Below are 57,671 nucleotides of genomic sequence, written 5' to 3'. Positions count from 1 at the left end.
AGTGGCCTTCGGGGGCTGGTCTATAGACCTGCATCCGGCAGACGGCGTGTTCAGCGAAAAGCCTGCATGTAACCAATGGCATAGCAAAGGCATTTACCAGATACCTTACCGCTGCCTGTACAGCCGCAACCTGCGTAACCTTTTCCTGGCGGGCCGCATCATCAGTGTATCGCACGTGGCCTTTGGCTCTTCCAGGGTAATGGCCACCGGGGCTTATGCAGGGCAGGCCGCCGCCATGGCCGCTGTGCTGTGCCTGCGGGAAAAGCTGGAACCCCGCCAATTATTAGAGCCGCCGCATATGCAACACCTGCAAACGGCCCTGTTAAAGATCGGGCAATTTATCCCGGGCCTGGCCCTGCACGATGATAAAGACCTGGTATTACAAGCCACCCTGCAGGCTTCCAGCGAATATGTGCTGCAAGCACTGCCCGCCGATGGCAGTTATATTTCCCTGGCAGATGCTTCCGGCCAAATGCTGCCCCTGCCAGCTGGCCCGGTACCCGGCATCACCGTGTACGCACTGGCCACGGAAGATACCTGGCTGGATGTGGAACTACGTACTACCAGCACCGTTAGCCACCATACCCCAGATGTAACCCTGCAAACCCTGCGCCTGCCCCTGACAAAAGGCGTACAGCCGGTACCGTTAGTCTTTCATACCACCCTGGCCCGGGCAGGATACGTGTTTATTTGTTTCGGGAAAAATAATCTTGTATCGTTACAGACCAGCAGCCTGCGGATGACGGGGGTATTGTCGGTGTTCAATAAAACCAATCCTGCCGTGTCTAACTTTGGCAAGCAGGAACCGCCAGACAACATCGGTATGGACGCCTTTGAATTTTGGTGTCCCGAACGCCGCCCGGGCGGCAAGAACCTGGCCCTGCAACTCAGCCAGGGCATAGCCGCTTTTGGGGTAGAAAATATCCGCAATGGGATAAACCGGCCGGTGCTTCAGCCCAACGCCTGGCTGGCCGATCCCGCAGATCCGGCTCCTTCGCTTACCATCACCTGGGAGCAGCCCCAAGCTATCCGGGAGGTGGCCCTCGCTTTCGACACCGATTGGGACCATCCCATGGAGTCGGTGCTGATGGGGCATCCGGAAAGGACCATGCCCTTCTGTGTAAAAGCTTTTACCCTGCAAGACGAAGCAGGGAATATCCTGTACCAAACAACGGACAACCACCAAACCCTTCGGCACATTACACTGGCCAGCCCGGTCAGTACCCGCCAGCTTACCCTGCGCATCACCCACATGCAGGGGGCGGTGCCGCCCGGCTTGTTTGGGGTGCGCTGTTATGCATAAGCTGCAAAAGCTTAAAAATACTATCCGGCTACCTGCGAACGAACACGCGTGCGCGGGTAGCCGGTTATTCCCCTGGTCGCCCATGCAAAGTCTCATCATCGCCTGGGTTAAAGCGTAGCGGGTAGGATAAATCCCTTGTTAAGCGTACCAATGTTCCTTATTTCCTCAGCCATACCCGGAAGGTAGTACCCTTCCCAACTTCTGAAGAACGGACGCTGATTTTGCCCTGGTGGTAATCTTCGATAATGCGCCGTGCCAGGGACAGGCCCAGGCCCCAGCCCCGTTTCTTGGTGCTGAAGCCGGGTTTAAACACCTTTTCAAAATTGGCCTTGGGAATTCCCTTGCCCGTATCGCTCACGTCGATAATGATGTGGGTGGGGTGGTCTTCTATGCGTACGTAAATGTCGCCCTTGCCGCTTTCCATAGCGTCCAGGGCGTTTTTGAGCAGGTTTTCCAGCACCCAGTCAAATAACGGGGGCGATATCATGGCCATAATTTCCTGGGTGGGCTTTTCTACGCGAAACTGTATCTTTTGCGAAGCCCTTTTGCGGATATAGCCCACCATGTTCTCCACCTGCTGGGTAATTTCCGTTTCCTCCAGGCGGGGTACGCTGCCAATCTTGGAGAAGCGGTCTGCAATCAGTTTCAGGCGATCCAGGTCTTTTCGCAGTTCAGCTACTAATGGGGCGTTTCCGGGTGTTTCCCGGAGTATTTCCAGCCAGGCCTCCATAGACGACAGGGGGGTGCCCAGCTGGTGGGCAGTTTCCTTGGCCCAGCCCACCCATACCTGGTTTTGCGTAGCCCGGTTAGTGCTGGACAGGGCCAGCAGCACCACTCCTATGAATACCGCCACTACGGCCAGTTGTATGTAAGGATAGTAGCGCACCATTTTCAGGATGAGCGAATCGCCATAATAAATGGAGTTGTATAACTTCAGGTTCCGGTCTATGTCCAGCCGGAAGGGGGGATGTTGCTTTTTAAAATCGGCCAGCGATTCCGCCAGGTACTGCGGGTTATGGGCCATCCGGGCAGAATCCAGGTTGCGGCTGTCGATGATATTGCCATCTTGGTCGGTAAGAATAAGGGGAATGGTATTGTTATTTGTTACAATCTCAATCGCCAGGTTTAAATTGGCGTCAGAAGGGGAAGAGGTAAACAACGTTCGGGTGGCAGCCACCCAGGTAGCCACCTTTTTGGTTTCCTCCTGTTCTATCCTGGTACTCAGGTTATTCACGAACCAGATGGTTACCACCACGATGAACACGGCACTTGCATATAAAAAAAGTCTGCCGCCGATGTATTGTTTAAACATAGTAATAATTAAGAAAAGGCCGGACGCCGGGGCAAAAAAGCATTTTGCGTAAAGCTAAATTATCTCCGTCTTTGTTGCATATTTGCAACACAAAAAACATTTGTTCACGCAAAAAACGAGAAAATCCTTGCCGGTATTGCCATCCGTAGCAGTTGTGATCCTGAACTGGAACGGCAGGAGCTTTTTAGAACAGTTCCTGCCTTCCGTGTGCCAATCTACCTACGGCAATTTACAGCTTATCCTGGCGGATAATGCCTCCTCCGACGATAGCGTGGACTATGTGCGGGCGCATTTCCCACAGGTAAGTATTATTCAACATACGACCAACAGTGGTTTTGCGGGCGGATATAACGAGGCCTTGCAGCAGGTGAAGGCGGATATTTACGTACTCTTGAACCAGGACGTGGAAGTAACGCCCGGCTGGATAGAGCCGGTGGTAGCCCAGATGGAGGCTAATAAGGCCATTGGTGCTTGCCAGCCTAAATTGCGGGCCTTTGCCAGCAAAGACTATTTCGAATATGCCGGCGCTGCAGGTGGCTGGATGGATATCTTAGGGTACACCTTCTGCCGGGGCCGTATTTTATATTGTACCGAGCCAGACAAGGGCCAGTACAACGATGCCCAGGAAATTTTCTGGGCATCCGGGGCAGCCCTTTTCATCCGTGCGGAATGTTTTCATGCAGTAGGCGGGTTCGATGCTTATTTCTTTGCCCATATGGAAGAGGTAGACCTGTGCTGGCGGTTGCAAAGGGCGGGCTACCAGGTGGCGTACTGTCCGGCTTCGCTGGTATACCATGTGGGTGGGGGTAGCCTGCCCCAAGGTAATCCGCGTAAGTTATACCTGAATTTCCGCAACAACCTGATGATGCTGCACAAAAACCTGCACCCGGCAGAACGCAATATCATTTTTATGCAGCGCTTTTTCCTCGACATCCTGGCTGCTGTGAAAAGCTTGGTATCCGGCAAGCCCCGGGATACGAAAGCCATTTACCTGGCCTACCGCCATTTCCGGCGCTGGCGCAAAACCTACGATGCCAGCCAAGACACCCTGCCCCGCCTTCGCCTCTACGACCTGAAGGGGGTTTTTCACGGCATCATGATCTGGCGCTACTATTTTTTACAGCGCAAAACCTTTACGGAGCTAACCCGGCAATGAGTCCGGCACATATTTAATCGGAATTTACTTTGATTTTTACACGACATCATGTAAGTTTGCAGAGCGAAAAATATAGATATGGAAAATACCGTAGAGAATAAGAAAGATTTTACACGCAACTGGGTAGCTTCTTCCCGTTTCCTGTTTTACGTAAGCCTTTTCTGCCTGGTTTTCTTTGTGCTGGCGGGCTGCTATAACTTGTACGTACATCACTACCAGGGAAAACCTGCGGTTAACGTTCCGGATAATACCCTGTACGATCCTAAATATAAATAAGCAAGCATTTAGTTAATATATTTTTTAAAGCCACTGTAGCCTTACAGTGGCTTTTTTGTTGCATGCAGGTGAAGCCATCGCACCCACATAAGCCAGTGCGCTATCATCGCTGTATAAATAAATAGTCTACTAGATTTGTAGGATAATTAAACTTGTGTTATATTTGCTTTCACAACATCAACCAAAAAGGGAGCTTTCAACTTCTTTGGAAACTTATTCATATTGATAGATATATTTACCGAGCCACCAACAAAGGGTAAACAACATAAACCATACTAACAACTTTTTTCAACCAACTTAAAATTGTTCGGGGATCGTGTGCCTTGTCTGCACAGTAAAACTGCTCAATCAAATATTAACGTAAAAAAAAAGCGAGAGTGTTCGCGCACTCCCGCATCATGTCAAGACAAACAGATTCTACTCATTTAATCTTAACAAATCAAAGCTATGGAAAAAAGTCCACATGTAAAATGTCGATTTAGTGGCCATTCGGCCCGTCCAGTGACCGTTTTCAAGGGTTATCTGCCTTCACTTTCCTTCCTTTCCGACAGTTGTTGTTGCTGCTGTAGCCACAGGTAATCTATGCCAACGATACCTGTTTTCCAGTCGTTTTTTCCTGCTTCCGGGAAAAGACAGGGCACTTATTGTCTACACTTCTCCTTTTCTTAACTGCATCTGCTCATGACCACTGATAAATTCCTTGCCAGGCCGGCCAGCCTGGTGCTGTATTTCCTTTTATCTATTGCCTCGGCTTCCGCACAGCAGGTGACGCAGGTAAGCGGCACTGTAACCAGCGAAGATGGCGCGCCGCTCGATGGTGTAAGTATTATTTTTTCTGAAAAACACAGTAAAGGCACCATTACCGATAAAGATGGCACCTTCCGCCTGTCTGTACCACCCGGTGGACGTCATATCGAATTTTCCCTGCTCGGTTATGCACCGCAGCAACTACCCATTACCGGTGCCGGACCTTATAACATCCATCTGAAAAAGGGTGGCGAAATAGGGCTGGATGGCGTAGTGGTAGTAGGGTACGCACAGCAAAAGCGTAGCACCACTGCCGGCGTTGTATCTACCATCAATGCCGTGGCGCTGAAAGATATACACGGCGCTGGTTTTAACGAACGCCTGCAAGGCATTACGCCGGGCCTGCAAATTTCTTCCAACTCCGGTGTGGAAGGCGGCAGCGCACTGGTACGCCTGCGCGGCGCTACCTCTATCAATGCCGGCAATGATCCGCTCTACATTATCGATGGCGTAGCCATTTCAAGCACACCCCTGCAAACGCTGGGACAGGGTGGACAAACCACCAACCCCCTGGCCGACATCAATCCTAACGACATACAGGACGTGCAAGTGTTAAAAGACGCCAATGCTACTGCCATGTACGGATCGAGGGCGGCCAATGGGGTGATCATCATTACCACCAAACGGGGTGACCGCAACGGTAAAACAAAGGTAGCCCTGAACACAGAATATGGCTGGGGACATTACCCCAAGCTTTGGAGCCTGGTGACCGGTCCCCAACATGCAGCAATTATCAACCAGGCCTACCTCAACGACGGGGGAGCACCCAGTGGCCTGCCTTTCCCGGTAACAGACACCATCGGTACTTACGACCGCCTGCACCTTATTTTCAGAACGGCAGAACAAACCACAAACAACATTGAAGTTTCCGGCGGTAATGGCAAAACCAAGTTTTACCTGGGCGGCGATTTCACCAACCAGCAGTCTATTTTAAAACTACAGGACTTCCAGCGCATGGGCTTCCGGGTAAACATAGACCACACGCTGAACAAATCATTGACCATTGGGGTTAGTACCAGTTATACCTATACGAAAAGAAGCCTTTCGCCCAATGGTGATACCGGTGGCATTCTCAACACCGGCCTGCACACGCCCACCCTTACGCCCATCTTTAAACCAGATGGTAGTTATAACAACGGCGAGCGTTTCAACAATCCTTATATTTTATTCGCCAATAACAACGACCACGCCTATGGCAAACACCTTATTGCCAATGGGTATGTGAAATGGAGAATACTGCCCAACCTGAGCTTCCGATCTTCCTGGAGCCTGGATAACAACGACTACCACGAGTTTGTATACTACAATGCCAACCTCACCTCCGGTAAGTCTACCAGTGGCCGCGCAATAGATGCCAACACGTCTAACGTAACCTGGATAGGCGAGCAGGTATTTAACTACAACGTGGCTTTCAATAGCAAGCATAACCTGTCTGTATTTGCAGGCAATACCTTGCAGAAAAGCACCTACCAGAGCGCCAGCATTACCGGTACCAACTTTCCGAGCATTTCCTTCTCCGCCATTTCTTCTGCCGCCATCGTAACAGGCAGTACCACCGGCGATATCAATGCAGGACTCATCTCTTATTTTGCAGGGGCCAATTATAGCTATGACGATAAGTACATCTTCGATGCTAACCTGCGTACAGATGCTTCTTCGCGTTTTGGCGCTAACAATCGCTGGGGTAGATTTCCTTCCCTGGGTGCAGCGTGGCGCATAGGAGAAGAAAAATTTATAAAGCAGCACCTGACCTGGGTGGATGAGCTGAAACTCAAGGCCAGCCTGGGCTGGACGGGTAATCAAAACATTGCCAACTTTGCCTCCGAAGGGCTGTGGTCTGGTGGCAACAACTACCAGGACAATCCCGGTATTGCCCCCTCTCAGCTAGCCAATCCCAACCTGAAATGGGAAACCACCCGCCAATGGGATCTGGGGCTGCAAGCCGGCGTGTTAAACAACCGCCTGCGGTTTGAATTTAACTACTACGACAAACAAACTTCCGACCTGCTACTCAGCGTACCCATTCCTGCCAAGACCGGCTTCACCTCCATTTACGATAACGTGGGCGCCGTGAGCAACAAAGGCTTTGAGTTTGAAATAGCTTCTACCAATATTTCTAACAAAAACTTCCAGTGGACCACCACGTTCAACATTGCCCACAACCAGAACCTGGTGACCAAACTGCCCACCGCTTTTACACAATATAACCGCGACTGGGTGAAGTTGCAGCAGGGTTATTCTATGTACTCTTTCTGGTTGTATAAACAACTGTATGTAGATCCCAAAACCGGCAATGCCGTGTACCAGGATGTAGACCACGACGGAAAGATCACCACTGCCGACCGGCAGATTGTAGGCAATGCCTTCCCCAAATTTTTCGGGGGCTTCAGCAATAGCCTGTCGTATAAAAATTTTGATCTCAACTTCTTCCTTTATTTCTCCCAGGGCAACAAGGTGTTTAACATGAACCGCTACTTCCAGGAGCACGCTGGCAACCGGGGTACTTCCTGGTCTATGCAGGCCAGCATGTTGCGTGCCTGGAAGAAGGAAGGCGATGTGACAGACATTCCCCGCCTCACCAACAAGGCCAATCCCGACGGCAGTTTCAATCACAACTTTGAAAGCAGCCGTTTCCTGGAAGACGCTTCCTTTATCCGTCTCAAAAATGTGGCCCTGGGTTATACCTTGCCGGCCCGCATTACCAACCGGGTGGGCATTGAGCGCCTGCGTGCCTATGTAAACGTGACCAATCTGTTCACCATCACCAAATATTCCGGCGCAGATCCGGAAGTGAATGTGGCGCAGGATTATTCTAACCAAACCGTGCAGGGACTGGACTTTTCCATGGCGCCTCATCCGCGCACGATCAACATCGGCTTAAATGTTACTTTTTAAAGCAGGAACAATGAAAACATCAACTATCACCAGGAACTTCATACTGGTAGTTTTAGGAAGCGCGGTAGTCGCGGTGGCTTCCTGCAAAAAAACTTTCCTCGAAGTATCCTCGGCACAAAATATCTCCGACAATGTGGCCATCGTAGACTCGGCCAGTGCGCTAACCGCCACCCTGGGCGTTTACGACGGTTTACAAAATTCGTATTACTATGGTGGTGACGGCCTGGCTGCTGCCACCTTCCTGAGCAGCGGCGATGGCCTTTGGGTAGGTACACTCAATTATTACAACGACTTTACCACCCATGCCTACCGGTCGGACAATACACTGTTATACCGCATCTGGTCGCAGATCTATGTGACCATTAACCGCGCTAATCATGTAATAGCCAAAGTGCCGGCCCTGGATGGCAAGCTGATTTCCGACACTAAGAAAAATCAATATGTTGGTGAGGCGTATGTTATCCGCGCATTGGCCTTCTTTGACCTGGGGCGCACCTGGGGCAATATTCCGCTGGTGCTGAACCCCACCTCCGATCCCAGTGATGTGAAAGGCATTCAGCAAAGCAACCAGCAGCAGGTATATGCACAGGTAGAACAAGACCTCCTGGCCGCAGAGCCCCTGCTGCCGGCTGGTGTGAATCGAAACCGCATTACCCAAAACACGGTGTACGCTTTCCTGGCCCGCCTGTATCTCTACACCAAACAGTACGACCAGGCCGAAACCTATGCTACAAAAATCATTAGCAATTCTAATTATAGTTTGATAGACTGGAACACCTTTATCAACAACAAGGCTACCAACGAATCAATCTTCGAACTGCAATTCACTACCGCCGATCCCAGTTCCCATAACGGTAGCTGGAGTAGTGTGAATTACCGCAACCAGTTTTGCCCGAACAAGGGTTTGTACAACCTGGTACAAGACCCCTCCACGGGTGGCGACCGAAAGGCCCTGATCCGCGATGTTTCCACGCCGGCCATCACCAACTATTTTGTGCAGCAGTTGTACTGGCGTACCAATGGCGATAACCCGACCTACATTTTCCGCCTGGCCGAGCAATACCTGATCCGCGCAGAAGCCCGCCTGAACAAGCCTGCGCCAGATTATACCGGAGCCTTGCAAGACCTTAATGCGGTGCGCCAGCGCGCCCAGGTAACGGCGCTTACCTTTAAAGACAGCCCAACCCTGCAAAGCGATATCCTGGCCGAAAGGAGGGTAGAGTTTGCCCTGGAGCCACAACGCTGGTACGACCTGGTACGCACCAAAACCGCCGCCACGGCGATAAGTCTTACCGACACCACGAAATACATTTTCCCCATACCATATAACGACCTGGCTGCCGATCCCGATCTGCACCAGAACCCAAATTATTAAAAGACAAAACCGCCTTATCATGACGCAGTTTACCGCATCTATTACCCAGGGTGAAAACCGTACCATCACGGAGTTCCAGCTTCATGATGGACTGCGATACCGTTTTGGGTTTCAATTAGGCTTTGTGTGGTTATTATTGCTAACGCTGCCCCTGGATCCTTTTTACTACCGGCAGTTGTTTTCCGTACGCGATAGTGGGCTGCACTTCCAGGACCTGTTCCGGATTACAGACTACACGCCCTTCTGGGGCCAGTATCATGCCTGGGGCCTGGCGGCATTTACGGGCTGGCTATGGGCCTTGCTGGCAGCGCTGCCACTGGCAATAGTGTGGAACCGGCTGGATAAAAAATTTGAAGCACACTATCCCCAATGGCTATACGCCGTACGCGTAATACTTCGCTACCGCCTGGCCACTGCACTGCTGGCCTATGGATTTTTGCTGCTGTTTCCCCTGCAGGTACCCTTTCCCAGCCTGAGCGAACTGCATACCAAATACGGCGACTTTCTGCCCTGGAAAATATACTACCACTCTTTGGGCGTGTCATCAACAGGGTATGAGTGTACATTGGGTTTCATTGAAATCGTATCTGGGCTTTTATTGCTGGGCCGGCGTACGGCGGTAGTGGGTGCGGGCATTGCGGCTGCCACGCTGATCAATGTAGTACTGGCCAACTTTGCCTACGACCTGGGGCAGCACGTACTGAGCGTGTACCTGCTGCTGCTGGCGGCAGTGTTACTGCTGTACGACGTGCCGCGCCTGTACCAGCTATTGGTTAAAGAAACCCGGGCTAGGGCAGACCGGTTTGTGCCGGCATTTACCGACCGTAGCATCATCTGGCGGCGCTGGGCCAAGGTAGCCTTCACCTTGTTCTTCCTCGTATATGCAGTCCTCGCCTATAGCAGTTACCATTCCGACCGCTGGCCCTATCCCGGCAAGCCTGGGCTGGCAAAGGCGGCAGGCTTTTATAACGTGCGCCATTTCGTGATAGACGGGCAGGAGCTGCCCTACTCACTCACCGATACCCTGCGCTGGCAAAACGTAGTGCTGGAGCAGTGGAACACGCTGAGCATTCATGGGGTACAGCGTGTACGACCCAACTTACAAGGACCTGCCATAGACTATCAGCGCGATTATGAAAACCAGGGCAATGGAGGCCGCCGCTTTTATAGCTATACCACCAGCGGAGAAGATATACTACTGGTGAATAAAAACGATCCTGCCGACAGCATCGCTTTCCGGCTGCAACGGCCCAATGAAGCTACCATCCTGCTGGACGCGGCACGCTACCACGGCCATACGCTGCATGTACAGCTAGACCTGCAGGATAAAACGTACCTGCTGCACCTGGGCCGGCGCAAACCGGTGACCGTGTTTTAACCAATTTAAACAACACAACATGACACAGACTATAGACCGTGCATGGACCAAGGGCGAGAAATTCCTGTTCCGGGTAGCCTTCGCTTTCTTTCTCCTGCTCATCTTTCCGCTGGATCTCACCTGGTACGACCGGTTGTTCCATCCCCGGTCGTTCTTCTGGATACTCTCTTCCCTGGCGGGTTACCGGGCCAATTTTATTACCCTCACTTCTGAGAGTGCACGATGGGGCATAGCCGGCTATGCTACTTGGGGCGCGGCCCTGCTGGGCGCACTAATTATAGCTGGCGGATGGACCTTCCTGGTCAGGAAAAATGAACCGGAAAATTATAACCGGCTGTACTACTGGCTGCGCGTAGTAGTGCGCTATCGCATAGCGCTGGGCATCATTGCATTTGGCTTCCTCAAATTTTATCCCATGCAAATGCCGCCCCCTGCTATCTCCAACCTCGAAACAGATCTGGGCGATTACAATACGTATAAATTGTACTGGCAGCAAGTGGGCGTATCCATATGGTATGAAGTCGTGTTGGGCCTCGTGGAAATCGTGGGTGGTATTTTATTGTTTTTCCGTGGCACCACGGCTTTGGGTGCTGTTATCAATATTGGCGTACTGGGTAATATTGCCCATGCCAATTTAGCCTACGATGGCGCTGTGCATGTATACAGCTCTTTTTTTGTACTGCTGTCGCTTTTTATACTGGTGCCTTACGTGGCCCCGTTATGGAAACTGCTGATTAAACAGGAAGACGTTTCGCTACAACTTTACAGGCCGGCCTGGAAGTCACGAGCGCAGCAGATTTGGGCGCACACGGTCAAATATGTAATTGTGTTTTTCTTTACCATCCTGTATGGCATTTTGCGCTACGATGTGCATTTTAAACAGGGCAACCTGAAAGACCCGATCACACCGGGCCTGGCAAAAGCAGCAGGGGTATACAACGTGACTACCTTTAAACTTAATGGCCAGGATCTGCCTTACTCGCCGCTGGATTCTGTGCGCTGGTCGCAGGTGATTTTTGAAAAATGGAGTACACTGGTGTACAAAGTACATAAGCCTTTCGCTATTTCCCTGCCCAATGGCGATCCCCAACCCAAAGATGTAGACCGTAGTTATGAACTGGCCGGCGTGGCCGGCGGCAACCGCTTCCTCTACTACCGCGCCGATACTGCCAATGGCCTGCTATACCTGCAAGACAAGGCGCAGAAAACCGCCTGGGAAGACCGTAACAAACCCACCAAACCTAGTAACAAAACACCTGAAAAAACAAAATCAAAAGAAGAAGACGCTCCGCAACTGGTATGGCATTTTACCCGCCAGGGCAGCGAGCGTATTATCCTCTCCGGGCTGAGCGAACGTAAAGACAGTATCTACGCGGTGCTGGACCGGGTACCAATTGATTATCCACTGCAACTAAAAAGAAGCCAGTTATAAAATGAAAAAATTATGTTCCGCAATCATCGCCCTGCTCCTTACCGTTAGCGTGCAGGCAACACCCACCAAGGTTTTAGTAAGGGTGAAAGCCAAAGATGCAAAGTTTATCGGCACCGGCATAGGTGGCGCGCTGGTGTTGATCAAAGACCACCTTACCGGCGAGCTATTGGCCAAAGGTCTTACCAAGGGCAGCTCCGGCAGCACCGACGTAATCCTGAAAACAGCACTGATCCGGGGTCAAAGTATTGTGGATGCGCAAACCGCCGTTTTCGAAGCCAACATAGACATCCAGGATCCCACACTAATAGACATTAGCGTGGTAGCGCCGGTAAACCGGCTTAATGCGGCGGTAAATGGCAGCACACAACTGTGGCTGCTGCCCGGCAAAAACATTGCCGGCGATGGGGTGATTATAGAATTGTCTGGTTACATCCTCGACATACTGACACCTAATTCCCACCAGCTTATTGCGCTGGATAGCATTAAATCGCATAGCCTGGATATTAAAGTAAGCCTCACCATGCTGTGCGGATGCCCCATCAGCAAAGGCGGCGTGTGGGATGCCGATCACATAGAGATCAAAGCCATCCTGAAAAAAGAAGGCGTTACCACAGGCACCTTCCCGCTGAACAAACTGCCCGGCAATAATCTTTTCAATGGCCAGGTACCCATAGCTGGCAAAGGAAATTATGAAGTGCTGGTGTACGCATACGATGCCGCTACCAACAATACCGGTCTTGATCGCATTAACTTCGTTATTCAATAAGCCATGAAAAAATGGATCACCACGGTTTTGCTGGCCGTTAGCGCCAGCAGCCTTTGGGCGCATACCCTGCCCGAAACAGACAGTATAGTGTACCAGGACAAGGCGGTGCAGGTTACCCAGTTCAACGACGCCGGCCTGGCACATTTTTCTTATGCCATCCTGGCCAATGGGCAGCTTATTATTGTAGATCCCGGTCGCAATCCAGCCATCTACCTGGCTTTTGCCAGGCAAAAGAAAGCACGTATTGCCGGTGTTATAGAAACCCATCCGCATGCAGATTTTGCCAGTTCGCACAATGAACTGCATAAATTTACAGGTGCACGCATTTACACCAGCAGCCTGGTAAAACCTGGCTATACCTACACCCGCTTCGATGAGAACGATCACATTGCCCTGGGCGGAACGGTAGCGTTGCGTGCCATCTTCACGCCCGGGCATGCTCCGGATGCTATAGCTGCGGTGCTGACTGAAAATGACAAAGACATTGCCGTGTTCTCCGGCGATGCCCTGCTCATTGGCGACGTGGGCCGGCCAGACCTGCGTTCCTACAATGGCGACGTGGCAACGCAACGGGAGGTGCTGGCGCATAAAATGTATCATACTGTATGGGAGAAATTTGCGGTGCTGAACGACGATGTGTTGCTGCTGCCCACCCATGGCGCAGGATCGCTTTGTGGTAAGTCTATGCGCAAGGCCAATGTTTCTACCATTGGTTATGAGCGGGCGCATAACTACGCCTTCCAGCTTAAAGACGAAGACGTATTTGTAAAAACACTACTCGCCGACCTGCCGGCCATTCCCGCCTACTTTCCGTACGACGTGGCCCTGAATGTGGCTGGGGTGCCAGATTTCCTGCCTGGTGTGCAAGGTGTACCCCTGCTGCCACCCAATAAAAATCCCGATACCACCGCGCTGATCGTGGATGGCCGGGCCGGGCCATTGTTTAAACAGTCTTACCTGCGCAACGCAATTAATATCCAGGATGGAAGGCGGTTTGAAACCTGGTTGGGTACTGTAGTAGGCCCGGATCAGCGGTTTTATATTACTGCAGAAAACGAGGCCCAGCTCAGAGTACTTATTGAAAAAGCGGCCAAGATAGGGTACGAATCCAAACTGCTGGGAGCCTTCGTGTACAACGATGTGCAGGGCGCTCATTTTCCTGTGTTGGATACTACCCAACGGTTAAACGTGCACGCCTATACGATTATTGACGTACGTACGCCCAAAGAAGCCAAAGACAATCCCCTTTTCCCGGATGCTTTGAACATACCGCTGGACCAGCTAAGCCGCCGGATAGGGGAGATACCTGCCGGTAAGCCTATCCTGGTGCATTGCGAGTCGGGCTACCGCTCTGCTACGGGCAGCAGTATTATTAAAAAATACCTGCCAGCCGCTGAAGTGCTGGACCTGGGTACCGCTGTAAAATCATACGAGGGTAAGCATTAGTTTAGTACTTTACGCGGGAAAAACCAAGGAAAACCATGGCGATGGAATATGATGCAGTAGTAGTTGGATCGGGACCTAACGGGCTGGCAGCTGCGATTGCACTGCAACAGGCAAATTTATCGGTACTGGTTATAGAAGGGCATACAACGCCAGGCGGCGGCCTGCGCACAGCAGAATTGGTAGGCCCGGGTTATTGGTCGGATGTATGTTCGGCCATTCATCCTATGGCCGCCGGTTCTCCCTTTTTGCAAACCCTGCCGCTGCAACAGTTTGGGCTGGAATACATTCACCCGCCGGTGCTGGCCGCCCATCCGCAGGACGATGGCAGCGCAGCCGTTTTGCTGCGCGACCTTGATGCCACGGTAGCGGCACTAGGTGCCGACGGTGCGGCTTACCGCAGCCTCCTGCAGCCTGTGGTGAAGTGCTGGCCAGCCATTGCGCCGGATATATTGGGGCCTTTGCCCTTGCCAAAACATCCGCTGGATATGGCAGCCTTTGGATTTAAAGCCTTACAGTCTGCCACCAGCATTGCCCATCGCTTTAAAACCGAAGCTGCCAAAGGCCTGTGGGCTGGCATGGCAGCACATAGCTTCCTGCCGCTGCAAACGGCCACCACCGCTGCCGTAGGCCTGGTGTTAATGGCCAATGGACACCTGGGTGGATGGCCCCTGGCAAAAGGAGGTTCGCAAGGTATTGCCAAGGCTATGCTGGCCTACTTTCAATCGCTGGGTGGCAAAGTGGAAACAGGCCGCTTTATTCATTCACTGGAAGAACTGCCCAAAGCAAAGGCCGTGTTGTTCGACATTGCTCCCCGGCAATTGCTCGATATGGCAGGTGTATCGCTCCCCGCATTTTATCGCTGGCAGTTAAAAAAATACCGTTATGGGCCGGGTGTGTTTAAGGTAGACTGGGCGCTCGGTGGCCCGGTGCCTTTTACCGCGCAGCAGTGCAAAGCCGCCGGTACTGTACATCTGGGAGGTACACTCGCAGAAATTGCGCGTTCGGAATCGGATGTAAATGCGGGGAAATTAAATGATAACCCCTTCGTGCTGCTGGCACAGCAAAGCCTGTTCGACGCCACCCGCGCACCAGCGGGAAAACAAGTATTGTGGGGCTACTGCCATGTACCCGCTGGCAGCACTGCCGATCGTACGGCCATCATAGAAAAACAGATCGAAAGATATGCGCCTGGATTCCGGGATCTTATTATTGATAAACACACTTATAATACCCAGGAATTAGAGGCTTACAATCCCAACTACATTGGCGGTGATATTAACGGTGGCATACTCGATATCTGGCAACTCTTTACGCGGCCTGCGTTGCGCGCTTCGCCTTATCGTACCGGTGTAAAAGGTTTGTATCTCTGCTCTGCCTCCACACCGCCTGGCGGTGGCGTGCATGGCATGTGTGGTTTTCACGCAGCACGCCGTGCGCTCAAAGATATCTGGCATATTACGCTGCCTGTTCCCCGCAAACAAGGATAACCCGAAAATAAAACGCCCGGCAGGTAAATCCTGGCCGGGCGTTTTACGGGCAATACGTTTATTACAATAAAAAAGGCCAGCACGATTGATGTGCTGGCCTTTTACTGAATGAGCGGAAGACCGGGCTCGAACCGGCCACCCCGACCTTGGCAAGGTCGTGCTCTACCAAATGAGCTACTTCCGCAGGTGTGTATGGGTAGAAAAAGTTGTCAATTTATGCCCCGCTTGCTGGCCCTTTTAGCCTGTAATGCTTTACTGTATTGTGTTTTGGGATTGCAAAGATAGGAAACAGAAATTAATCGCCAAATATTTTTACAGAAATGCTGATTTTTTTGGGCAAGGGGCAGGGCCGGTGGCTGCCAATGCTACCTCCAGTAGGATATGCCTTTTCAAGTGCCTACGTTTATACAAGGGATACATAAATATTGGAGGCCGTTAATAAAAACATACAGGGTCTTATAATTTTTTCTAATTTCATTCTATCAACTGTTGCAGTAATACACGGCTACAGAATAGTTATTCCGTGGAGGGGTGTTTTTAAGCTATAACACTGTAGCCGGCATAGTACGACATACATAATATCAACATTTTTGTACGGAGGAGACGACCAGATCCAATTTATAAGTGGAACCATGTAATACCGGGGGAACCAACCAACAACTTTTCCGATTTATCTATTGTGTTGTCATGCTTTATCCTGTGAAGACCTGGAAACCTTTATGCTAATCATAAAATTCAACTGATGGCTTTGCCGCTGTATATGTAGTTATGCCATGAAGGCCTTGGGGCGAATCATGTTATGCCTAAAAAAATAAAAGGGGGCGTGATATGGAAAAAATGAACATGCCGGCATCTTGTATAAGAAACAAAACAATAAATATCATACACGGCGTATAACCATCACCGTGAGGGAAACTGTTGCTCAAAGATTGTGAATACTGTAAAATGTAGAACAATTAACAACAGATCCCGCTTGTTGAGGCGGGGTCTTTATTTTATGCATGTGTAGGCCGTCATCATGCGCGGTATGGGTGTCGTAGGAAAAAGATCGCAACACGTATTTCGTTATACCCATACTATTTCCCTGAACGCCGGCAGGTAGTTACCCTGAAAGTTGGCCTTTCATCCTAACTCCGAAAAAGCTGCTGGTGTAATGAAATAAAATAAAGGACACAACTATTTAAATTTAAACCGAAAGGCTGCTTGCCACTACGCTGGCAAGGGGCCTTTTGTCATTTACAGGAAGGACGCTGTGATTATAGTTTCGTACGCTTGTCAAGCGGGGTATAATTGCCCCAAAGCCTTCGCCCGCTTTGCGCGGTATCCATAACAGGTTCGCTTACCAACCTGTTTTTACAGGGCGTCGTTTTGTTTTTAAGCCATAATGGGAGGATATTTGCAGCATGCCAATTGTTCGTCATTCCGGCTACCAGCCGCCCCTATTGCTACGCAACCGTCACCTGCTCACCATTTACCCCACTTTGTGCAGGTGGGTAAAACCCGTCGCATATACCCGGGAGCGTATAATCCTTCCTGACAGCGATTTTCTGGACCTGGATTTCAGCAAGGTAAACAGTGACCGCCTGGTGCTGGTGCTGCATGGGTTAGAGGGCGATGCTCAACGCAAATATGTGAAGGGGATGGTATCACTTTTTAACCAGCAGGGATATGACGCGGCGGCGATGAATTTCCGGGGCTGTAGTGGAGAGCCAAATAAAGCCCTGCGCTTTTACCATAGTGGCGACACTGGCGATCTGGATGCGGTGCTGCATCATTTGGAGGCGGTTTATCCTTATAAGGCCATTTACCTGATCGGGTTTTCCCTGGGTGGCAACGTAGTACTCAAATATACGGGTGAAAAAGGAAGGGATATATCTCCCCTGATACGTGCCACCGTGGCCATTTCTGTGCCCGTAGACCTGGCCAATAGCGCGATTGAGCTGGAGAAAAAACAGAACAATATTTACATGCAGCGTTTCATCCGCTCCCTGGGTGAAAAACTGGCCGCCAAGGCAAAATTATTTCCCAACGAAATTAACCTGGACGGATATGCCGCTATCAACACCTTTCGCCAGTTCGACAACCGTTATACTGCGCCCCTGCATGGCTTCCCCAATGCAGCAGTATACTGGGCCAGCAGTAGTGCTATAAGGGTGTTGCACCAGGTGGCTATACCTACGTTACTCATCAATGCCCAGGACGACCCCTTCCTGGGAGCGGGCTGTTATCCCTACGACATTGCAGAAAAAAGCGCCCACTTTTTCCTGGAAACGCCCCGCTATGGAGGGCATGTGGGTTTCGTAAACTTCGGCGTGTCCAGCTACTGGACAGAACGGCGGGCGCTTGATTTTATCCGTACGCATGGCGCATCATGATGCCATGTTGATATTCATTGATAAAAGTGGCAGGCCTACCTTTTTTCCGTAGATCATTTTTCGTGTATCCCTGCCGTGATTACCCCTGCGTAATGTGTAATCCCGCTTCATTATTTATCTAGCAAAAACAGCGGCTATTCGTCCGCTAAAAGTATTGGATATAGGAAAATACACCGGCGTATTTTTTGTTCTACGGTTTTAGTATTAAAAAAAATATAGAAACGAAAGTGTTAGTGGTCTATAATTTCGTAATTTTCGGCCTACTTAACCTACTTTGAACGGTTATTCGTTGCATTTAACCTGTATTGTTTAACATCACAAACGCAGCACGTAAGGTTATATTACCAATTAAAATAACCTGTGCTGTTTAGGAAAAATCATTCATATGAAACTTGTATCTGTAAAAGGGAATTTACTACTTGCCGCTTGTTTGATTACCATGACTGCACATGCCCAGTTAGGAAACTTACTACAAAAGGCCAAAGATAAAGGGACACAGAAAGCTTCGGAAGCTATTGATAAAAAGTTAGACGGGAAAACATCCGGTAACAATACGACCGGATCAGATAGTGAAGAAGCCGCTGCCAATGGAACAACCAATAGCCACAAACGCCTCAGCGTGGAAAGTGTTTTTGACTTTGTACCTGCCGATTCCGTATTATATACCAGCCGCTTCGATATGTTGCCAACAGGCGTATTGCCGGCAGCCTGGAAAACCAATGGCAGCGGGCAGTTAGTGAAGGTGGGAGAATTTCCTGGTAGCTGGTTGCAGGTCCAGGAAAATGCCACTTACAAGCTTAAACAAAATCTTATCCTACCCGAAAATGGTACCATCGAATTTGATATTCTGACCAGTTGCGATAAAGTGAAAGACCTTTCCCCTGTTCAATTTGGCGTTGCCGAAAATAACAGCGTGAGCGATTGGAATGAAGGCGATATTGCCCATGTGGAGCTGATGTACTACAATGACAACGAAGTTTCCTCCTTCGCGCATTTTGGAAATAAATACAACAGTGTCACGTTCGATCTCAATCCGTATGCAAATGCTAAAATGCATGTATCTATCGTATTGAAGGGGCAGCAAATGAAAGTGTACCTCGACAAAACGAAGGTGTTGGATGCTCAAATGTTTAAAGAAAATGCCCGCAAATATTTTTACTTCAGCGCTCCGCTGGAAATGAAAAATGATGCTAAGGTTTTCTTTGGTAATGTGCGTATTGCAGAATAAGCACTCATCTAAAAAATAGTAAAACAATTACATATTATAAAAAGGCCTGAAAGCATTGCTGGCAGGCCTTTTTTGTTGCCCTGTTCCCTGGATGTCGTAGCCGCCGGCTATTTTCGTGACAATGAGATAACAATTTGTGTCAGTTATTTTATCACGCGTTTCAGAATGCGGATTTATATATTCAAATTTGTGAAAACCTTCCGGAGCTTTCGCATGGATACGACCAAATCAAGATCATCCTTTCTCATTTTTATTTTAGGAACACTCACGGCTTTAGGGCCATTTTCTATCGATATGTATCTGCCGGGTTTTCCGGCCATCGCCAAAGACCTGGGCGTGCGCGACACCGAAGTCGGCTTGTCGCTGTCCAGTTACTTCGTGGGCATTGCTGCCGGGCAAATACTGTATGGGCCTTTACTGGACAGGTTTGGGCGCAAACGCCCGCTCTACATTGGCCTGGCCGTGTACATACTGGCGTCCATAGGTTGTATGTTGTCGCATAGCCTGAATAGCCTGGTGATCCTGCGTTTTGTGCAGGCCGTGGGTAGCTGCGCGGCTACTGTGGCGGCGGTGGCCATGGTGCGCGATATTTTTCCGGTGAAAGACAATGCCCGGGTATTTGCCTTACTCATGCTGGTAGTAGGTGCATCGCCTATGCTGGCCCCCACTATCGGTGGGTATGTAAGCGCTGGCATTGGCTGGCATTATATCTTTGCGATCCTTGGCGGGATGGGGATACTCACGCTGATAGCCAGCATTTGGTGGCTACCCTCTAGCTACCGGCCAGATCTTACCCTGTCGCTAAAGCCATTACCCATTTTAAAAAACTTCTGGTTGGTGCTGCGCGAGCCGCAGTTTTTCACCTATGCCTTTACCGGCGCTATAGCTTTTGCAGGCCTGTTTGTATACGTTTCCGGCTCTTCCCATGTGCTGATGCAGGTATATCACCTTACGGACAAGCAGTTTGGTTGGATATTCGCCTTTTTATCTGTAGGACTCATCGGGGCTAACCAGCTCAATAATGTAGCCTTGCGGTTTTATACCAGCCAGCAGGTAGTGCCTATGGCGCTGCTGGTGCAGTCGTTGTCGGGCCTGGCGTTGCTGGTGCTGGCGCTGAATGGGTGGCTGTCGCTACCGGTGCTCATCGTACTCTTATTTATATACCTCAGTGGCATAGGTTTTACCAATCCCAACGCAGCCGCCTTATCGCTGGCCCCTTTTGAAAGAAACGCGGGCAGTGCATCTGCCATGATGGGTGCCCTGCAAATGGGTTGTGGAGCATTGGCTTCCCTGGTGGTAAGCCTGTTTCACAGCACCAGCGCAGTGCCTATGACTGCCACCATGTGTGCATCCGGCATACTGGCCCTGGTCATTTTGCTCATAGGACGCCGCCAGATAGCCGGCCCGGTGCTGGCTGGCCAGGCCAGCGGCGTGCTGCACTAGGGTATGGTCCGGGAATATCCCTCTTTTCCTTTGCATTTTAACCTGCCTGGTGAAGAATAAGCTATTAGCGTATATGCGAAAGCGTTATATTTTTCTTCCTAAAGGCGCTTTGAATCAGCATCAACCGCATGAGCCTGCACCTGCATTTTTCCAGCGATGAGCGATGTGGCAGGCGGATGCTGTGTTACAGTATGTGGGTGTCTTTTGTTTTGTAGCGATGCAGTATGCGCACCACCGGGACTGATTGTATCCTTACCCGATCTCGAAATTAAAATCTTTTGTCATTACTATCCTGCCTTCTGTTTCGGCCCCGTGGCCCGGCACTTGCAGTCCTTTGATCTTGGCTGTTTTACTTTTAGTGAGAAGGTCTGTCACCTGTTTTTCGCTGAGCTTTTTGCCCATCATTTCAAAAGGCAGTTTAAAACCGCATACCTGAAAGTTAGCGCAGCCATAGGCGGCATGGCCTTTTTTGAGCAAGTGTACTTTGCATTTGGGACAATAAAGAGCGTCTATGGAAATGGCCGGTTTAGGTTCTTTTTTGGGTTTGGGTTCCTTCTCCACTTCCGGCGGAGTTTCAGGTGTGAGCGTGATCACCTTGTAGGCATTGTTCTTTACCTCTCTGGTCAGCTCCATCACCATGGCGATCAGTTCCTGTTTAAATGTTTCCATGGCGTACTCGCCTTTCTCAATAAGGCGTAGTTTACGTTCCCAGTTGCCCGTTAGTTCGGCGCTTTTCAGCAATTCGTTCTGGATAGTATCGATCAGTTCTATGCCGGTTTGGGTGGCATAAATATTCTTCTTTCTTTTTTCAATGTATTTGCGGCGGAACAATGTTTCGATGATATTAGCGCGGGTAGATGGGCGGCCAATGCCGTTGTCTTTCAGTAGCTCCCGCATTTCCTCGTCTTCCACCTGCTTGCCTGCCGTTTCCATAGCCCTCAGCAAAGTGGCTTCTGTAAAGGGTTTGGGTGGGGTCGTTTTGCCTTGGTGTACTTTGGGTATATGAGGTCCGCTTTCACCCACCACGAAAATGGGGAGGGTCTTTTCTTCTTCCTCGCCTTCTTTTTTGTCCGGCACATCGTTGGCATAAACTTCCCGCCAGCCGGGTGTTATAATTTGCTTGCCCGTGGCCTTAAATGGCACCTGGCCTACCTTACCCAGCACCGTGGTGTTAGACACTTTACACTCCGGGTAAAATGCGGCGATGAAGCGGCGGGCCACCAGGTCGTACACGCGTTTCTCTTCCAGCGGCAAACCCTGTGGATACATGCCGGTGGGTATAATGGCGTGGTGGTCGGTTACTTTTTTGTCGTCGAATACCGACTTTAATTTGGGAATAGGATGGGCCAGGAGGGGGGCAGTGAGTGCGCTGTAGGGCGTGAGATCCTGCAAAATGCCCGCAATTTTTGGATGCAGGTCTTCGGAGAGGTAAGTGGTATCTACCCGGGGATAAGTAACCAGTTTTTTCTCATACAGGTTTTGGATCAATTTCAATGTATCGTCTGCGGAGTAGCCGAATTTTTTATTGGCTTCCACTTGCAGGGCTGTCAGGTCAAACAAGCGGGGATTGCCTTCCCTGCCTTCCTTCCTTTCAAAAGAAGTGATCTCGAAAGGATGTTCTTTCAGGTAGGCCAGGCCTTTATTGGCCTTGTCGGCGCTCTTAAGCCGGTCTATGGCGGCGGTAAATTCTGTTTCGCGGTAAATGGTTTTCAGCTCCCAATACTCTTCCTGCACAAACGCGTTGATCTCCTTTTGGCGGGCCACTATCATGGCCAGGGTGGGGGTTTGCACACGGCCAATGGAGAGTATGATCTTGCCGGTACCAAATTTTTTGGTGAACAAGCGGGTGGCATTCATGCCCAGCAGCCAGTCGCCAATGGCGCGGGCGCTGCCGGCGGCATATAAATTATTATAGAGCGCCCCATCTTTCAACGCGTTGAAACCCTCTTTAATGGCCTGTTCCGTGAGGGAGGATATCCACAATCTTTTTACGGGTTTGGTGTTCTGAGCTTTGAGCAGTACCCACCGTTGTATTAATTCCCCTTCCTGCCCGGCATCACCGCAGTTTATCACCTCATCGCATTGCTCCACCAGTTGGGCAATCACCTTAAATTGTTTTTGTACGCCGGGATTGTCTATCAATTTTATGCCGAAGCTGGCGGGTATCATGGGCAGGTCTTCCAGCCGCCAGTACTTCCACTGGTCGTAATAATCATGGGGTTCCTTGAGTGTGCAGAAGTGTCCGAACGTCCAGGTTACCTGATAGTCGTTGCCTTCGTAATAGCCTTCCTTCCGTTGCTTCGCACCGAGTATTTCAGCAATATCCCTGGCCACACTTGGTTTTTCTGCAATGCAAAGTTTCATGATATTAAAATAAAGGGAACGAAGATCGGATTTTTAAATATAAAACGGGCTAAACCCGCCCTGCTGTTAATTTATAAACGAATGCGCAGAAACTTCCGTGGTGCACCGTAATTATTTAAGGGAACTTTGAAAGGTAGCAATACTGTACAATGCGCTACTATAACAAGCATGAATTTTCCAATAAAATTATACGGCCATGATGGTCAAAATGGTTAGCGGTCAACGCCAGTAAAAAGTTAAAGGATTAAATGGGGTACAAAAAAATAAGGCTTCGATTTCTATCGAAGCCTTTGCTGTGGGAACTTGCTACCTGTAGCCTGCACCCTACCGCGCAATATGAATACCATCACTCACTGGCTTCCTCGCCTTTTTCGCCTAGTTTAACAATGTCGCCGGGCTGAAACAGGATGGCCTGCAGGGTTTCTTTCCATTTGGGTTTCTGGCGCAGCAAAAATTCTAGGTCCATACCAAAATGTTTAAATTCTTCATGTTGCGCATTCTGCATGATAGCTTTGGCATCCTTGTCTTTTTCCAGGGCAATGCGTTGTTCATACCAACTGATGGCTTCACCTTCTTCAATCAGGGAGGTGATCATACGGGCAAAAGTGCGTACTTTTTCCGGCAGTTCCTGCGCGGGTTCATGGTATTGTTCTGTAGCCATATGGGGTGGTTAAGGTGAAAGAAAAAGGGTACATTCTTTTTACCCTAAAAATCATTCCATGTCTATAATGCCGGGACTGCTGGAGTTTTAAATAGTGCCTGTGGGGATTAAAGAAACAACTATTCAGCGCCCGGTTTTGCTGGAAAAATGGCTTGTTATATGCATGGGATTGATTATTTTGTTACATGCCTCTGTCCTTGCGCAAATTTATTCAACGATTGTTCCGGGCCCCTATGATACGCCTGGCGGACAAGCTTTCTTCGCGGCCCGATAAAGCCGCGGTATTTAAAGCCCTTTCCACGCTGTATGATGATATAGAAAATGGAAAAACTACCCGTGGCCGCATACAGCCTTTTGATCCGGACAAGGCCCGTTACATCATCTTTTCCGACGAACACAAAGGCGGCAAAGATGAAGCCGACGATTTCATGCCGGCAGAAAGTAATTACATCGCCGCCCTGCAACACTACTATGCGGAAGGATTTACCTTTATCAACCTGGGCGACTGCGAGGAATTATGGGAAAACAAACCCGCCGTAACCCTTGATAAAAACAAGGCCTCCCTGGATGAAGAAGTAAAGTTTTTGCAAGCTGGCCGTTACCACCGCATGTTTGGCAACCACGACCTGGAATGGGGTTATGCAGTGCCGGAAAATCTTTACCTGAAACCGGTCTTTGGTCCTTCGCTGGAAGTAAAAGAAGGCCTCATCCTGCGCGCTACCATGCAGCAGCAAACGGCGTCTATTTTCCTCACCCATGGTCACCAGGGCGACCAGCGCAGTGATGGCAACGCCTTCAGTAAATGGGTAGTGGCGGCCATCTGGACACCCATACAGCGCTACCTGGAAATTAGCCTGAACACTCCTTCCGATTCTTTTGAACTGGCCGATGCTCATAACATCATTATGTATGAATGGAGTGCTACCCGCCGTAACAGGGTGCTCATCTCCGGGCATACACATAAGCCGGTATTTGCTTCGCTGGATCATATTGACCGGCTGAACAAACAACTCCAAAAAGCACAGGCCGAAAACAATACCACGTTGATGGCCGAACTTCAAATAGCCCTGGACACCCGGCGCAAAGAATATGCTGGCAAGCAGCAAGTAAAAACCATGGCGCATCCCAGTTATTTTAACACCGGCTGCTGCTGTTTTAGTGACGGCGATTGTACCGGCATAGAGATCGCCGATGGATTTATCCGCCTGGTAAAGTGGAAAGACAATGGCCATGGTACGGAACGCATGGTGCTGGAAGAATCGCCGCTGTTTTACCTCTTCGATCAATTGTAAGTGAGCGGGAATCTTTAATTTCGCGGGCAATGAAGGAGGAGATCAAAGTAAGTGTTATCATTGCCACCTGGAATGCTGCCCACCTGCTGCCGGCCTGCCTGGACAGTATTGCAGCGGTGCAGGTGCCAGGCCTGGAAATAGTGATTGCAGACGGCGGTAGCAAAGACAATACGGTGGCGCTCCTGGAAGCGTTTAAGAAGGTGCCCCTGCATTATATTAGCGAGCCGGATAAAGGCATTTACGATGCGCTGAACAAGGGCGTATCACAGGCCCACGGCAAGTGGTTGTACTTCATGGGGGCGGATGACCGGCTGCTGCCCGGCTTCGCCAACCTTTGCCAAAAATTGCAGGATGAACATACTGTTTATTACGGCAACACCGTTCCCGTTTACGGTCCCGAAAAACCTGCTTATACCTTACTGGTAGGCGAGTTTACCCCCTGGCGGCTGGCACAATACTGCATGAATCACCAGCAGATAATATACCCGGCCAGTGTGTTTGCCAAATATCAATATCCCCTGAAATATAAAGTGTTTGGCGATTATGCACTGAACCTGCAGGTGTGGGGGGATCCGCATTTTCCGAAAGTATTTTACCCGATCAATATTGCCGGCTATTACATGGGCGGACTTTCTTCTTTTCATAACGATACGGTTTTTAAAAAAGACAAGGCCCGTATTATTTTGCATAGCATGGGTTGGTGGACTTACCTTCGCTTTTTGATCAAACGTTTTAAGCGCAGGCATTTACAGGGCCATCCCGTTTTTTTTTAATGATATGAAGACCAGCATTGATATTGTGATTCCATCTTTCCGCCTGGAAGAAAAATACATTTTACCTATTCTGCAATTGCAGCCGCCTGCGGACGCCGATGTGAAATTTTACCTCGTGGTAGACAATCCTGCGGTACATCCTTCGCCCGCCATCCGGGCATTGGTGGATAATGTACGTGTATTCCTCCACATCAACCAACGCAACCAGGGCGCCGCCATTACCCGCAATGCCGGACTGGAAGCGGGTGCTGGCCAGTGGGTGCTTTTCCTGGACGATGATATACTGGTGCCTGCCAATCTATTGCAAACCTATGCCACCGCTGCTATTACACAACCGGAAGAAATTGGTTTCATTGGCCTTATCACTTTTCCTCCGGCGCAATCCACCTTTACCCAAGCCATTGACGCAAGTGGTTCTATGGACATTTTTCGTATATCGCTAGACCGGGAAGCTTTTGCCTGGGGCGCTACGGCCAATATTATGGTAAAGCGCAGCGCGATGGGGCCGGTGCGTTTCTCTACTGCCTATCCTAAATCTGGTGGAGGAGAAGACGTAGACTTTTTTATCAATGTGCGCCAACGCAATGACTATAAAGATTTTCGAAGCCTGCCCCTGGCCGCCGTAGAACATCCCTGGTGGAATAACAACCGGGTAAATTATCAACGCCCTTACCGGTATGGCATAGGCAATAGCTGGTTGCCTAAGCTAAATCCGCGTTATGCTTACCACGATATGCTGGATACGCCGGAAACATTGCTGGTGGCGGCCTTGGTCACGGTGGTGGTGTCCATTGTACATCCGTCGGCGCTGGGTGTTATGCTGGTAGCAATGGCCGGCATTATCGTAATAGAGTTTATCGCTACCAGTGTGCAGGTGTGGAAGCGCAAGGGGAGGGTAAATGTACAGACCTTGTATTACGTGATGATGCTCCGGCTAGCGCACGATGGAGGTATGCTGGCGGGTAAATTAAAACGAGGGGAGTGGTGGCGCATAGGACAGCGCTTTCATTACGATGGTGTGATCAACAAATTATATTTTTACCGGTCTAACACCTATCGTACCATCAAATGGATACTGTATCCATTGCTGGCGTGGATGGTCTGGCGGCATTTTTAAATTTGTGCCAGGCCGTTGGCAGACATTCTTCTTTTACTCAGCAAGGTTTCGTGGTAAATACGTTCATTGCTGTCTGTAAAATGTTTGGAATTAATATTATGGTTCAGGTGATAGCACACCGCCGCCAGTTTAAGTCTTTCTTTTTTCACCCCCGAATTAATGAGGCGGGCGGCAAATTCATGGTCTTCATAACCCCAGCCCGTAAAAAGATTATCATATCCATTTACCGCGATGTAATCATTTTTCCAGAACGCCAGGTTGCAGGCTTTAATGTTGTGCGAGCTTTCCGGGTCTGCCTTAATAAGTGCAGACAAGAAAGGAATGCGCAGGGCATTGAGACGGTTGTTGATGCCCTTGCCAAAGAAGTGAAATTTGCAGCGTTTTTGTCCCAGTGCCTCGCGGGTGCGGGCGTCATCCAGTAGTACGCGGCTACCTTGTACAAAACGTGCTGCACGCGCATTCTTCACGTGGTCTTCTACAAACCTGCGGTGCAGGATAATATCGCCATCTATCTGAATGATGTAATCAGAAGCTGCCTGTTGCATGGCTTTGTTGAGGATGGTGCTTTTGCGGAAGCCTTTATCCTCATGCCATACATGCTTTACCGGGATATTAAAGACGCCCTGGTATTTCCGGATCACTGCTTCCGTTTCTTTTCCGGAACCATCATCTGCAATAAGGATCTCATCCGCCTGGCGGGTTTGTTGCTGTAAGCTAAATAATACGCAGTCCAGCGCTTTGGGCCAATTGTAGGTTGAAATCAAAATACCAACGCTGATATTTATGTTTTTCATGCTTTTTCACTTTAAACGATATGTAAAATTTATGGGCCATGCATGCCTTTTCCACCGGTTTAATTGGGCGAAAAAGTTTGCATTTCAATGAGTTTACGGTAAAGACCAGGACGTTCTACTAATTCCTGGTGGGTGCCTTGTTCCACCACCTGTCCTTGTTCCAGCACGATGATGAGATCGGCGTTTTGAATGGTACTGAGGCGGTGGGCAATGATGAGGGAAGTTCGGTTTTTCATCAGGTTGTTCAGTGCCTCCTGTACCAGCTTTTCCGATTCCGTATCTAGTGCGGAGGTAGCTTCATCCAGCAACATAATGGGTGGATTGCGCAGTACTGCCCGGGCTATGCAGATGCGTTGCCGCTGTCCACCGGAAAGTTTAGTCCCCTTATCGCCAATGTTGGTTTGGTAACCTTGTTCAGTAGCGATAATAAAATTATGGGCGTTGGCTACCCGGGCGGCTGCTTCTACCTCGGCTATGGTGGCGTCTGGATTAGCAAAGGCGATGTTGTTAAAAATGGTATCGTTAAACAAAATAGATTCCTGGTTTACGACGCCCATGAGATTGCGCAGTTGGTGGGTTTGCAAAGTTTCCAGGTCTTGCCCGTCTAGGAGGATACGGCCCGACTTCGGTACGGTAAAACGGGGGATCAGGTCCATCAAAGTAGACTTGCCCCCACCGGAAGGGCCTACCAGCGCCACCGATTTGCCTTTGGGAATGGTGAGGGTAATGCCGTGCAATACTTCTTTCTCGCCATAAGCAAAAGCCACGTTTTCGAAATGGATGTTATCGTTAAAACTGGAAATGGGTTTGGCATTGGGGGCATCCACGATTTGCGGCTTTTCATCGATCAGGGCCAGTACGCGTTCGCCAGCGGCAATGCCGGAATGAATATTACTAAACGAGGTAGATAAAGCCTTGGCTGGCCGCATGATCTGGGAGTACAGCGCGATGTAGGCCACGAAACTGGCCGCTGTCATAGTGCTGGTGCCGGATAATACCTGGTAGCCACCGTACAGCACAATAATGGCCACCATTATAACGCCCATAGTTTCAGATACCGGCGATGCCAGCTGCTGCCGGCGGGCCATGGAACGTATAATGTTGGAATAACGGATGTTCTCGTCATTGAAACGTTGGGTAGTATAGTTGGTAGCATTAAACGCTTTCACAATGCGCATACCGTTCAGCGCTTCATCCAGGTAGCTGATCATGTTGCCATAAGCTTGATGCGATGCGGAGGCCTGCTTTTTCAGGTTTTTTACAATGCGGGCAATGATCAGGCCCGCCACCGGCACCACCAGCATGGAAAAAAGGGTGAGCTTGTAAGAAATCATCAGCAACATCACCAGGTAGGCAATGATCGTGACGGGTTCTTTGAAGATCACTTGCAGGGTACCGGTTACGGAAAACTGCACCACCTGCACGTCGGATGCTATTTTGGAAATGATATCCCCCTTCCGTTCATTGCTAAAATAGCCCAGGTGCAGATCCATTACGTTATTGAAAACAGACCGGCGCAGGTTTAGCAAGGTATTGATACGGAGGTTCTCCATCGTTCGTTCTGATAAATAGCGGAACACATTTCCCAGCACCACAGAAAGAATGATCACACCGCACACATACTGCAGGGTCACGAATGTATTGCCACGGGCATTGATAACGCTGATATAATAATTAAATGTTTTAAATACGTCCATGAAGTGTGCCGGTTTGGGTAGTATGGCATGTGTACCCGGATTAAACAACACGGTGAGCAAAGGCGCCAGTAAGGCCAGGTTTAAGGTGCTGAACAATACGGATAATGCGGTAAAAATGATATATGGTATTGCGTATTTTCCAATTGGTCGGGCAAATGATAGTAGCCGGAAATATGTCTTCATGTTTAATTCAATAGTCCAAAAAACCAAAGGTAGGCTTATCCTCCTGCTCGTAATCATGCCGCTCCCTCGGTTGCCCGTAAGTTTCCTTACATTAATACTAGCAAGCGCCGGTTTTGATTACGTACAATGCTGAAAGTAAGCCAGCGCCTGCCCTGTAATAGCCGGGTCTGGAAGTATACCTGCATCCTGCTGCCTTAGCGTGCCATTGAAACGACCCTAAGCGGCAGAATGTTACAAGTAGCAGCCTACAATTTTGAGTTATGAAAAAGTTTGTGTTAAAAAATATACCATCTGCGTGTTTCAGGTGTTATGTTTTTTTCAATATTTCAAATTAAAAGCAAATGGTAAATGATGGGTGAACATGTACCTATACGATTAACATTAATCATGAAATAATAAGAATGATACGCTATTTAAATAAGGTTCAAAATTTGCGCCATGTTTGCCCGTTGGTTATTATGCCGGGCTTAAGCCGGGTTGCTTCCCCTCGATGCAATATGTATATAATTTTTTATAATATGAAATTTAATTGTTTTCTAATTTTGCCATAATTAAATGCGTTAAAATCGGATTAAAGCCAGCGCTTTCCTTACTTTACTTTTATAAATATTTCATCAATGCAAATCAAGGCCATCATTACGGGCGCTACCGGCATGGTAGGCGAGGGCGTGTTGCACGCATGCCTGCAAGACCCCCAGGTAGTGTCGGTGCTGGTGCTAAACCGTAAGCCATTGGGCCTTTCCCATCCCAAGCTTCGCGAAGTACTGCACAGCGACTTCTTCGACCTTTCTGCCGTGGAGGGTCAATTGGCGGGTTATAATGCCTGTTTTTTTTGCCTGGGCGTAACAGCTGTGGGAATGAAGGAGCCAGATTATTTCCGGCTTACCTACACACTTACCCTGCATGTGGCTGAAACCCTGGTGCGGGTAAATCCGGGGATGACCTTCTGTTATGTGTCTGGCGGGGGAACGGATACCTCGGAGCGTGGCCGAATAATGTGGGCCAGGGTAAAGGGTAAAACAGAAAACGATTTAGGCAAGTTGCCCTTTAAAGCCGAATATAATTTTCGTCCCGGCTTTTTGAAACCAGATCCGGGTGCGAAATATGTGCATTCTTTTTATAAATATATTAATTGGATGTATCCTCTTGGCAGGGCACTTTATCCCAAAGGATTTTGTAGCCTGCGTGAGCTGGGGCTAGCCATGCTGCAAGTGGTGGAACAGGGTGCTGGCAAAAAAGCATTAAACGGGAAAGACATCATTGCACTGGCGGCTGCACGGTAGGGAGGCAAGCAACCGGAAAACGGTAAAAGAAAAAGCAGGGCGAAAACGCCCCGCCTGACATTCTAATTTGTACTATTTGCTGCCAAATGAAATGTTATTCAACAAATCATTCTTACCCAAACAACAATTAACGTTGGCTTTTGTTGAGCTGCTGACCAAAAATATTTTTTTTACATGGGTGGTTGTGCAGCAGGTCATTAGCTTATGGCCATTTGACAGTCGCGGCGTTATTGGGGGTATAAAGCTCCGTTGCCAGGATCCTGTTTAACGATTACGCCCGGTAGCATCATAGTTACCGGGCGTAATAATTTATAAACAAGCCATGCGTGTTATTATTTAATTTCGAAAACATAGGTGCCTGCCGGCTTGCGGAAGTTAGCGCCCATTGCTTTTCCCTGTTCGTACACCTGCTGTCCCGGAGCTGGCTCCAGGCTAATGGTAGCGGAGCTGCTGGCGGGGATGGTAATGGTATAGGACACGCCGCTGCCCACGCGTTTCCAGGAAGAGGTAATGGTGCCATAAGGGCCTTCGTGGCTGGCTTCGAAGTGATCCAGCCCATTTACGAAATGAGGGCGCAGCAATATGTTTTTAAAACCGGGGGCCTTTTCATCAGGGAAAATGCCGGCCACGCCTTTATACAACCAGGCGCCAATTTCGCCAAACATGATATGGTTGCGCGAAATATCGGAAGCTGCATCCAGGGGCCAGTTTTCCTGGAGGGTAGTAGCGCCGTTCTGTATCCACCATCCCCAGGAAGGGAAATCGCGCTGGGCGGCTATTTTGTAAGCATCTAGCGCGTAGCCGTTTTCACTAAGCGCGTTCAATATGCTTTTGGTGCCGAGCAGCCCTACATCCAGGTGGAAGTTGTCGCTGACCACCCGTTGGTGTAGATTGGCAGCCACTTTGGCTTTCAGAGAGTCTGGCGTAAGCCCCCAATAGAGGGCTGCACTGAGTTCTGTTTGAAAGCCATCGGCATACATACCTGTGGCAGGGTTCAGGTATTTAGTGTTGAATGCGTTTTTGATGTAGGCGGCCAGTGCGGTGTAATGCGCATAGTCCTCGTTTTTACCCAACAGTTTCGCAGTTTTGGCCAGGATCGTTACGTCGGCGAAGTAGTAGCAGGAAGAGGTAAATGTTACCGGCGATTTGGATTTTACCGGCACCCAATCGCCCAAACCCCAGGTGGTAAGGCCACTGGGGCTAATCTCCGTGATATGGTCTACGTACCGTTTTATATTGTCATAACAATCGGACAGTAATTTGTGATCGCCATAAAACAGGTAGATGTTCCAGGGTATAATGGCAATGGTGCTGGTCCAGTCGGGGCCATTGCCCCACTCGTAGCCCCAGCCGTTGGTAGGAACGATGGAGGGTAGTACGCCGTTGGGCTGTTGTTCATCCCGGTGGTCTGCCATCCATTTTTCGTACACCGTAATGCCATCGAAATTATAAAGTCCTGTTTCGGAGGCAATGTGGGCATCGCCGGTCCAGCCGTTTTTTTCCCGCTGCGGGCAGTCGGTAGGGTAGCCGAACAGGTTAGAGAGGTAAGAGTTGTTAGTGGCCCACCAGAGTTTGTTGATCATCGTATCTGAAGTATTGATATGCCCCGTTACCGGCACATTACTGTGCATGAAATAAGCGGTGAGGTCTTCTTTTTTCAGTTGCAACGGGTGATCAGCGGTTATCTCTACGTATTGAAATCCTTTGTAGTTAAAGCGGGGCATAAAAGTTTCCGGTCCTTTGCCGCTCAGGGTATAGATGTCTGTCTGGAATGGATCGGTATTGTCTGTAGGCCGGTAGTGTACATCAATATTAGACAGGTCTACATGGCCATTGGCATACAACCGTTCACCGTGTTTCAGGCGCACCACCGTACCGGCAGGGCCGTCTACAGTAAGTTGGCTTACGCCGGCAATGTTGCGGCCCAGGTCAAACACATAATCGGTATCGTTAAAAGTATGCAGTGTTTGGGTAGGGATGGTTTCTACCTGCTCCACGGGCGGCAGGGCCTGGGCTACGATATGGTTAGAGGGGGCCGTGCGGTAGTACACGTTTTTCCAGGCGCTGTCGTTAAACTGGGTGGTGTTCCAGCCGGGTTGCTCATTGCGGGCATCGTAATGCTCGGCCGTATAAATGCTGTTGAACACCACGGGGCTTAGAGAAGTCTTCCAGCTTTCATCGCTGGTAATGGTGGCGGTGCTGCCATCGGTATAAGTTATGCGCAGGTCCAGGCAAAAGGCAGGACGGTTGCGCCAGGGCGCTTTGTGGAAGTCCCATACGGCGGTACTTTGCAGGTTATACCAGCCATTGCCCAGCAGTACGCCAATAGCGTTCTTGCCGGCTTGAAGCTGCGGGGTTACGTCGTAGGTTACATACAACGTGCGACGGTCAAAACGGGTATACATAGGATCCAGGCGGTGGTTGCCAATGCGCTGCCCATTGATGTACAACTCGTACAGGCCGGCCACGGCCAGGTAGGCGCGGGCAGAAGCTATGGGCTTGCTGGCGTTGAACACCTTCCGGAAACTGCCAGCAGGCTTCAGGTTAATGTTGGGATGATCGCTGATCCAAGACCCTTTCCAGTGTTGCTGGTCCATCATACCGGTTTCGAATGAGGAAACGACGGTGCGGGTTGGTTGTCCATGCTGGTCCCACAGTGTTACGCTCCAGTAATATTTGGTAAAGGGTTGCAGCGGCTGCCCGTTATAGCTGCTTTGAATGGCGCTGCCCACTACCCGTCCGGTATTCCAGACATCTTTTTTGCCCAGCATAAGGGAGTCGGTGGCTACATGTAGTTGGTAGGCGGTTTGCAGCGCGCCGTTACGGGCGTCGTCCAGTTTCCAGGACAGGCGGGGATGGGCGGCGTCTATGCCCAGGGGGCGTACCAGGTATTCGCAGGTAAGGGCTGCCGGTTGGCCGGGTGAGGCAGCGGGTGAAGGGAGTGGTGTGGCGCTGGCGGTAGGCGCATAAATAAGGCTGGCAATAAGCAGTGCAGCCAGGTAGTGAAAGCGTTGGTTCATGAAAAGCAGTTTTTTACGCAAGTGGCGTGATGGTTTCGTGGCGGTAAATTTACAGCTTTGATCTGGTGGATTTGCAGGAAAACAATATCTGACTTCCCCACAGGAAAAGTGTCCTGTACTGGCAGGATGGTGAGGGGCAGCCTTTTCGGCAGGAAGGGTACTGGCAGGGGAGTAAGATAAAAAAAGGAGGCTGTCTCATAAATGAATGAAACAGCCTCCCCGTTATGATGCATGGGCCATTAGCCCTTCATGATACTTAGGTGGTTTATGTAGGCAAGTATCCCTGTAAGTAGGTTAAAAATCGATGGAGTAATTAACAGAAACGGTGCGGCCCCGGCCCTGATAATAAAACATTTCCGGAAGTTTATAGCCTGCATACAATACTGTGGACCGCTGGCTCCAGATAGTCTGGTATTTTGTGTTAATCAGGTTTTGCACCCCAACATTTATTTTGCCCACAGGTAACTTATAACCTACAAAAAGATCACTCAGGTTAAATGCTTTCAGCTCGTTGCCGTCCTCATCTCCTAAATTGAAACTATTGGTGTTCTGGTACCGGAAATTCCACTTCCCAATACCATAACTGATATAGGACACCAATTTAGAAGGACTAGCATAAGCTATATTCTGCTTGGCCCAATGCGTAGAATCTGTTTTCGTTTTGGTGATGATCCATTGCCCGCTAACGCCAATTTCAACGTGTTTAATCGTGTAAGATACCGCGCCTTCCAGGCCCATTGTTCTTACCTTATTGTCATAGATCAGCACCTGATAAGTGGTGCCATCTGTTCTGCGGTCTTTGTTAGACTGGCTTAGGTAAACAGAAGCCTGTCCATTAAAGCCACCATGATGCGAGCGGTAGCCAACTTCATAGAGATTGGTTTTTATACCTTGCAGCGCCGCGTTATCAATGCTGAAGTATTTAGATAAGTCCCAGTTTTCTGTAGTGGTGTTATATTTATAGGTTCCTGTACCAAAATATTTGGCAGGGTCTGCCAGCGAAACTCCCTGGGAAAATGAGAACCATGCCTGGTCATTTACCGATGGTTTGTACAGCAGCTTGGCATTGGCAATTGCCATGTCGTAGGATTTAGACCCACCAGGTATGGCGCTGGCCGTTTTGCCCCTGCCATAGGCAATGTAAGCAGCTTGCTTGTAGGCTATGAAATTATCCAAATGGATATCTGAATTTTGGTAACGTATTCCTGCATCCAATTGTAATACGGGAAGAATTTTAAAGGAGCCTTGCAGATAACCGCTTAAGGTGGTGGTTTTAACATGCGGGTAACGAGGCACCGTGGCGAATTGTTTATTCACCAGGCCACCGGAAGTTAATGACTCCGAAATATCAAACAGCCCCTGGTTGCCAGTAAAAGATTCGAAATCGGCATCCACGCCATATATCAGGCCAAACCGGTTCCAGTCTTTTGAAAGCACCACTTTAGCACCTCCATAATTTGTGTTTTGACGGGAGGCCGACATAAACAAAGAGGAAGCGCCAGACGATAGGATGGTAGTGCTAGGAAAGGCGTAAAAATCCAGTCTTTCCGTTCTGTAAGCTCCTTGAATATACAGCCTTTGGCCACCTAATATATTATTCCCGGTATAAGCCAGATTAGCCATATATCGTTCTGTTTTTGGAACGATGTCTGAGTGGAATCCATCTTTCATAGCAAGTAAAGATCCATTGCCGGTAGCATAGGCTTTCAGGCTGTCGCCCAGGTACAAACTACGGTCGCCATTTGTTTTTGAATCGTAATATTGTACTGTTGCCGTCAACGAATGCTGATCATTAAATTTATAACTTCCGGATCCCATTACATTGATCGTCCTGTTATATTGCAGGTCGGTTTGGGTAATGTCTGTAAAGATCTGTTCATTATTGCCTCCATAAGAAGCGCCGTTTTGCTGGTAGCTGATGGCAGCCCTGCCGCTCCATTTACGGCCCATGCCCTGTATAGCTTGTGCAATGCGCCAATCATGATCGTCCGAATGTCTTAAGCCAGCACGGGCGCCCACTTCTGTGGAGCCACCAAATCCCATATGGGAGGCTTTCTTGGTAATGATATTGATAATACCACCGGTAGCATCGCCTCCGTAAATGGAACTGGCACCAGACAAAACTTCTATGCGGGCAATGTTAAACGGGTCAATGGCATCCAACTGGCGGCTTATGGTTCTTAAACTATTAATGGATACACCATCGATCATTATCAGTACGGAACGGCCCCGAAGATTTTGCCCATAGTTGGAACGTCCCTGTGCACCTATGTCCAAACCAGGAACGAGTATACCAAGCATTTCTTTCAAGGGAACGCCATTTTTGGCCTGTTCCTGTATCCTGCTTTCACCCAGAACCCATACGGTTCCTGCTATATCAGCAATCCTGCTTACTTTACGGGATGCCACCGCCACTTCAGCCAGATTAGTGATACTATCGCTTTGGGTGGCTGTTTGTGCCCACCCGGTTATTCCTGAAATAATGAAGGCTGAGAAAAGGGATAATTTTTTGTAAATGCTACTCATTTTTTTATTTGGTTTCAATTTTCTCAAAAGTAGTATTTGGAAAGCCGGCTCATTTTCGAGATCAGGAAAAATTGTATAGTACTTATGGTGGACTGTTAACACACTTTACTCACCTTGAAAAAAAGTTTTTGGCTTATAGATGAAGGGCAACCGGCTAAAGGAATGTGTAATTAACAAGGGTATGGTAAGAGCGTTACTTAGCTGGGGGGCTTGTGTAACAGTGGGTTAATACAGGTAATATTAAAACTTTCTGAAGGCGGGATCAATTCCTGAAAAGTAACCTACTGATCCTATATTCACTTTCCTAATCGGGAAAAAATTTATGAAACGTATTATTGAAAAAACGATTGCTTCGATAAAAAAATATCGCTACTATAACAAAAGGCTGCCTCCTTATGAAGAAGACAGCCTCTTTGATTAATGAATGGGTTTTAAGGGAAATTATATTTCGCCCTTCTTTAACTGTCCCACGGCGTAATCTACGGCCCTTGCTGTGAGTGCCATATAAGTGAGGGAAGGATTTTGAGTGGAGGTAGAGGTCATGCAGGAGCCATCGGTTACGAACACATTTTCGCAGGCGTGCATTTGGTTCCATTTGTTTAGTATGGAAGTCTTAGGATCCAGGCCCATGCGCGCGCCGCCCATTTCGTGGATATCCAGCCCAGGTGCCTGTTTGGAGTCATCTACACGGATGTTGGTGAAGCCTGCTTTGGTGTACATTTCGGTCATTTGTTCCTGGAAGTCTTTCACCATTTTTTCATCATTGTCGTCGTAGCTGATATTGATATCCAGCAGGGGCATGCCCCATTCATCTTTTTTATTCGGGTCCAGCGATAAGGTGTTGGTTACTTTAGGGATGGTTTCCCCCATCATGTGAGAGCCTACGTACCAGGGGCCCAGTTCTTTAGACGCCAGTTGGTCCTTCAGTTCTTGGCCAAAACCATCTGTACTGTATTGGAGGTCGCGACCTGCGCCAAAGCCTGCTGCATACCCGCGCAGGAAGTCGGTTTCCTGTTTGTGTACGTTGCGGAAACGTGGTATGTAACCGCTGGTGGGCCTGCGGCCTACATCGTTAAGGTGCTTAAATCTTTCGTCTTCACAGATGGCGTTAATGTGGGCGCGGTAGTTGTGAAAGGCCACATACTTACCCAGCACACCGCTGTCATTGCCCAGTCCTTGAGGAAAGCGGCGGGAGGTAGAATTTAAGAGTAGCAGGTTCGTATTGAACGCGGCGGCATTTACAAAAATGATCTTAGCGTAATATTCGGTCACGGACTTGGTATGCGCATCTATCACCCGTACGCCGGTGGCTTTGTTCTTAGTATCGTCGTAAATAATTTCCTGTACCACACTATCGGGGCGCAGGGTCATATTGCCTGTTTTTAATGCCCAGGGAATGGTGGAAGAATTGCTGCTAAAATAACCGCCAAAGGGGCATCCTCGTTGGCACAAGGTACGGTTCTGGCACTGCACGCGGCCTTGCTGGGTGTGGATTTCCTGCGGGTCGGTGAGGTGGGCGCAACGGCCATAGATCACGTGGCGGCCATCATAATTTTTGGCTACCACGCCTTTAAAATATTTTTCTACATCGTTAAGTCCTTCGGCGGGTAAAAATTCGCCGTCGGGTAGTACATCGATGCCGTCTTTATCACCGCTGATGCCGGCAAATTTCTCTACGTAACTATACCATGGCGCCAGGTCTTTATAGCGGATGGGCCAGTCTACCGCAAAACCATCGCGGGCCGGGCCTTCAAAATCAAAATCGCTCCAGCGTTGGGTTTGCCTGGCCCACAGCAGGCTTTTGCCGCCTACCTGGTATCCTCTTATCCAATCGAAAGGTTTGGTTTGAATGTAGGGATGTTCGGTATCTTTTACGAAGAAGTGCATAGCGTCTTCGCGGAAAGCGTAGCAGCGGCTCACCACGGGATTTTTGTCTACGATGTCTTGCGGTACCTGGCCATGGTGGGTAAATTCCCAGGGCATCATGTTGGTGGTGGGATAATCTTTATTGTGAACCACATTGCGGCCACGTTCCAGCACCAGGGTTTTTAATCCTTTGTCGCAAAGTTCCTTGGCGGCCCATCCGCCGCTGATGCCAGAGCCAATCACGATGGCGTCGAAGGTCCGGTTTTGTATAGAGTCGTTGGTATTACCCATGATTTGTAATTGCATTTAAAAAAAGAAAAAAATCACACTGCCTGGCTGGGAATGTATTTGCCGGGAATCTGCTGGTACACCTGTACTTTGGTGAGGAAGTATTGCGATCCGGTGTAAGCTTGCAGGGTCAGGTATTTCATCGTATGATAAAAATATGCAGCATCATTGGTGGCCGCATCCTTAGTATTGTTGGCGGCGGTAATGATGGCGGTTTGTTCCTGCGGTGTGCAGGCGGTAAATGATTTTTTGTACTGTGCCTGTACCTGGTCGGTAAATTGTTGCATGCCTTTCAGAAAGCGTTCGCGGTCTTCCTGTTTATAGCAATCATTGAGCATGGTCAGTGCATACTTGTCGGCCTGCACTGCTTTGGCGCCAGGGGTGGCATTATCGGGTACGATCACCTGGGCAATGCCGCTCATCAGGGCCAGTTGGTCCTCGTCGATGGGTACTTTTTCGTACCCGGCAATTTTTTTCTTGCTGTGTGACAAACAGGAGGGAAGCAGGGCTGCACCGGCAGCGATGATCACAAATTGTTTGAGGGCAGCACGTCTGGAAACATTCATAACATACATTTAGTAAACGTCGCGGGTTGGCTGCGCATGGTAGCTTTCCTTGATAGATACTTCCTTTCGGAACAGCGGATAAGGTAATAAAAAAACGAATAAAGCAGGAGGAAATTGTGACGAAGGGCAGGAAGATAGGGGGCTGGGTACGCCCGGCCATGCTGCCAGTGCTGTTTTTGCCCTAAGCTTGCTATAAAAATTGTGTCGCCTGTATGTAATTTGCACGCAATAATGTAGTCTGGGAAGTAAAAAACGTAATGGGATCATGGTGGATTTGCGCCGGGGGCAATGCAAGGGCGTAGGCCACTGATTAATGGAGGTACAGGCCTGAGTTGTTACAACACGAGTTGCTGGTGCAGGCGTAACAAGGTATTGGCCGGGTCTATGCTAAAGCCGGGATGTACCTTAGATGTTTGTACAATGGTGCTGCGGGTGGCGGTAAGCCAGCGAAAACGCGCAGCTATGTCTAACCGGCCAATGGGGCCGCCGGCGGCCGTTCCCTGGCAGATCTGCTCAAATGCGCACAGCACGGCGCGTAGCTCCCCGATGTCGGGGGCGTCGGTAAATACTTGCAGACGTCGCTCGTCGATGGTAAACAGGATTTGTAAAAATTTCTTTTGCCGGCAATAGAGGATTACACCAACATTGAGAAACTCTTCGCGCTCTACGCGGGGTACCACGCGGATGACGGCGTACTCAAATAAGTGTTTGTCTGGCATGTGCAGCGGCGTTTACAAAAATTTCGGAATGGGCAATACGTTGGGTGATAAACTGGAAGTATACCTCCCGGAGTACTTCCGGCGGTTCGGTTTGTGGGCCACCGGTAAGCCATTCGTCGGGAATGGTATTTACGATGGTACGCACCCTTGCCGGGGTAAGGATAGCTTTATACTGGGCGTCTACGGCGGCCAGGTCTGCTGCTTGTGGCAGCAATACATGATCTTTCACCTGTGCAAAGGGGCGAATGGCCTGTTCGGCCCAGTTGTCCCAGGAATGATGAAAATATAATGCGGCGCCATGATCTATCAGCCATAGTTCCTGGTGCCACAGCAGCATATTGGTATTGCGCGCGGTGCGATCTACATTGGTTAGCAGGCAATCCAGCCACACGATTTTAGATGCCAGCAGGGATTCTATCACCGTTACTGTAGGATCGTAGGTAATGGAGCCGGAAAGGTAGTGCAGGCCCAGGTTTAGTCCTTCGCTGGCCCGCAGCAGGTCCTGTATTTCCTCATCGCCTTCCGTGCGGCCAAAGGCCTCGTCCAGTTGGGCAAATACGATCTCGGGTATCTTCAGGCCCACGGCCCTGGCCATTTCCCCGCCCAATAATTCCGCAATCAGGGCCTTCAGGCCCTGGCCGGCACCCCGGAATTTAAGTACGTATAAAAACCCATCGTCTGCTTCAGCGATGGCCGGCAGCGATCCGCCTTCCCGCAGGGGCGTCACGTAGCGGATCACATTCACCTTTCTGAGTTGTAAAGCATTGTCCTGCATGAGCGCAAAGGTAAATGAACAAACAGCCTTCTCCAAGGCGGATATGGGGTAAACGCGCAACCTAACAATAAACCGTTCTGGTGGCAACAATGTGGGTAACCGTTTGCCCGGCAACCAGCCTGCTAATGCCGGCCATCAGCCCGGTCTGGAGACCGCGTAAGCTTTATCAGCCCGATAGCCCATCCACCCTTACCAGTGCCAGCCAGTTTAACACAAGGCCTGGCGACCCGGGTGCGGCACCCAGCCACCCGCCCAGTTTTGATGCACACCCGCCATATGACGTGGGTAGGCAAGTTATCGGGAGTATGGGATGGGTTATTACCGCTCCACATATGCCTTTGTTTTCACCACTGGTAGCTATTTCCCCAAACCTCTGAAGAGTTTGTAGGAAGCTATATTTCACCACTAAACTTCAGCTCCCCTGCTCTAAAAAATACCATGCTCCTGTAAGATACTCCTGCTTACCATTCTTTTTGCTGATAATCCTGAAAATTCACAGCTGAAATATACCATGCGTATGCTCAACAGTGCCGCCGAGGCATTGAATTTGCTTTTCTACAAATAGTTGCAACCCGACCTAATCTTTCCAGATTTGCATCTCCCTGTGGTAAACGGTGAGTGGTTGCTGGCAGCGATGAGGTAGTAGGGATAATTGAAAAGATAAACCGGTGGTTTTCCTGATTAGCAGCTGCTATCATCCCATTTTTCAATATATACGGAAGCCAGGCACCACAGATGGCTATATCAAAACGGAAATTAGGAAGCGCTGTTTGTACTGTTGCATACTATACCGGCCATTCACCAGGTCCGGACTTCATTTAAACAAGTTTGTCTGATGCTGTTGCCTGAAAATAAATCCAACAACACATTTTGTTTCACAGAGGGAGGCGGTGAAATGGGTGCCCTCACCCGGGCCTATAACTGGGACGCCAGTACGTTGGGTACACCGGACCAGTGGCCACAATCACTGCGCACCACTTTGAGCATTGTGCTGCATGCGGCCTCACCTATGTTTCTGTGCTGGGGCGATGAGCTGATCTGTTTTTATAATGATGCCTTCCGGCCCAGCCTTGGTGCGCAAGGTATACATCCTGCAGTGGGTAAATGCGGGGAAGACTTGTGGCTGGACAAGTGGCAACAGGTTTACCCATTGTTATTACAGGTGATGCAAACGGGTGAACCTGTTTGGTGGGAAGATCAGCTCGTGCCTTATCCCCGCAATGGGAAAATTGAAGACCGTTACTGGACTTTCAGTTATGGCCCTGCTTATGGCGACAATGGCTGCATTCATGGTGTGTTGATAATTGGCACAGAAACAACTGTCAAAGTGCAGGTAGTCAATAAACTATCTGCCGCTACAGAACAAGTGGTGGAAGAGCGTACCCGCGTGCTAACGGAGGTAAACAGCAGCCTGGAACGCTCTAACGCGGCGCTGGCACAGTTTGCCTACATCGCCTCCCACGACTTGCAGGAGCCGGCGCGGAAGATGAGCAACTTTGCACAGTTGCTGGAACGCCACCTCGGTCAGCACCTGGACGATCATAGCGCTGGTTATATATCCCGCATTAAACGCTCTGCTTCGCGCATGCTGGCGCTGATCAAAGAATTGCTGACGTATGCTGCACTGGCTGATGAGCAGCCTGGTTTTGCCCGGGTAAGTTTGCAACAGGTGATGGAAGGCGTGTGCGCGGATTTTGATTTACTCATTGAACAAAAAAATGCCCAGGTGCAAGTGCAGGCCTTGCCGGAGATAGAAGCCGTTGCATTGCAGATGACCCAACTCTTCGGTAACCTGTTATCTAATGCCTTAAAATATACCCGCCCTGCGGTGCAGCCGGTGATCAGCATCACGGCAGTAGAAACAGATGGCCGGGTCTGGTTTCCGGAAGCTGCTGCCGGCACCTGTTATTATCGTGTAGAGGTAAAAGACAATGGCATTGGGTTTAGCCAGGAACACGCTGCCCGGATTTTTGAAATTTTTCAGCGCCTGCATGGCAAGGCCGATTTTGAGGGTACAGGCATTGGGTTAGCTATTTGCCAGAAAATAGTGTTGAACCATCACGGAGTTATTTTTGCGCAGTCGGAAGAGGGGGTGGGCAGCCGTTTTGTGCTGGTATTGCCGGCCGTGCAGCCACCCCGTTAAAAAGGCGAAAAGGTCGCATCCTGGAACGCTGTTCACAAAGAAAATCCAAATGCATATCATCCGTGGCATTTGCTAGACTACCAAAATACTAGCAATTTGGGCCGGCACCACATACCTCTACTTAACTATCCTCTACCGCAAAAACGGGCCGCCACTTATGCAGCGGCATCCATCCTGTTTTATTATCATCAACTATCGTGATCGTTCATCCCTGATTTTCTTTCAGCAGGTATTCACAATATAAATAATACTGAAAACAGGTACTATCACTCCGATAATTGATGCGCTGGTTACCGGTTGCTATGCATAAATTTAAATTTTAATTGTAATCAATTTTAACGGAAGTATCTATTACCTTTTTACGCACTGCAGGCCTCGTGGCGATCCGGGATCAAGCGCTTTTGCTGGCATACAGCAGGCATAAAGGCACCTGGTACCTGCCCGGGGGTGAGGTGTATGCAGGAGAAACCACCACGGAGGCACTGGTGCGCGAAATCCGGGAAGAGTTGAATGTGGAGCTAAACCTGGCCCGTTTGAAGCTGTATGACCGCATCAAGGAGAGGCCGGCGGGGCGTGGATAGACCAGGATTGTTTCATGTACCACCTGGAGGAAGATATTATTCCTGGCCATGAAATTGAAGAAGTTGCTTATTTTAGCCCTGACATATACCTGCAAGAACCCCACCAGGTAGCAGGTGTTATACACGTTTTTGAAAAGCTGGCCCGCGATAGCATTGTGAGGCCGGTATAACGGATACCATCAATTTAATGAAGTATGAAAAAAAACTTTAAGCTCATCATCGCCACCATGGCAGCATTTGGGCCACTGATGACGCAAGCACAGCAAAATGCAAAACCGGAAGACACGGAGTTATGGACACCCGTGCCTGCCAAAGTAACTCCCGCCAAAGTTAACACAGAAGGAGCACCCTCAGATGCCATCGTACTGTTTGATGGCAAAGACCTGGACCAGTGGGTATCTGCGGCAGACCGGGAAAAACCAGCAGACTGGTTCGTGAAAAAAGGCATACTTACAGTAAACAAGAGCGGTTTGGGCAACATTGAAACCAAAAAGTCCTTTAAAAATTACCAATTGCACATTGAATGGCGTGTTCCCGCAGACATTTCCGGCGAAGGCCAGGCAAGGGGCAACAGCGGCGTTTTCCTGGCTTCTTTGGGCAAGGGTGATGCTGGTTACGAACTGCAAGTGCTCGATAACTATGAAAACAAGACTTATGTAAATGGGATGGCAGGCAGCATTTACAAGCAATTTGCACCGCTGGTAAATCCTTCCCTGAAAGCCGGCGAATGGCAGTCGTATGACGTGATCTGGACGGCCCCTGTATTTAACGAAGATGGATCGGTAAGATCTCCGGCGCGTGTTACCGTATCATTTAACGGTGTATTGGTACAGAACAATACCGAGCTGCTTGGTCCCACGCAGTATATTGGCAAACCTTCTTACTCCGTTAAACACGATGCTGTTCCAATCAAATTGCAGGCACATGGCGACAAGAGCTTGCCGATCAGCTTCCGCAATATATGGGTGCGGGAATTGTAGGATATGAACATTATAAAATAATAAAGCACCTTTAAAAGTGCCGAATTTCAATTGAAATAAATAGCCCCGGTTACGGAAGTGGCCGGGGATTTTTTATGAATAGGTGCCGCTATCATTTCCTGTCAGCCCCGCGGAAACTTCCAATTTTGCAATTCAATCTGTAGGGTGTGTTATGCCCTTTTTTTAGGTATATAAATAGCGGTCACTTGTCAGGGTAAAAAAAATTAATAATTTTAAAAACTAACCCTATATTTGCCTGATAGAACAGAATAGAACAAACCAATAAGTTCCACTACCGCGTTTGAAAATCAACAAGTTAGTTGTATGTATAGCAACTTTTCCAGAACGGTTATGTATGCAGCCAATGCCCATCTTTAGTTGTAATGGGTAGCCGTATCTATGCACGTTATACCTACCAAAAGCCACCTTTATAAACCACTTTATGCTACACGTTATGCATGCAAAAATTGCTTCCAAAATGCTATGGCTGCTCCTGTCGATCGGCGTAATACTACTCGCTGGCGCACCACTTTTCGCCCAGGACGGCGGTAAGATTGCTGGCGTTGTGACGGATATCCAGGGCGAGCCGCTTCCCGGCGTTTCTGTGAAACTATCCGGCACACAAACCGGTGCCATTACCGATGCGAAGGGCACCTTTTCCATTAACACCAGCAATAAAAACGGTACGCTGGAATTCAGCTTCGTAGGATATGAGCCGCAGTTGCTTCCTATTTCCGGACAGACTATGCTCCAGGTGAAGATGAAACAGGCTACCGCTACCGTTGATGAAGTGGTAGTGGTAGGCGCGCTGGTAAAAAAGACGGACCTCACCGGGGCGGTAGTGAATGTAGATTCAAAGGCCCTGCTGCAACGTCCTGCTACCAATGTGTTGCAAGGCTTACAGGGAAATGCAGCCGGTGTTTTTATCAGCAACGGTACCCGCCCCAGTGACGATGCCTCCATCAAGATCAGGGGTACCAATACCATTAATGCCGGTTCTTCCCCCATATTTGTGGTGGATGGCGTGGTGATGGAAAACAACCAGGGCGGTTTTAGTGCCGTGAATGTAAATGATGTGGCCTCTGTGCAGGTACTCAAAGATGCCTCAGCTACCGCTTTGTATGGTTCCCGGGGGGCCAATGGAGTAGTGGTGATCACTACCAAGAAAGGCCAGCGGAGGGGAGGAGACGGGCTGATTACCTACGATACCTGGGTAGGCTTTTCCAACTTCACCCAAATGCCGAAGACACTCAATGCGCAACAACTCTTTGCCCTGCGCACCGACGCTTACGCCAACGGCTATATGAAAGATAACCCTACGGCCAACCGGCAGGATTATATATACAATACATTGTTGAAAAGCAATATTGCCTTCTCTAACCAGGAATTTGATACCTACAATAAAAAACAAAGTTACAACTGGCTGGACCAGGTAACCCGTACCGGCTTTCAGCAAAACCACGCACTTAGTTTTTCCGGCGGGTCAGACCGGGGCGTATTTTACCTGAGTTTTGGATATGCCGGCAATAAAGGTGTTGTGGATGAAACCAAACAGGATAAATACACCGGTCGTTTTAACGCAGACTACAATGTGAAAAAATGGCTAAAAGTTGGTACCAACACGGGTTTTACCCGCACCAACGATAATATGCCTTCCGACGATGTGTATGGTAAGGCACTGAATGGCAACCCGCTGCTCGATTATCATCCTTACGAAGACCCGGCAACCCGGTATACAACCGATTACCTGACTACCTACTACCGCGCGCATGGGGAACAGAATAATAATGACTTTAACCCCTTTAACTCGCTGGAAATAGACCGTAACCGTACCCGCAACCGTATTACGTCTTCCAACTATCTGAACATTAATCCCATCAAAGGCCTGGATATCCGTTCCACCTATTCGCTGGATTACGGGGCGCAGGACTGGTTCGAATTTACCCCGCACAGCATACAGGAAGCCATCCGCAACTACAATGGCGATGCGCGCGCCAAACACGAACGCTGGAGCGATACCTACTGGCAGTGGGACAATACCATTACTTACAACACTACCTTTGCTACCGATCATAAATTCACCGCTTTGGTGGGTACCAGTTCCAGCAAACGCAGTTCCAATTATACCTTGGCGCAAGGCGACCGTTTTGCCAGCGACGACCTTTCCTACCACGACCTGGGCGGTGCGGCCGCCGTGGAGAAATCGGTGCTGGGTTCTGATTTTTATGAATATTCTCTGCTCTCTTTTTTGGGCCGGGTGAATTACAGCTATAAAGATAAATACCTACTGACCGCCACCGCGCGGTACGATGGTTCTTCCCGTTTTGCAGCCGGCCACCGTTGGGGCCTGTTCCCTTCCATATCTGCTGCATGGAATGTTACGCAGGAAGATTTCATGAAAAACTCCTCCATCTTTAGCCTCCTGAAACTGCGGGTGGGATATGGCGTGGTAGGTAACCAGGATATCAATAACTACGCGTATCAAACGCTGTATGGTTCTAAGGTAGACAATGGCAATGCGCTGATTGTGAATGATGGCCGCCGGGGCAATCCGGACATCACCTGGGAAAAACAAAAACAAAGCAACCTGGGCCTGGATATGGGCTTCTTTAAATCGCGCCTGACCGTTACTGCGGACGCATTTTATATAAACAACGACAACCTCTTGCTAGACCGCTCCCTGGCCACCACCACAGGTTATACCCAAGAATGGCAGAACATTGGCCGGGTAAACAATAAAGGCATGGAGTTTTCTGTGAATGGCCAGATCATCGAAAAGAAAAATTTTAACTGGTCCGTATCCGCCAACATATCCTTTGATAAAAACACGGTGAAACAGCTCTATGGCGATGCCACAGAAATATATAACATCAGTGGCAACGCCATACAGCGCGAAGGCAATATCTTCCTGGGCAAATCGTTGCACACGATTTATACCTTACGCTCCGGCGGCATTGCACAGGAAAGCAACCGTGCACAGTGGGAGCATCTGAACTACAATGGCAAAACCGTTGCTTTGGGCGATCTTTTTGCACAAGACCTCTCCGGCCCCAATGGTAAACCCGATGGCATTGTAAACCAGTACGACCTGTCGGTAGTAGCGAAAGAAGATCCTAAATTTTATGGCGGCTTCTCCACTACCCTGAATTATAAGGCATTTGGCCTGAATGCAGTATTTACCTATTCTTCCGGCGCCAAAAAGATCAGCAGCTATTATGAAGGCCTGATCAACAGCACGGGCGAAAGCATGGCTTCCGCCGATCTATTGAACCGCTGGACGCCCGAACATACCAATACCAATATCCCCCGGGTGATTGCCAATACCAGCTATAACCGCTATAATCCTTCCGACATGGATTACTCCATCCAGAACGCTTCTTTCCTGCGCCTGTCTGCACTAACGCTGTCGTATAACCTGCCTGAGAAATTACTCACGGCCTGGCACCTGAACAACCTGCGGCTGTATGCTACCGGCTCTAACCTGTTTTGCCTTACGCACTACAAAGGGTTGGATCCTGAAACCGGCGACTATGGCTATCCGCCGATCAAGATGTTTGTGTTTGGATTGAATATTGGTTTTTAATGCTAAAAGCAAAAAAAATATGAAACGTACTATAAAATGGGCCCTCATAGCAGGATTAATCATGGTGGTTTCGTCTTGCAAAAAATTCCTGGACGAACAAAGCATAACTAAACTGGACGAGAATAAAGTATATGCTGACCTGGACCTGGTAGAAACCAGCCTGAAAGGGATTTATGCCAACTGGAAAGCAGTGCGCACAGATGAACAGGGTACTATCATGATGATGGGTACCGACGAAATACAGCAAGGTGCTTACCAGATGAAAAGCGATGCGCAGAAGGGAGGCCTGGATCGTTACGATGCCAACCTGAATTCTACCCTTACTTACAACGCCAACCAATGGAATATCCGCTGGCCGCTGGTAAATGAAGCTGCAAAGATTATCCGTGGATTGGGCAAGGATTCCCTGACCGCTGGCACTAAGGAAGCCTCTTTATATGGGGAAGCCTGCTTTGTGCGCGGTTTCGTAGACTTTGAACTGGCTATGTACTGGGGGGAAATTCCCATTCGTGACCTGGATCGAGAAGCTGAACTGGGCGACCGCCGCCAGCCGCTCAACGATGTTTGGAAGTTTATCTTGGACGACCTTACCAAAGCGGCCACCTATTGCCCAACCACCAATGATCCCGGACGCGCCACGCTGGGCGCGGCATGGGCTATGCTGGGCAAGGCATATATGGCAGCACCCGTATCCACCGGCCTGCGCGATTTTACAAAAGCCAGCCAGTGCTTCGAAAAAATGATGAGCAATTATTCGCTGGTACCCTACAAAGACCTGTGGGATTATAGTAAGGCCAACTCGGCAGAGGCTATCCTGGAATTCCAGTTTGGCCCTGTATCGCCCAACAATAATAAGATCCAGTTCCAGATTGGTTCCCGCGCGGTGCAATCTTTCTTTGGTGATGGCTGCTATTATTCTGGTTACGATAAGATTGTACCTACCGTACATGCTTATGAAACCGTGGCCAATGGTGGTGTATGGGAAGATGGCGATCTGCGGAAAGATGAAAGCATCCGTTACGACTTTACGTATTATGGCGTAACACCTACCTTGCAAAACCTTACCTGGGAAGATTTGGGCAATGATTACGATGAGCTAATGCCCCACATAAAAAAATACGAAGACTTCCGCACAGACAGTCACAGCGACGAGAAGATCAATAATATGTGGAACTCTGGTAAGAACATTCCCATATTGCGCCTGGGTGATATTAAACTCTGTTACGCAGAATGCCTCAACGAAATAGGCAAAACCCCGGATGCCGTTAACGTAGTAAACGAAGTAAGAACCCGTGCCTGGGGTGGTGTACTGCCAGAAGATAAAAAATGGAAAACCATGTCGCAGGATGCTTTCCGGACCAATATCATGGAAGAACGTATCCGCGAACTATTTGCAGAAGACTGGCGGCGCATAGATCTCATCCGCACCGGCAAGTTTGTAGAGCTGGTGAAGGCCCGCAACAAATGGACTAAACAATCCGGTACCATCCAGGATTATAACACCATATTCCCCATACCCGATACAGAAATGAAACTGAATAGCGATATTGGACCAGAAGACCAGAACCCTGGTTACAACTAAGCGATAAACGGAAACTTAAACCGCAGTACCCGGTCATCTTTACACCATGATGGGGACTGCTTTTGCGCGATAAGTTATGAAGCACTTTTTGAAATCAATCCTACAGTTGACCAGCGCAGTAGCCCTGCTGTTAGGGGCGCAGGCGGCCAAGGCTGCCGCCCCTGGCCCGTGGAAAATTAGCTATGACAAAGCCAGTAAGTCGGTACAGATTACCCGGGCTGCCGGCAGTGTACATATTCAATTATATGCTACTTACAAATGGGATGGCCGACTGGTTACCACCCGCGAATATGCGGGCAGCACACTGTTGCAAAAGCCGGTACGGGATGCTTTTGGCAAAGGCACCCTGGTGCAGGTAATTTTCCGCGACGATCAGCTGCCCACGTTGGTACAATCGTTTTACCAGTATGCCGGCAAAGATTATGTACTCACCGATTTCACCCTGGAAAGCAAATCCGGCACCATTGCCTCCAATTACATGGCACCCGTAAATATGGTAGACATGACGCAATCGCTGGGCACTGGCTACCTGCGCGCTTTATTCGTACCATTTGATAACGATAAATGGGTACGCTTTCAATCGCACCCGCTGGACTTCAACAGCCTGACCAGTTATGAAACAACGGCGGTGTTTAATACCACCACCCGCAAAGGACTGGTAGTAGGCGCAGTAGATCATGACTTTTGGAAATCGGCCGTGGTGATGCATAAAACGGAAAACGATCCTACCTACGCACTAACCTGCTATGGCGGCGCAGCAGATTCCACCACCCGCGACCTGTTGCCGCATGGTGCCAGGGAAGGACATATCATCCAATCACCAAAAGTAATGATCGGCGTATTCAACGACTGGCGTACCGGCATGGAAACATTCGGGGCTGCCAATGCCGTCCTTACACCCAGGAAAGCCTGGTCCAAAGCCATGCCCATGGGCTGGAACAGTTGGGGTGTGCTACAGTTTAAAATTAATTACCAAAAAGCACTGGAAGTATCCGATTTCTTTAAAACATACCTGCAACCCCAGCACTTTGCCAATGCAGACAATGAAGTGGTAATAGGCCTGGACTCCGGCTGGGATAGCTTCACGGAGGAACAACTCAAATCATTTGTGGGCCATTGTAAGGCCAACGGACAGATGGCGGGCATTTACTGGACGCCCTTTGCAGACTGGGGTAAAAACCCGGAAGGTACCATCAAAGAAGCACCTGCCTATAAATTCAAAGATGTATATTTATACGCCCATGGCCAGCCGCAGGATCTGGATGGGGCATATGCCATAGATCCTACGCATCCTGCCATTGCTGCGCGCATGAAGGCCGTATCGGCCTTGTTTCACCGCTGCGGGTTCCAATACGTAAAAGTAGACTTCATGGCCCACGGCGCTATGGGTGCCGATAAATGGTATAACCCTACCGTGAAAAGCGGTATACAGGCCTACAACTACGGCATGCAGTTGTTGGATCAATACTTTGGCGATATGTACATCAACCTTTCCATTGCACCCATTTTCCCAGCCCAATATGCACAATCGCGCCGCATTGCCTGCGATGCCTGGAACAAGATGAAGGATACTGAATATACCTTGAACGCCGTTTCTTATGGTTGGTGGATCAACCAGCTATACCGCTATAACGATGCCGACCACGTGGTGCTGCAAAAGGCCACGGAGGGCGAAAATCGCGCCAGGGTTACTTCCGCAGTGATCACCGGGTTATTTATTTCCGGAGACGATTTTAGCAAAGAGGGGAGTGAAGAAGGGAAAGAAAAGGCCAAGCAGTTTTTAACCAATGAAGCCGTGAATGCCCTGGCCCAGGGTCATAGCTTCCGCCCCGTGGAAGGCAATGGGGAGCGCTCTGAAGAGCAGTTTACCCTGAGCGATGGTCATGGCAATACCTACTATGCCATTTTCAATTATTCCGAAAATGCGCGTACCTTAAAAATTCCGCTCGAAAGATTGGGATTAGACCCTTCCAAACCTTACCAGGTAAGGGATTTATGGTCCAAGACCGGTATCGATGCTGCCGCAACGCTTACTGTTCCGGCAAAAGACGTGCGTTTGTTGAAAATAAATGCGCAGTAAAAGATCATCCATCTGGTGATTACAGGCCCAAACATTCATAAAATTTTAATCATGAGGAAAAAGGTATTTTCCATATTGCTGCTGTTTATCATTGTAACCTCTGTAAAAGTAAAATCGCAAACCATTCGTATATCCACCAGCGAAACGGACCTGGTATTGCAAACCGCTGCCAACGGACGCCTCTATCAGTTGTACCTGGGTCCCCGGCTGGCAGATCAATCGGAATATGGCAAACTATCCGCCACCTTAAGATCCAAATCAGATGGGCAGGCCTGGGAGGCTTATCCCGTGTCTGGTACAGAAACTTTTTTTGAACCAGCCTTTGCCATCCAGCACAACGATGGCAATATGACCACCGTGCTGAAATACGTTTCCCATACGGTAAAACAAATAGACGACAACGTTACCGAAACGGTGATCCTGTTGAAAGATGAGGTATACCCGGTGCAGGTAAAATTGTTTTATACCACCTTCGCTAAAGAAAATATCATTAAAGCCTGGACGGAGATCAGCCACGACGAAAGAAAGCCGGTGACCATTAGCCGTTACGCCTCGTCTATGTTATACCTGAACGGGCCACAATACTTCCTCACTACCTTCAGCGGCGACTGGGCCCGGGAAGTAAACATGAGTACCGCCCCGCTGAATTTCGGAAAGAAGATCATCGACTCCAAACTGGGCACCCGGGCAGATCTGCACGTGTCACCCTTCTTCACCGTGGGCATGGGCGATACGCCGCAGGAAAACGAAGGACAGGTGCTAATGGGTACCCTGGCCTGGACGGGCAATTTCCGTTTCACGTTTGAAGTAGATAATGAAAATCACCTGCGCGTAATTTCCGGTATCAATCCTTATGCATCGGATTACAAGCTCGATGCGGGAAAGGTATTTACCACGCCGGCTTTTATATTCACCCTGAGCGACCAGGGCACTGGCAAAGGCAGCCGCAACCTGCAACGCTGGGCGCGCAATTACCAGTTGAAAGACGGTACCAAAGACCGCTTAACCCTGCTCAATAACTGGGAAACGACCGGCTTTGATTTTGATGAGCCAAAACTAGATTCTCTCATGGTGGAAGCCAAGTATCTGGGTGTAGATATGTTCCTGCTGGATGATGGATGGTTTGGTAACAAATACCCCCGCCACAGCGATACACAGGGCCTGGGCGACTGGGAGGTTACCAAAAGCAAACTGCCCAACGGGGTGCCTGCTATGGTAAAAGCGGCAAAAAATGCCGGGGTTAAATTCGGTATCTGGATAGAACCGGAAATGGTGAGCGAAAAAAGTGAACTATTTGAAAAACATCCCGGGTGGGTGATCATGCAGCCCAACCGCGAGCGCTATTATTACCGTAACCAACTGGTGCTGGACCTGAGCAACCCTGCCGTACAGGATCATGTGTTTAATGTGGTAGATAAACTGATGACTGAAAATCCGGATCTGGCCTACCTGAAATGGGATTGCAACAGCCCGGTGACCAACATTTATTCCCCTTATCTCAAAGACCGGCAGAATAATTTATATATAGATTATGTAAGGGGTTTGTACAAAGTGCTGGACCGCATTAAAGCCAAATACCCTGGCCTGCCCATGATGTTATGTTCAGGTGGCGGTGGTCGTACCGATTATGGAGGGCTTCAATATTTTACAGAATTCTGGTGCAGCGACAATACCGATCCGGTAGAACGTTTGTTTATCCAATGGGGATATTCCCAGTTTTTCCCATCAAAAGCCATGGTAGCCCACGTAACTAGCTGGAACAGCCAGGCCAGCATTAAATTCCGTACCGATGTAGCCATGATGTGTAAGCTTGGTTTCGACATCAACGTAAAAGAATTAAGACCCGAAGAACAGGCATTTTGTAAATCGGCCGTAGCTACCTATAATCGCGTTAAAAATATTAACTTCGAAGGCAACCAGTACCGGCTTGTTTCACCTTATGAAAGTAACCATACTGCTGTAATGTATGTGAATGAGGCGCAGCAACAGGCTTTATTATACACGTATGATATTTATCCGCGTTATGCAGAAAACCTGCTGCCGGTTAAATTAAAGGGCCTGCATCCAGCCAGGCATTACCGTGTAAAAGAAATTAACCTTATGCCTGGCACCACGTCTACCATCGCCTGCAATGATAAAGTATATTCAGGCGACTTCCTGATGAAAATAGGGTTGGATGTGTTTACTGCAGGTAAGCTCAATAGCCGCATACTGGAACTGGTAGCAGTGGATTAACGGAAGCGCAGGGGCATGGAAGTAAATAAAAACCCAATGAAAACGATATTTGAAAAGATACAGGAGCTGGATGATCTGCCTTCCTATTCCAAACACGAGCGGTTTGTAGAAGGCATCATCAATGCGATTGATGAACGGATTGTTGGCATTGGTGATGCATTGCCTTCTGTGAACGCCATGATCTCCGGGCTGGGATATGCCAGGGAAACCGTCATCAAAGGATACCGGGAGCTGCAAAGCCGCGGCCTCATTGAATCCAAAAACCGGCTGGGCTATTTCGTATCGGACGATAACACCCAGCAATCCCTGAAAGTGGCCTTGCTGATGTATACGATCGATACTTTCCAGGAACAGTTTTACCGCAGCTTCCGAAACGAACTGGGGGTGAATGTACACCTGGATGTATTCTTTCATCATGGCAACATCGAAGTATTTGAAACCATGCTGTCGCTGGTGAAAGGCCGGTACGGCATGTACGTGATCTCACCCGTACACCATCCCCGCACCAAAGCGTTGCTCAGTACTATTCCCCGGAATAAACTGGTGATGTTTGACCGCTTTGAACCGCTGGATGGCGACTTCAATTATGTGGTGCAGGAATTTGAGCGTTCCTCCTTTGCCATCTTTGAACAACTGGCAGACGTTATTAAGCGCTACAAACGGATGGTGTTTTTCCATAACCCCGATTCCCTGTTTCCGCCGGAAATTGTGCGCTCCTTCCAAAAATTTACCCGCAAACATCATATCAATGGGCAAGTACTCCGGGAGTATATTCCAGGATCGGTGGAGAAAGGGGTGGTGTATTACGTAAATGAAAATGCGGAGCTGTGGAATTTATTAAAGGATTGTAATATTAAAAAACTGCAACCAGGAAAGGATATTGGTATTCTTTCGCACAATGATGAACCGGTAAAAGAGATTGTGGGCAACGGCATTACTACTTACTCCGCCAGTTTCACCGAGATGGGAAAACTGGCGGCACAGGCAGTGCTGAACCGGGAACCCATTCACGAGGTGATTCCTACAGCACTTATAAGACGAAACTCGCTTTGAAATTATGAATGCAGCGTCTGTGCTCAGCTTTATCCTGTTTACGGTGACGGTGGCTATTATCTCGTGGTATAAAACCAGGAAGGAAAACCTGCAAACCTCCACAGGCCTTTTCTTTGCCAACCGCAACCTGGGTTTCCTGGTAGTGGGCGGCGCCCTGTTCTTTACCAACATCAGCGCGGTACAATTTATTGGGGAGAATGAACTGGTGTACACCAATAATATGAGTGTAATGGCCTGGGGGCTGTCGTCGGTGTTTGCCATGCTGCTGGTGTCGGAATTTATTATGCCGGTATACCTGCGCAGCGGCATTTCCACCACGCCCGATTTCCTGGAAGAAAGATACGATGCCGGCACCAAGCGCTTTGTTTCTATAATTTTCCTGGTGAGTTATATCGTGAACATGCTGCCCTCTGTGCTGTATAGCGGGGCCATTGCGTTCAACGGGTTGTTTCATGTATCTGAAACATTTCATATCGGTTACTGGCAAACCATTTGGTTGCTGGTGTGGCTTATTGGCTTCATTGGCTGTTTGTATACCGTATTGGGCGGCCTAAAAGCCGTGGCCATCTCCGATACGGTATTGGGCGTGGCTATGTTTGCCGGCGGCATGGTACTGCCTTATCTGGGTTTAAAATACCTGGGGCATGGCAGTGTGGCCCATGGATTTAATACCCTGCTCACCAGCCATAACACCCACCTGAACGCCATTGGCGGCCCTCATGATGCGGTGCCGTTTGCCACTATCTTCACGGGCATGCTGCTGGTAAACCTGTATTACTGGGGTACCGAACAATACATTGTACAGCAGGCCCTGGCTTCCAGAAACCTTGCGGAGAGCCAGAAAGGTATTGCCGTGGCTTCGTTGGGAAAAATTATTTCCCCCCTCTTGCTGAATATTCCGGGCCTTATCGCCGTGCAGCTTTATACCCACCTGCACAATACGGCGGAGGTGTTCCCACAGTTCGTAAGCGATGTATGCCCGCCGGTACTCACGGGTTACATGGCCGCCATTACCTTCGGCGCCGCCCTCACCACTTTCAATGCAGGGTTAAACAGCACCAGCACCCTTTTTGTACTTAATTTATACAAACCCCTGAAAGCCTGGCAACAAAAGCCGGTCACCGAGCGGCAGTTGGTAAATGCCGGCAAGCGTTTTGAATTACTGGTGTGTTTTTTGGCCATGATCATTGCCCCCTTCATTGCTTTTGCGAAGCAGGGATTATATACTTACCTGCAAATGGTAAGCGGTTTTTTTAGTGTGCCGATATTCACCATCCTGGTGGTAGGCCTGGTGCATAAAAGGGTGCCGGCCATTGCCGCCAAAATAGGCCTTACTTTTTTTATCCTGACGTATGCAGCTTCGCAATTATTCATCGACACGGGGCTGCATTTCCTGCATGTGCTGGCCATATTGTTTGTACTGACGGTGTTGCTAATGCTGGCCATTGGCGCATGGCGCCCCATGCCAGTACCTTTTGTGCAGCAGTGGAATAACGTGGTAGACCTGCAACCCTGGAAGTACCGGCATTTGTATGCAGTGCTGCTGATTATCGCCATGATAGGGGTGTTTGTACTGTTTTCGCCATGGGGGCTGGCGAGGTAATAGCTCTCATTTTGCCCGGCCTCACTTTAAACTTGACTATTCTAAAAATGCGTGGGAAGCAGAATCTTTAAGCCAGATTTTGGAGATTTTCCAGTTTTTTAAAGACGGTAAAACGTTAAAGGAAATATTTATAAGCATACTATACAGATTGAAAGAATAATTGAAACGTTATTGTGCTCATAAATTCGTAGAGAAGTATTACCAATGAATGCTGGTGGGCTACAGCCATGGCTACGACCGGCTGAACCGCCTGCGCAACAATAGAATTTTATATGAAGCAAATAGTCGATCAAATAAATGAAAGAATTAGACAATTGGAATTTGCAGACGCATATATTTATTCTTTTTGCAAAAATGTATTGTCGATTGCAGTTAGTCAAGATTTTTTTTATTATCATAACTTTTTGATAAAATTTACGAACGTATTCGCAATGGATTGTAAGTTTTCCTGGAGCGTTGATGCAAGTATAAATAGGGAAATGATTGAGTTGATCGAAGGGGCTGATGCGGATATTATAAATCTTAAATATCATGTCGAAATAGGCAACTATATTTTCCGGATTACAACGGAAGACTTGGATCAATTTTATATTGCTGCAGAAGAGATTGAACTGGTTGATGTGGTTGTGAAATACTACGAATAATCATTGAAATAATATCCATCAGATCAGGAAGGTGAAAGGCTTTGCTGAAATTTTAATTTACGATAATTGGACCATTACCGGTATTGATCAAAGGGAATAAAGCAACCAAATTAGATTCACGACATGGATAAAAGGATATATTTTTAGGACAATATTATAATTTGATAAATCTGATACAATGAATATTTCAAGCAGCAGGAATATGGCCAGCAGCTAAAAAAGCTGCTATCGATGGAATGTCCGCCAACGATATCTTATTGCACGAAATTAGATACAATTCTTCCACTGGAAGTGCAATAATAATTCAACATCATTGAAAATGAAACAAAAAGACATATTAAAAGCAATTCGTTTGGTAATTGATAACGAGTTAGAGAAATTGGGGTTTGTATTTAAAAGTAAAATGGGGGGTTATGTTAAATTTCATGCTGAAAGCCAATTGTATTTCGAGATTTCTTTCCTTTTTTTAGATACTGCTGATTATGATACTGTATTGACCCCCTAAATGGCTGGACTAAATTATTAAATCAATTTAGTCACTTAAATTTAGGGTACTATGGCAAAACAACGCAGAAGCTTTTCAG

General features: G+C 48.9%; 40 protein-coding genes and 1 tRNA gene (1 of these 41 running past the window's edge). 29 read left to right on the top strand and 12 right to left on the bottom strand.

Annotated features, from left to right (window positions below):
* Nucleotides 1–1,303, top strand: the 3' portion of a protein-coding gene (locus tag GA0116948_RS08905; RefSeq protein ID WP_240619188.1) for an FAD-dependent oxidoreductase. It extends 980 nt beyond the left edge of the window; 1,303 of the gene's 2,283 nt are visible here — the last part of the coding sequence; its start codon lies beyond the left edge, outside the window; the stop codon is at nucleotides 1,301–1,303.
* 157 nt (nucleotides 1,304–1,460) lie between these two features.
* Here GA0116948_RS08905 and GA0116948_RS08900 read toward each other — a convergent pair whose 3' ends face one another.
* Nucleotides 1,461–2,615 (bottom strand): sensor histidine kinase, encoded by a 1,155-nt coding sequence (locus GA0116948_RS08900; protein WP_089711249.1) that lies wholly within the window; start codon nucleotides 2,613–2,615, stop codon nucleotides 1,461–1,463.
* 100 nt (nucleotides 2,616–2,715) lie between these two features.
* Here GA0116948_RS08900 and GA0116948_RS08895 point away from each other — a divergent pair, with 100 nt between their 5' ends.
* The 9 genes from GA0116948_RS08895 to GA0116948_RS08855 all read left to right on the top strand — a co-directional run bounded on the left by GA0116948_RS08895 (nucleotide 2,716) and on the right by GA0116948_RS08855 (nucleotide 15,633).
* On the top strand, nucleotides 2,716–3,771 hold the full coding sequence (locus GA0116948_RS08895) for a glycosyltransferase family 2 protein (RefSeq protein WP_240619187.1): 1,056 nt from the start codon (nucleotides 2,716–2,718) through the stop codon (nucleotides 3,769–3,771).
* Nucleotides 3,772–3,849: 78 nt separating this feature from the next.
* Nucleotides 3,850–4,047, top strand: a complete 198-nt coding sequence (locus tag GA0116948_RS08890; protein WP_089711247.1) for a hypothetical protein — start codon at nucleotides 3,850–3,852, stop codon at nucleotides 4,045–4,047.
* 681 nt (nucleotides 4,048–4,728) lie between these two features.
* Nucleotides 4,729–7,749 carry a SusC/RagA family TonB-linked outer membrane protein gene (locus tag GA0116948_RS08885; protein WP_089711244.1) on the top strand — a complete coding sequence of 1,007 codons (3,021 nt, stop codon included), beginning with the start codon at nucleotides 4,729–4,731 and terminating at the stop codon, nucleotides 7,747–7,749.
* Between the two features lie 10 nt (nucleotides 7,750–7,759).
* A complete protein-coding gene (locus GA0116948_RS08880) occupies nucleotides 7,760–9,124 on the top strand; it encodes a RagB/SusD family nutrient uptake outer membrane protein (protein WP_089711242.1) in 1,365 nt (454 codons plus the stop codon).
* 19 nt (nucleotides 9,125–9,143) lie between these two features.
* On the top strand, nucleotides 9,144–10,502 hold the full coding sequence (locus GA0116948_RS08875; RefSeq protein WP_089711240.1) for a hypothetical protein: 1,359 nt from the start codon (nucleotides 9,144–9,146) through the stop codon (nucleotides 10,500–10,502).
* Between the two features lie 19 nt (nucleotides 10,503–10,521).
* Complete coding sequence (locus tag GA0116948_RS08870) at nucleotides 10,522–11,934, top strand: hypothetical protein (RefSeq protein WP_089711237.1); 1,413 nt, start codon at nucleotides 10,522–10,524, stop codon at nucleotides 11,932–11,934.
* A 1-nt stretch (nucleotide 11,935) separates the two neighbouring features.
* Nucleotides 11,936–12,700, top strand: a complete 765-nt coding sequence (locus tag GA0116948_RS08865) for a hypothetical protein (RefSeq protein WP_089711235.1) — start codon at nucleotides 11,936–11,938, stop codon at nucleotides 12,698–12,700.
* Nucleotides 12,701–12,703: 3 nt separating this feature from the next.
* Nucleotides 12,704–14,146: an MBL fold metallo-hydrolase gene (locus tag GA0116948_RS08860; protein WP_205686102.1), complete on the top strand. Its 1,443-nt coding sequence runs from the start codon at nucleotides 12,704–12,706 to the stop codon at nucleotides 14,144–14,146.
* Nucleotides 14,147–14,181: 35 nt separating this feature from the next.
* Nucleotides 14,182–15,633: a phytoene desaturase family protein gene (locus GA0116948_RS08855; protein WP_089711233.1), complete on the top strand. Its 1,452-nt coding sequence runs from the start codon at nucleotides 14,182–14,184 to the stop codon at nucleotides 15,631–15,633.
* Nucleotides 15,634–15,744: 111 nt separating this feature from the next.
* Here GA0116948_RS08855 and GA0116948_RS08850 read toward each other — a convergent pair.
* A tRNA-Gly gene (locus GA0116948_RS08850) sits at nucleotides 15,745–15,817 on the bottom strand.
* Nucleotides 15,818–17,036: 1,219 nt separating this feature from the next.
* Here GA0116948_RS08850 and GA0116948_RS08840 point away from each other — a divergent pair.
* The 3 genes from GA0116948_RS08840 to GA0116948_RS08830 all read left to right on the top strand — a co-directional run bounded on the left by GA0116948_RS08840 (nucleotide 17,037) and on the right by GA0116948_RS08830 (nucleotide 20,679).
* On the top strand, nucleotides 17,037–18,008 hold the full coding sequence (locus GA0116948_RS08840) for a YheT family hydrolase (protein ID WP_089711230.1): 972 nt from the start codon (nucleotides 17,037–17,039) through the stop codon (nucleotides 18,006–18,008).
* Between the two features lie 385 nt (nucleotides 18,009–18,393).
* The gene (locus GA0116948_RS08835; RefSeq protein ID WP_123891757.1) at nucleotides 18,394–19,236 is read left to right on the top strand and encodes a hypothetical protein; all 843 of its coding nucleotides are present in this window, start codon (nucleotides 18,394–18,396) and stop codon (nucleotides 19,234–19,236) included.
* Between the two features lie 213 nt (nucleotides 19,237–19,449).
* On the top strand, nucleotides 19,450–20,679 hold the full coding sequence (locus GA0116948_RS08830) for a multidrug effflux MFS transporter (RefSeq protein ID WP_089711731.1): 1,230 nt from the start codon (nucleotides 19,450–19,452) through the stop codon (nucleotides 20,677–20,679).
* A gap of 252 nt (nucleotides 20,680–20,931) precedes the next feature.
* On the opposite strand, the gene GA0116948_RS08825 is transcribed toward GA0116948_RS08830, so the two are convergent.
* Both GA0116948_RS08825 and GA0116948_RS08820 read right to left on the bottom strand, forming a co-directional pair.
* A complete protein-coding gene (locus GA0116948_RS08825; protein ID WP_089711227.1) occupies nucleotides 20,932–23,043 on the bottom strand; it encodes a type IA DNA topoisomerase in 2,112 nt (703 codons plus the stop codon).
* Between the two features lie 346 nt (nucleotides 23,044–23,389).
* A complete protein-coding gene (locus tag GA0116948_RS08820; RefSeq protein ID WP_089711225.1) occupies nucleotides 23,390–23,704 on the bottom strand; it encodes a ferritin family protein in 315 nt (104 codons plus the stop codon).
* 185 nt (nucleotides 23,705–23,889) lie between these two features.
* Between GA0116948_RS08820 and GA0116948_RS08815 the strand changes: the two genes are divergently transcribed.
* The 3 genes from GA0116948_RS08815 to GA0116948_RS08805 are packed head-to-tail and all read left to right on the top strand — an operon-like array spanning nucleotide 23,890 to nucleotide 26,886.
* A complete protein-coding gene (locus tag GA0116948_RS08815; RefSeq protein ID WP_249260567.1) occupies nucleotides 23,890–24,996 on the top strand; it encodes a metallophosphoesterase in 1,107 nt (368 codons plus the stop codon).
* A 29-nt stretch (nucleotides 24,997–25,025) separates the two neighbouring features.
* A complete protein-coding gene (locus GA0116948_RS08810; RefSeq protein WP_089711223.1) occupies nucleotides 25,026–25,769 on the top strand; it encodes a glycosyltransferase in 744 nt (247 codons plus the stop codon).
* A 4-nt stretch (nucleotides 25,770–25,773) separates the two neighbouring features.
* Complete coding sequence (locus GA0116948_RS08805) at nucleotides 25,774–26,886, top strand: glycosyltransferase family 2 protein (RefSeq protein ID WP_089711221.1); 1,113 nt, start codon at nucleotides 25,774–25,776, stop codon at nucleotides 26,884–26,886.
* Here GA0116948_RS08805 and GA0116948_RS08800 read toward each other — a convergent pair.
* Both GA0116948_RS08800 and GA0116948_RS08795 read right to left on the bottom strand, forming a co-directional pair.
* A complete protein-coding gene (locus tag GA0116948_RS08800; RefSeq protein WP_089711219.1) occupies nucleotides 26,883–27,680 on the bottom strand; it encodes a glycosyltransferase family 2 protein in 798 nt (265 codons plus the stop codon). The two genes, GA0116948_RS08805 and GA0116948_RS08800, sit on opposite strands and share 4 nt — an antisense overlap.
* Nucleotides 27,681–27,739: 59 nt before the next feature.
* The gene (locus tag GA0116948_RS08795) at nucleotides 27,740–29,560 is read right to left on the bottom strand and encodes an ABC transporter ATP-binding protein (protein WP_089711217.1); all 1,821 of its coding nucleotides are present in this window, start codon (nucleotides 29,558–29,560) and stop codon (nucleotides 27,740–27,742) included.
* Nucleotides 29,561–30,177: 617 nt separating this feature from the next.
* On the opposite strand from GA0116948_RS08795, the gene GA0116948_RS08790 reads away from it, so the two are divergent.
* Nucleotides 30,178–30,843, top strand: coding sequence for an NAD-dependent epimerase/dehydratase family protein (locus GA0116948_RS08790; RefSeq protein WP_089711215.1), 666 nt, complete (start codon nucleotides 30,178–30,180; stop codon nucleotides 30,841–30,843).
* Between the two features lie 332 nt (nucleotides 30,844–31,175).
* On the opposite strand, the gene GA0116948_RS08785 is transcribed toward GA0116948_RS08790, so the two are convergent.
* From GA0116948_RS08785 to GA0116948_RS08760, 6 genes are all read right to left on the bottom strand, one after another.
* Nucleotides 31,176–33,863, bottom strand: coding sequence for an alpha-L-rhamnosidase (locus GA0116948_RS08785; protein WP_089711728.1), 2,688 nt, complete (start codon nucleotides 33,861–33,863; stop codon nucleotides 31,176–31,178).
* 294 nt (nucleotides 33,864–34,157) lie between these two features.
* Nucleotides 34,158–36,389 (bottom strand): TonB-dependent receptor, encoded by a 2,232-nt coding sequence (locus GA0116948_RS08780; RefSeq protein WP_205686101.1) that lies wholly within the window; start codon nucleotides 36,387–36,389, stop codon nucleotides 34,158–34,160.
* Between the two features lie 441 nt (nucleotides 36,390–36,830).
* Nucleotides 36,831–38,546, bottom strand: coding sequence for a GMC oxidoreductase (locus GA0116948_RS08775; protein WP_089711724.1), 1,716 nt, complete (start codon nucleotides 38,544–38,546; stop codon nucleotides 36,831–36,833).
* Between the two features lie 32 nt (nucleotides 38,547–38,578).
* Nucleotides 38,579–39,109 carry a gluconate 2-dehydrogenase subunit 3 family protein gene (locus GA0116948_RS08770; RefSeq protein WP_165798415.1) on the bottom strand — a complete coding sequence of 177 codons (531 nt, stop codon included), beginning with the start codon at nucleotides 39,107–39,109 and terminating at the stop codon, nucleotides 38,579–38,581.
* A 335-nt stretch (nucleotides 39,110–39,444) separates the two neighbouring features.
* Nucleotides 39,445–39,828: a DUF3037 domain-containing protein gene (locus GA0116948_RS08765; protein ID WP_089711211.1), complete on the bottom strand. Its 384-nt coding sequence runs from the start codon at nucleotides 39,826–39,828 to the stop codon at nucleotides 39,445–39,447.
* The gene (locus GA0116948_RS08760) at nucleotides 39,806–40,603 is read right to left on the bottom strand and encodes a HipA family kinase (protein ID WP_089711208.1); all 798 of its coding nucleotides are present in this window, start codon (nucleotides 40,601–40,603) and stop codon (nucleotides 39,806–39,808) included. The genes GA0116948_RS08765 and GA0116948_RS08760 overlap by 23 nt, the downstream gene beginning before the upstream one ends.
* 835 nt (nucleotides 40,604–41,438) lie before the next feature.
* Between GA0116948_RS08760 and GA0116948_RS08755 the strand changes: the two genes are divergently transcribed.
* The 12 genes from GA0116948_RS08755 to GA0116948_RS08705 all read left to right on the top strand — a co-directional run bounded on the left by GA0116948_RS08755 (nucleotide 41,439) and on the right by GA0116948_RS08705 (nucleotide 57,592).
* Nucleotides 41,439–42,746, top strand: coding sequence for a PAS domain-containing sensor histidine kinase (locus GA0116948_RS08755; RefSeq protein ID WP_089711207.1), 1,308 nt, complete (start codon nucleotides 41,439–41,441; stop codon nucleotides 42,744–42,746).
* Nucleotides 42,747–43,078: 332 nt separating this feature from the next.
* Nucleotides 43,079–43,327 (top strand): NUDIX domain-containing protein, encoded by a 249-nt coding sequence (locus GA0116948_RS08750; protein ID WP_089711204.1) that lies wholly within the window; start codon nucleotides 43,079–43,081, stop codon nucleotides 43,325–43,327.
* A 14-nt stretch (nucleotides 43,328–43,341) separates the two neighbouring features.
* Nucleotides 43,342–43,497 carry a hypothetical protein gene (locus GA0116948_RS21245; protein ID WP_165798413.1) on the top strand — a complete coding sequence of 52 codons (156 nt, stop codon included), beginning with the start codon at nucleotides 43,342–43,344 and terminating at the stop codon, nucleotides 43,495–43,497.
* A gap of 24 nt (nucleotides 43,498–43,521) precedes the next feature.
* Complete coding sequence (locus GA0116948_RS08745) at nucleotides 43,522–44,307, top strand: 3-keto-disaccharide hydrolase (RefSeq protein ID WP_089711202.1); 786 nt, start codon at nucleotides 43,522–43,524, stop codon at nucleotides 44,305–44,307.
* A 442-nt stretch (nucleotides 44,308–44,749) separates the two neighbouring features.
* The gene (locus tag GA0116948_RS08740) at nucleotides 44,750–47,890 is read left to right on the top strand and encodes a SusC/RagA family TonB-linked outer membrane protein (protein ID WP_240619184.1); all 3,141 of its coding nucleotides are present in this window, start codon (nucleotides 44,750–44,752) and stop codon (nucleotides 47,888–47,890) included.
* A gap of 19 nt (nucleotides 47,891–47,909) precedes the next feature.
* Nucleotides 47,910–49,472, top strand: a complete 1,563-nt coding sequence (locus tag GA0116948_RS08735; protein ID WP_089711722.1) for a RagB/SusD family nutrient uptake outer membrane protein — start codon at nucleotides 47,910–47,912, stop codon at nucleotides 49,470–49,472.
* A gap of 88 nt (nucleotides 49,473–49,560) precedes the next feature.
* Nucleotides 49,561–51,552, top strand: coding sequence for an alpha-galactosidase (locus tag GA0116948_RS08730; protein WP_240619183.1), 1,992 nt, complete (start codon nucleotides 49,561–49,563; stop codon nucleotides 51,550–51,552).
* 51 nt (nucleotides 51,553–51,603) lie between these two features.
* Complete coding sequence (locus GA0116948_RS08725; protein ID WP_089711196.1) at nucleotides 51,604–53,787, top strand: alpha-galactosidase; 2,184 nt, start codon at nucleotides 51,604–51,606, stop codon at nucleotides 53,785–53,787.
* A 36-nt stretch (nucleotides 53,788–53,823) separates the two neighbouring features.
* Nucleotides 53,824–54,840, top strand: coding sequence for a GntR family transcriptional regulator (locus tag GA0116948_RS08720; protein WP_089711720.1), 1,017 nt, complete (start codon nucleotides 53,824–53,826; stop codon nucleotides 54,838–54,840).
* A 4-nt stretch (nucleotides 54,841–54,844) separates the two neighbouring features.
* A complete protein-coding gene (locus GA0116948_RS08715; RefSeq protein ID WP_089711194.1) occupies nucleotides 54,845–56,443 on the top strand; it encodes a solute:sodium symporter family transporter in 1,599 nt (532 codons plus the stop codon).
* A 272-nt stretch (nucleotides 56,444–56,715) separates the two neighbouring features.
* A complete protein-coding gene (locus tag GA0116948_RS08710) occupies nucleotides 56,716–57,087 on the top strand; it encodes a hypothetical protein (protein WP_089711192.1) in 372 nt (123 codons plus the stop codon).
* 319 nt (nucleotides 57,088–57,406) lie between these two features.
* Complete coding sequence (locus GA0116948_RS08705) at nucleotides 57,407–57,592, top strand: hypothetical protein (protein ID WP_089711190.1); 186 nt, start codon at nucleotides 57,407–57,409, stop codon at nucleotides 57,590–57,592.
* Nucleotides 57,593–57,671 lie beyond the last annotated feature (79 nt).

It is taken from the genome of Chitinophaga costaii, from assembly GCF_900094705.1.
Classification (GTDB): Bacteria; Bacteroidota; Bacteroidia; order Chitinophagales; family Chitinophagaceae; genus Chitinophaga; species Chitinophaga costaii.
This window is presented reverse-complemented; position numbering and strand designations above follow the sequence as displayed.

Coding starts and splice junctions, on each gene's coding strand:
- GA0116948_RS08900 (WP_089711249.1), bottom strand. CDS start 2,615: ATGTTTAAACAATACATCGGCGGCAGACTTTTTTTATATGCAAGTGCC.
- GA0116948_RS08890 (WP_089711247.1), top strand. CDS start 3,850: ATGGAAAATACCGTAGAGAATAAGAAAGATTTTACACGCAACTGGGTA.
- GA0116948_RS08885 (WP_089711244.1), top strand. CDS start 4,729: ATGACCACTGATAAATTCCTTGCCAGGCCGGCCAGCCTGGTGCTGTAT.
- GA0116948_RS08880 (WP_089711242.1), top strand. CDS start 7,760: ATGAAAACATCAACTATCACCAGGAACTTCATACTGGTAGTTTTAGGA.
- GA0116948_RS08875 (WP_089711240.1), top strand. CDS start 9,144: ATGACGCAGTTTACCGCATCTATTACCCAGGGTGAAAACCGTACCATC.
- GA0116948_RS08870 (WP_089711237.1), top strand. CDS start 10,522: ATGACACAGACTATAGACCGTGCATGGACCAAGGGCGAGAAATTCCTG.
- GA0116948_RS08865 (WP_089711235.1), top strand. CDS start 11,936: ATGAAAAAATTATGTTCCGCAATCATCGCCCTGCTCCTTACCGTTAGC.
- GA0116948_RS08860 (WP_205686102.1), top strand. CDS start 12,704: ATGAAAAAATGGATCACCACGGTTTTGCTGGCCGTTAGCGCCAGCAGC.
- GA0116948_RS08855 (WP_089711233.1), top strand. CDS start 14,182: ATGGCGATGGAATATGATGCAGTAGTAGTTGGATCGGGACCTAACGGG.
- GA0116948_RS08840 (WP_089711230.1), top strand. CDS start 17,037: ATGCCAATTGTTCGTCATTCCGGCTACCAGCCGCCCCTATTGCTACGC.
- GA0116948_RS08835 (WP_123891757.1), top strand. CDS start 18,394: ATGAAACTTGTATCTGTAAAAGGGAATTTACTACTTGCCGCTTGTTTG.
- GA0116948_RS08830 (WP_089711731.1), top strand. CDS start 19,450: ATGGATACGACCAAATCAAGATCATCCTTTCTCATTTTTATTTTAGGA.
- GA0116948_RS08825 (WP_089711227.1), bottom strand. CDS start 23,043: ATGAAACTTTGCATTGCAGAAAAACCAAGTGTGGCCAGGGATATTGCT.
- GA0116948_RS08820 (WP_089711225.1), bottom strand. CDS start 23,704: ATGGCTACAGAACAATACCATGAACCCGCGCAGGAACTGCCGGAAAAA.
- GA0116948_RS08815 (WP_249260567.1), top strand. CDS start 23,890: ATGCCTCTGTCCTTGCGCAAATTTATTCAACGATTGTTCCGGGCCCCT.
- GA0116948_RS08810 (WP_089711223.1), top strand. CDS start 25,026: ATGAAGGAGGAGATCAAAGTAAGTGTTATCATTGCCACCTGGAATGCT.
- GA0116948_RS08805 (WP_089711221.1), top strand. CDS start 25,774: ATGAAGACCAGCATTGATATTGTGATTCCATCTTTCCGCCTGGAAGAA.
- GA0116948_RS08800 (WP_089711219.1), bottom strand. CDS start 27,680: ATGAAAAACATAAATATCAGCGTTGGTATTTTGATTTCAACCTACAAT.
- GA0116948_RS08795 (WP_089711217.1), bottom strand. CDS start 29,560: ATGAAGACATATTTCCGGCTACTATCATTTGCCCGACCAATTGGAAAA.
- GA0116948_RS08790 (WP_089711215.1), top strand. CDS start 30,178: ATGCAAATCAAGGCCATCATTACGGGCGCTACCGGCATGGTAGGCGAG.
- GA0116948_RS08785 (WP_089711728.1), bottom strand. CDS start 33,863: ATGAACCAACGCTTTCACTACCTGGCTGCACTGCTTATTGCCAGCCTT.
- GA0116948_RS08780 (WP_205686101.1), bottom strand. CDS start 36,389: ATGAGTAGCATTTACAAAAAATTATCCCTTTTCTCAGCCTTCATTATT.
- GA0116948_RS08775 (WP_089711724.1), bottom strand. CDS start 38,546: ATGGGTAATACCAACGACTCTATACAAAACCGGACCTTCGACGCCATC.
- GA0116948_RS08770 (WP_165798415.1), bottom strand. CDS start 39,109: ATGAATGTTTCCAGACGTGCTGCCCTCAAACAATTTGTGATCATCGCT.
- GA0116948_RS08765 (WP_089711211.1), bottom strand. CDS start 39,828: ATGCCAGACAAACACTTATTTGAGTACGCCGTCATCCGCGTGGTACCC.
- GA0116948_RS08760 (WP_089711208.1), bottom strand. CDS start 40,603: ATGCAGGACAATGCTTTACAACTCAGAAAGGTGAATGTGATCCGCTAC.
- GA0116948_RS08755 (WP_089711207.1), top strand. CDS start 41,439: ATGCTGTTGCCTGAAAATAAATCCAACAACACATTTTGTTTCACAGAG.
- GA0116948_RS21245 (WP_165798413.1), top strand. CDS start 43,342: ATGTACCACCTGGAGGAAGATATTATTCCTGGCCATGAAATTGAAGAA.
- GA0116948_RS08745 (WP_089711202.1), top strand. CDS start 43,522: ATGAAAAAAAACTTTAAGCTCATCATCGCCACCATGGCAGCATTTGGG.
- GA0116948_RS08740 (WP_240619184.1), top strand. CDS start 44,750: ATGCTACACGTTATGCATGCAAAAATTGCTTCCAAAATGCTATGGCTG.
- GA0116948_RS08735 (WP_089711722.1), top strand. CDS start 47,910: ATGAAACGTACTATAAAATGGGCCCTCATAGCAGGATTAATCATGGTG.
- GA0116948_RS08725 (WP_089711196.1), top strand. CDS start 51,604: ATGAGGAAAAAGGTATTTTCCATATTGCTGCTGTTTATCATTGTAACC.
- GA0116948_RS08720 (WP_089711720.1), top strand. CDS start 53,824: ATGAAAACGATATTTGAAAAGATACAGGAGCTGGATGATCTGCCTTCC.
- GA0116948_RS08715 (WP_089711194.1), top strand. CDS start 54,845: ATGAATGCAGCGTCTGTGCTCAGCTTTATCCTGTTTACGGTGACGGTG.
- GA0116948_RS08710 (WP_089711192.1), top strand. CDS start 56,716: ATGAAGCAAATAGTCGATCAAATAAATGAAAGAATTAGACAATTGGAA.
- GA0116948_RS08705 (WP_089711190.1), top strand. CDS start 57,407: ATGAAACAAAAAGACATATTAAAAGCAATTCGTTTGGTAATTGATAAC.